49 protein-coding genes (1 of these 49 running past the window's edge) are annotated in these 57,671 nt (G+C 43.6%); 24 read left to right on the top strand and 25 right to left on the bottom strand.

Annotated elements, in window-relative coordinates:
* Positions 1 to 96 precede the first annotated feature (96 nt).
* The 11 genes from BACPLE_RS12835 to BACPLE_RS12885 all read right to left on the bottom strand — a co-directional run bounded on the left by BACPLE_RS12835 (position 97) and on the right by BACPLE_RS12885 (position 13,166).
* On the bottom strand, positions 97 to 1,473 hold the full coding sequence (locus BACPLE_RS12835) for a glycoside hydrolase family 57 protein (RefSeq protein WP_007562660.1): 1,377 nt from the start codon (positions 1,471 to 1,473) through the stop codon (positions 97 to 99).
* Positions 1,474 to 1,487: 14 nt separating this feature from the next.
* Positions 1,488 to 2,759, bottom strand: coding sequence for a glycosyltransferase family 4 protein (locus BACPLE_RS12840; protein ID WP_007562662.1), 1,272 nt, complete (start codon positions 2,757 to 2,759; stop codon positions 1,488 to 1,490).
* A 15-nt stretch (positions 2,760 to 2,774) separates the two neighbouring features.
* Positions 2,775 to 4,712, bottom strand: coding sequence for a glycogen debranching enzyme N-terminal domain-containing protein (locus BACPLE_RS12845; RefSeq protein WP_007562665.1), 1,938 nt, complete (start codon positions 4,710 to 4,712; stop codon positions 2,775 to 2,777).
* A gap of 276 nt (positions 4,713 to 4,988) precedes the next feature.
* Positions 4,989 to 6,263 carry a serine--tRNA ligase gene (gene serS, locus BACPLE_RS12850; RefSeq protein ID WP_007562666.1) on the bottom strand — a complete coding sequence of 425 codons (1,275 nt, stop codon included), beginning with the start codon at positions 6,261 to 6,263 and terminating at the stop codon, positions 4,989 to 4,991.
* A gap of 102 nt (positions 6,264 to 6,365) precedes the next feature.
* Positions 6,366 to 7,583: an OprO/OprP family phosphate-selective porin gene (locus tag BACPLE_RS12855; RefSeq protein WP_007562668.1), complete on the bottom strand. Its 1,218-nt coding sequence runs from the start codon at positions 7,581 to 7,583 to the stop codon at positions 6,366 to 6,368.
* A gap of 3 nt (positions 7,584 to 7,586) precedes the next feature.
* Positions 7,587 to 8,390, bottom strand: coding sequence for a 3-deoxy-8-phosphooctulonate synthase (kdsA, locus tag BACPLE_RS12860; RefSeq protein WP_007562670.1), 804 nt, complete (start codon positions 8,388 to 8,390; stop codon positions 7,587 to 7,589).
* 1 nt (position 8,391) lies between these two features.
* Complete coding sequence (locus BACPLE_RS12865; RefSeq protein ID WP_007562672.1) at positions 8,392 to 9,324, bottom strand: diacylglycerol/lipid kinase family protein; 933 nt, start codon at positions 9,322 to 9,324, stop codon at positions 8,392 to 8,394.
* A 6-nt stretch (positions 9,325 to 9,330) separates the two neighbouring features.
* Complete coding sequence (gene miaA / locus BACPLE_RS12870; RefSeq protein ID WP_040313268.1) at positions 9,331 to 10,242, bottom strand: tRNA (adenosine(37)-N6)-dimethylallyltransferase MiaA; 912 nt, start codon at positions 10,240 to 10,242, stop codon at positions 9,331 to 9,333.
* Between the two features lie 123 nt (positions 10,243 to 10,365).
* Entirely contained in the window at positions 10,366 to 11,376 is a 1,011-nt protein-coding gene (gene gap / locus BACPLE_RS12875; RefSeq protein WP_007562676.1) for a type I glyceraldehyde-3-phosphate dehydrogenase, read from the bottom strand.
* A gap of 233 nt (positions 11,377 to 11,609) precedes the next feature.
* Complete coding sequence (locus tag BACPLE_RS12880; protein WP_007562677.1) at positions 11,610 to 12,563, bottom strand: PCMD domain-containing protein; 954 nt, start codon at positions 12,561 to 12,563, stop codon at positions 11,610 to 11,612.
* A 108-nt stretch (positions 12,564 to 12,671) separates the two neighbouring features.
* Complete coding sequence (locus tag BACPLE_RS12885) at positions 12,672 to 13,166, bottom strand: SPOR domain-containing protein (RefSeq protein WP_040313193.1); 495 nt, start codon at positions 13,164 to 13,166, stop codon at positions 12,672 to 12,674.
* A gap of 194 nt (positions 13,167 to 13,360) precedes the next feature.
* On the opposite strand from BACPLE_RS12885, the gene BACPLE_RS12890 reads away from it, so the two are divergent.
* From BACPLE_RS12890 to BACPLE_RS12905, 4 genes are all read left to right on the top strand, one after another.
* The gene (locus BACPLE_RS12890; RefSeq protein ID WP_007562680.1) at positions 13,361 to 13,564 is read left to right on the top strand and encodes a YtxH domain-containing protein; all 204 of its coding nucleotides are present in this window, start codon (positions 13,361 to 13,363) and stop codon (positions 13,562 to 13,564) included.
* Positions 13,565 to 13,640: 76 nt separating this feature from the next.
* Positions 13,641 to 14,009, top strand: a complete 369-nt coding sequence (locus BACPLE_RS12895; RefSeq protein WP_007562683.1) for a phage holin family protein — start codon at positions 13,641 to 13,643, stop codon at positions 14,007 to 14,009.
* A 4-nt stretch (positions 14,010 to 14,013) separates the two neighbouring features.
* Positions 14,014 to 14,283: a hypothetical protein gene (locus BACPLE_RS12900; RefSeq protein WP_007562684.1), complete on the top strand. Its 270-nt coding sequence runs from the start codon at positions 14,014 to 14,016 to the stop codon at positions 14,281 to 14,283.
* Positions 14,283 to 17,534 (top strand): S41 family peptidase, encoded by a 3,252-nt coding sequence (locus BACPLE_RS12905; protein WP_007562686.1) that lies wholly within the window; start codon positions 14,283 to 14,285, stop codon positions 17,532 to 17,534. Before BACPLE_RS12900 ends, BACPLE_RS12905 begins: the two co-directional genes overlap by 1 nt.
* Positions 17,535 to 17,631: 97 nt before the next feature.
* Here BACPLE_RS12905 and BACPLE_RS12910 read toward each other — a convergent pair whose 3' ends face one another.
* From BACPLE_RS12910 to BACPLE_RS12945, 8 genes are all read right to left on the bottom strand, one after another.
* Complete coding sequence (locus tag BACPLE_RS12910) at positions 17,632 to 18,852, bottom strand: glycoside hydrolase family 88 protein (protein WP_007562688.1); 1,221 nt, start codon at positions 18,850 to 18,852, stop codon at positions 17,632 to 17,634.
* Positions 18,853 to 18,864: 12 nt separating this feature from the next.
* Entirely contained in the window at positions 18,865 to 20,517 is a 1,653-nt protein-coding gene (locus tag BACPLE_RS12915) for a glycoside hydrolase family 43 protein (RefSeq protein ID WP_040313196.1), read from the bottom strand.
* 147 nt (positions 20,518 to 20,664) lie between these two features.
* A complete protein-coding gene (locus tag BACPLE_RS12920) occupies positions 20,665 to 22,554 on the bottom strand; it encodes a glycoside hydrolase family 97 protein (protein ID WP_235777940.1) in 1,890 nt (629 codons plus the stop codon).
* A 126-nt stretch (positions 22,555 to 22,680) separates the two neighbouring features.
* On the bottom strand, positions 22,681 to 24,135 hold the full coding sequence (locus BACPLE_RS12925) for a glycoside hydrolase family 30 protein (RefSeq protein ID WP_235777935.1): 1,455 nt from the start codon (positions 24,133 to 24,135) through the stop codon (positions 22,681 to 22,683).
* 47 nt (positions 24,136 to 24,182) lie between these two features.
* On the bottom strand, positions 24,183 to 26,684 hold the full coding sequence (locus tag BACPLE_RS12930) for a family 43 glycosylhydrolase (protein ID WP_007562696.1): 2,502 nt from the start codon (positions 26,682 to 26,684) through the stop codon (positions 24,183 to 24,185).
* Between the two features lie 325 nt (positions 26,685 to 27,009).
* Positions 27,010 to 28,161 carry a cytochrome d ubiquinol oxidase subunit II gene (gene cydB / locus BACPLE_RS12935; protein WP_007562698.1) on the bottom strand — a complete coding sequence of 384 codons (1,152 nt, stop codon included), beginning with the start codon at positions 28,159 to 28,161 and terminating at the stop codon, positions 27,010 to 27,012.
* Positions 28,162 to 28,194: 33 nt separating this feature from the next.
* Positions 28,195 to 29,691, bottom strand: a complete 1,497-nt coding sequence (locus tag BACPLE_RS12940; RefSeq protein ID WP_007562700.1) for a cytochrome ubiquinol oxidase subunit I — start codon at positions 29,689 to 29,691, stop codon at positions 28,195 to 28,197.
* 41 nt (positions 29,692 to 29,732) lie between these two features.
* Positions 29,733 to 29,951, bottom strand: a complete 219-nt coding sequence (locus BACPLE_RS12945; RefSeq protein ID WP_007562703.1) for a DUF4492 domain-containing protein — start codon at positions 29,949 to 29,951, stop codon at positions 29,733 to 29,735.
* Between the two features lie 142 nt (positions 29,952 to 30,093).
* On the opposite strand from BACPLE_RS12945, the gene BACPLE_RS12950 reads away from it, so the two are divergent.
* From BACPLE_RS12950 to BACPLE_RS12975, 6 genes are all read left to right on the top strand, one after another.
* Complete coding sequence (locus BACPLE_RS12950; protein WP_040313273.1) at positions 30,094 to 31,437, top strand: TolC family protein; 1,344 nt, start codon at positions 30,094 to 30,096, stop codon at positions 31,435 to 31,437.
* Positions 31,438 to 31,449: 12 nt separating this feature from the next.
* Complete coding sequence (locus BACPLE_RS12955; protein ID WP_007562707.1) at positions 31,450 to 32,673, top strand: efflux RND transporter periplasmic adaptor subunit; 1,224 nt, start codon at positions 31,450 to 31,452, stop codon at positions 32,671 to 32,673.
* A 12-nt stretch (positions 32,674 to 32,685) separates the two neighbouring features.
* Entirely contained in the window at positions 32,686 to 33,432 is a 747-nt protein-coding gene (locus BACPLE_RS12960; protein ID WP_007562709.1) for an ABC transporter ATP-binding protein, read from the top strand.
* Positions 33,433 to 33,455: 23 nt separating this feature from the next.
* Entirely contained in the window at positions 33,456 to 34,676 is a 1,221-nt protein-coding gene (locus BACPLE_RS12965; protein ID WP_007562711.1) for an ABC transporter permease, read from the top strand.
* 141 nt (positions 34,677 to 34,817) lie between these two features.
* Positions 34,818 to 35,894: a sensor histidine kinase gene (locus BACPLE_RS12970; protein WP_007562713.1), complete on the top strand. Its 1,077-nt coding sequence runs from the start codon at positions 34,818 to 34,820 to the stop codon at positions 35,892 to 35,894.
* The gene (locus BACPLE_RS12975; RefSeq protein WP_007562715.1) at positions 35,891 to 36,622 is read left to right on the top strand and encodes a LytR/AlgR family response regulator transcription factor; all 732 of its coding nucleotides are present in this window, start codon (positions 35,891 to 35,893) and stop codon (positions 36,620 to 36,622) included. Before BACPLE_RS12970 ends, BACPLE_RS12975 begins: the two co-directional genes overlap by 4 nt.
* A gap of 322 nt (positions 36,623 to 36,944) precedes the next feature.
* On the opposite strand, the gene BACPLE_RS12980 is transcribed toward BACPLE_RS12975, so the two are convergent.
* Together BACPLE_RS12980 and queD are read right to left on the bottom strand one after the other, a co-directional pair.
* Positions 36,945 to 37,490: a 7-carboxy-7-deazaguanine synthase QueE gene (locus BACPLE_RS12980; RefSeq protein WP_007562717.1), complete on the bottom strand. Its 546-nt coding sequence runs from the start codon at positions 37,488 to 37,490 to the stop codon at positions 36,945 to 36,947.
* Positions 37,477 to 37,809, bottom strand: a complete 333-nt coding sequence (gene queD / locus BACPLE_RS12985; RefSeq protein ID WP_007562719.1) for a 6-carboxytetrahydropterin synthase QueD — start codon at positions 37,807 to 37,809, stop codon at positions 37,477 to 37,479. Before queD ends, BACPLE_RS12980 begins: the two co-directional genes overlap by 14 nt.
* 209 nt (positions 37,810 to 38,018) lie before the next feature.
* Here queD and BACPLE_RS12990 point away from each other — a divergent pair, with 209 nt between their 5' ends.
* The 3 genes from BACPLE_RS12990 (at position 38,019) to rny (ending at position 40,280) form a co-directional block, all read left to right on the top strand.
* On the top strand, positions 38,019 to 38,312 hold the full coding sequence (locus tag BACPLE_RS12990) for a hypothetical protein (protein ID WP_007562723.1): 294 nt from the start codon (positions 38,019 to 38,021) through the stop codon (positions 38,310 to 38,312).
* A gap of 24 nt (positions 38,313 to 38,336) precedes the next feature.
* Positions 38,337 to 38,642: a cell division protein ZapA gene (locus BACPLE_RS12995; RefSeq protein WP_007562725.1), complete on the top strand. Its 306-nt coding sequence runs from the start codon at positions 38,337 to 38,339 to the stop codon at positions 38,640 to 38,642.
* A 102-nt stretch (positions 38,643 to 38,744) separates the two neighbouring features.
* Positions 38,745 to 40,280, top strand: a complete 1,536-nt coding sequence (gene rny, locus BACPLE_RS13000; protein ID WP_007562727.1) for a ribonuclease Y — start codon at positions 38,745 to 38,747, stop codon at positions 40,278 to 40,280.
* Between the two features lie 43 nt (positions 40,281 to 40,323).
* On the opposite strand, the gene BACPLE_RS13005 is transcribed toward rny, so the two are convergent.
* Positions 40,324 to 41,181 carry a patatin-like phospholipase family protein gene (locus BACPLE_RS13005; RefSeq protein WP_007562728.1) on the bottom strand — a complete coding sequence of 286 codons (858 nt, stop codon included), beginning with the start codon at positions 41,179 to 41,181 and terminating at the stop codon, positions 40,324 to 40,326.
* Positions 41,182 to 41,315: 134 nt separating this feature from the next.
* On the opposite strand from BACPLE_RS13005, the gene BACPLE_RS13010 reads away from it, so the two are divergent.
* The 8 genes from BACPLE_RS13010 to BACPLE_RS13045 all read left to right on the top strand — a co-directional run bounded on the left by BACPLE_RS13010 (position 41,316) and on the right by BACPLE_RS13045 (position 52,470).
* The gene (locus BACPLE_RS13010; protein WP_040313199.1) at positions 41,316 to 42,707 is read left to right on the top strand and encodes an aminopeptidase P family protein; all 1,392 of its coding nucleotides are present in this window, start codon (positions 41,316 to 41,318) and stop codon (positions 42,705 to 42,707) included.
* 40 nt (positions 42,708 to 42,747) lie between these two features.
* Entirely contained in the window at positions 42,748 to 43,941 is a 1,194-nt protein-coding gene (locus BACPLE_RS13015) for a C1 family peptidase (RefSeq protein ID WP_022053188.1), read from the top strand.
* A gap of 233 nt (positions 43,942 to 44,174) precedes the next feature.
* Positions 44,175 to 45,896, top strand: a complete 1,722-nt coding sequence (recJ, locus tag BACPLE_RS13020; protein ID WP_007562737.1) for a single-stranded-DNA-specific exonuclease RecJ — start codon at positions 44,175 to 44,177, stop codon at positions 45,894 to 45,896.
* A 6-nt stretch (positions 45,897 to 45,902) separates the two neighbouring features.
* A complete protein-coding gene (locus BACPLE_RS13025; RefSeq protein WP_007562739.1) occupies positions 45,903 to 47,798 on the top strand; it encodes a RecQ family ATP-dependent DNA helicase in 1,896 nt (631 codons plus the stop codon).
* 241 nt (positions 47,799 to 48,039) lie between these two features.
* The gene (locus BACPLE_RS13030; protein WP_007562743.1) at positions 48,040 to 48,480 is read left to right on the top strand and encodes a MarR family winged helix-turn-helix transcriptional regulator; all 441 of its coding nucleotides are present in this window, start codon (positions 48,040 to 48,042) and stop codon (positions 48,478 to 48,480) included.
* Positions 48,461 to 49,783, top strand: coding sequence for a TolC family protein (locus BACPLE_RS13035; RefSeq protein ID WP_007562746.1), 1,323 nt, complete (start codon positions 48,461 to 48,463; stop codon positions 49,781 to 49,783). Before BACPLE_RS13030 ends, BACPLE_RS13035 begins: the two co-directional genes overlap by 20 nt.
* 21 nt (positions 49,784 to 49,804) lie before the next feature.
* The gene (locus BACPLE_RS13040; protein WP_007562748.1) at positions 49,805 to 50,869 is read left to right on the top strand and encodes an HlyD family secretion protein; all 1,065 of its coding nucleotides are present in this window, start codon (positions 49,805 to 49,807) and stop codon (positions 50,867 to 50,869) included.
* Positions 50,866 to 52,470, top strand: a complete 1,605-nt coding sequence (locus tag BACPLE_RS13045; protein WP_007562749.1) for an MFS transporter — start codon at positions 50,866 to 50,868, stop codon at positions 52,468 to 52,470. Before BACPLE_RS13040 ends, BACPLE_RS13045 begins: the two co-directional genes overlap by 4 nt.
* Positions 52,471 to 52,527: 57 nt before the next feature.
* On the opposite strand, the gene BACPLE_RS13050 is transcribed toward BACPLE_RS13045, so the two are convergent.
* The 3 genes from BACPLE_RS13050 to BACPLE_RS13060 form a co-directional block, all read right to left on the bottom strand.
* On the bottom strand, positions 52,528 to 52,779 hold the full coding sequence (locus BACPLE_RS13050; protein WP_007562751.1) for a cyclomaltodextrinase C-terminal domain-containing protein: 252 nt from the start codon (positions 52,777 to 52,779) through the stop codon (positions 52,528 to 52,530).
* Positions 52,780 to 52,892: 113 nt separating this feature from the next.
* The gene (gene purT / locus BACPLE_RS13055) at positions 52,893 to 54,119 is read right to left on the bottom strand and encodes a formate-dependent phosphoribosylglycinamide formyltransferase (RefSeq protein WP_259300796.1); all 1,227 of its coding nucleotides are present in this window, start codon (positions 54,117 to 54,119) and stop codon (positions 52,893 to 52,895) included.
* A 19-nt stretch (positions 54,120 to 54,138) separates the two neighbouring features.
* A complete protein-coding gene (locus BACPLE_RS13060) occupies positions 54,139 to 54,936 on the bottom strand; it encodes an META domain-containing protein (protein WP_040313275.1) in 798 nt (265 codons plus the stop codon).
* Between the two features lie 176 nt (positions 54,937 to 55,112).
* Between BACPLE_RS13060 and BACPLE_RS13065 the strand changes: the two genes are divergently transcribed.
* The 3 genes from BACPLE_RS13065 to recA form a co-directional block, all read left to right on the top strand.
* The gene (locus tag BACPLE_RS13065; protein ID WP_007562759.1) at positions 55,113 to 56,306 is read left to right on the top strand and encodes a saccharopine dehydrogenase family protein; all 1,194 of its coding nucleotides are present in this window, start codon (positions 55,113 to 55,115) and stop codon (positions 56,304 to 56,306) included.
* A 94-nt stretch (positions 56,307 to 56,400) separates the two neighbouring features.
* Complete coding sequence (gene bcp, locus BACPLE_RS13070; protein WP_007562761.1) at positions 56,401 to 56,850, top strand: thioredoxin-dependent thiol peroxidase; 450 nt, start codon at positions 56,401 to 56,403, stop codon at positions 56,848 to 56,850.
* 3 nt (positions 56,851 to 56,853) lie between these two features.
* Positions 56,854 to 57,671, top strand: partial view of a recombinase RecA gene (gene recA / locus BACPLE_RS13075; protein WP_007562763.1) — the 5' portion only. It continues 232 nt past the right edge of the window; the window shows 818 of its 1,050 coding nt (coding positions 1-818); the start codon lies at positions 56,854 to 56,856; its stop codon lies off the right edge, out of view.

Raw genomic sequence — 57,671 nt, forward strand, 5'->3', positions numbered from 1 at the left:
AAACTAAACTAAAATAAAATAAAAGTAAAATAAATAAATAAATAAAACTAAACGTAACGTAAACGTACGTTTTTTTTTATGCCTCTATCTCAAGCTTTACTTCTTAGCTGTAGTAGTCTTCTTGGCAGCAGTTGTTTTCTTGGCAGGAGCTTTTTTAGCAGGAGCCTTTTCTTTCTCTGATTGTTCCTTAACCAAGGCCTGTAAACGCTTTACCTGATCATTCAATTGTACCAGCTCTTCTTCCTGATTACGTATGGTTGTCAACAAAGAATTCAATTCTTCATCTTCCATATCTACCGGATACAATGAATTTACACGAGCAATAAAGTCACCAAGGATATTCATGTAATTTGTGAAAGCATCATACGGTGAATCATAAATACCACGATCCAACGATACGCCCATTTGCTTGGTAGTCATGAAACGGAAGTTATTGCTTGCCTGCAGATAATCCCAATCCTGTTTGATTCTACGGTCAGAGCACAAGTGTACACGTTCTGCTACGCTATACAACTTATCAAATGCTTCACGCTGCATCACATTTCCTAACCATGGACTGATATCACGTTCTTCATCTACCCAAGACATCGGATAAGGCACATCAATCATATCGACAGATTTCAGTTTCGTTACGATTTCTGACGGAGTAGAGAAAGTGATTCCTTTCTGCTTAGCACATTCAGGCAATGCCTTCAGGAATTCCAGAATATTAGAAGACAGCGGCTGGAAGATACCTAATGCAGACAGCTCCATAAAGATATTGATAACCTGTTCATTTTCGGGCAATGAAGCAATCCAGCCAATGTATTTATCAGCAAACAACGGATATTCGTTCCATTCAGTATTAGAGAAGCGCAAGCTGATATCATCAGACAATTTAAAGTCACGCAGCAACAACTTCAGATTCGGATTTTCGGCGCAATGATACAAGTAATGAGGGCTCTTCCATCCCAACACATGCTTAGCACCTTCTGCCAACATACCCTTGAATCCCATTCCTGCTACAATACCACCTATTTCATTATCATAAATCAGGCTGGAGTTACGGAATACCTTAGGATCTTGTCCGAAATAGTCTTTAATCTTCACGCGCATGCGTTCTACCTCTTCGCAGAAGCAAGTTTCATTTTTCAAAGAAGACAATCCATGTGAATAAGGTTCGCAAAGGAATTCACAGCAACCTGTGGCATTCAGTTCATGCAATAATTCTATCACGGCAGGAGCGTGGATTTCCAACTGTTCCAAAGCCACACCTGAAATAGACAGAGCAACTTTAAAAGCACCATTATTTGCTTTTGCCATATCAATCAGGGTTCTTAAAGCCGGTATATAGGAACGTTCGGCCACTTCATTCATGCCCTGCTCATTGGCATAATCATCGTAGTAATAATGTTCTGAACCGATTTCAAAGAAACGATAACGTTTCAAATGAATAATCTGGTGTATTTCAAAGTAAAGACAAATTGTTTTCATATTGTTTTGCAGTTTTATTTACCATAATTTTTTAAGACTTGCTCATAAAGTGCGCGAATCTTCACGCCGACTTTCTCCCATACAATGCCGTCCACTTCTTTCTTTCCTTCATCGCGGAGATACTCATAAAGTGAATCATTGGTACAGATAGAGTAAATGGCATCTGCCATTGCATGTATATCCCAATAGTCTGTTTTAATACACTTCGAAAGAATTTCGGCACAACCAGACTGTTTGGAGATGATTGTCGGCACGCAGCATTGCATAGCTTCCAGTGGTGAAATACCAAATGGTTCAGACACTGACGGCATGATATACACATCACTCATCTTCAACACTTCATATACTTGCTTGCCTTTCATGAATCCCGGGAAATGGAAACGGTCGGCAATACCTCTTTCTGCTGCCAGACGAATCATGGCGTTCATCATATCGCCGCTACCAGCCATTACAAAACGAATGTTACGGGTGCGATTCAATACCATAGCAGCGGCTTCCACAAAGTATTCCGGACCTTTCTGCATGGTGATACGTCCCAAGAAAGTAACAATCTTTTCTTTCGGATTCTTCTTAACCTGAATATCCTGTATTTCTTTTGGAAGCGGAGATACCGCATTGTGCATGGTGAATACTTTGCGAGGATCCTGATAATACTTGTGAATAACCGTCTGACGTGTCAACTCACTTACACACATGATGCAATCAGCATGGTCCATACCGTTCTTTTCAATGGAGTAAACAGTAGGATTCACATTACCACGGCTTCGGTCAAAGTCTGTAGCGTGTACATGGATAACCAGCGGTTTTCCAGAAACCTGCTTAGCATGAATACCAGCCGGATAAGTCAACCAGTCGTGCGAGTGAATAATATCAAACTGTTGCTGACGAGCCACCACACCGGCTACAATAGAATAGTTATTGATTTCTTCATGCAGATTATCCGGATATCTTCCAGAAAACTCCATGCAACCCAAATCATTGGTATGCATATAATTGAAATCTGCATAAATGTGATCACGCAAGTCATAATAAAGTTGCGGATCCATATAATGTCCCACTCTATCTTTTACATAATCCCATTGTACGTCACGCCATACAATAGGTACACTGTTCATTCCTATGATACGTAAAAAGCTCTGGTCTTCATCTCCCCAAGGCTTCGGAATACAGAAAGTAATTTCCATATCCTCCTGTTGAGCAAGTCCATGAGTCAATCCATAACTGGCTGTACCTAATCCTCCTAAGATATGAGGAGGAAATTCCCAACCAAACATCAAAACTTTCATATAAACCCCTCCTCTTTATTGATTGTTATATTTCTCCAACAAATTCAATGTACGTAAAATTTCGGCCACATTCATTGCAAATGAAACAGCACCTCTACCCTGGAATGGCGGATTTCCATCAAATAATTCAGGAATAGAACTGATGCAATGACAGGTCATCTGATCTTCATAACTAATAAGCTGACGTTCTACAAATGAAATTGCACTCCGTTTATAGATACGTAAATAAGCCTCCAGATAGAAACCTTCCAGCCATGGCCATGCGGTACCCTGATGGTAAGCATAATCACGCTGAAGCTGAGGACCTACATAGTTAGGATTATAACCACCACTCTTCGGACTCAGCGAACGGATGCCTTTAGGTGTCAGCAATTCTTTTGTTACGATGTCTACAACACCTTTCTTCTGTTTGGAATCCAGTGGAGAATAATCAAAGGCTGCCGCAAAAATCATGTTCGGACGAACACTCCAGTCCATCATATCGCCATCTACGTAATCAAGCAAATAGCCATATTCATTCAGGAAAGTCTGCACAAATGACTGAGACACTTTATCGGAGAACTGATGCAGATAATCTACAAAACCATTATCTGAAGACAATAAATCAGCTACAAAGCAAAGTGCATTGTACCACAAAGCATTAAATTCCACCACATATCCTGTGCGAGCAACTACCGGACGACCATTTACAGTAGAGTTCATCCATGTAACAGCTTTGTCTCTTCCGTTTGTATAAACCAATCCGTTTTCATGAACTTTCAAATTAGGATGATGATTACCTGCCAGATAATCCATCACATCCTTCAAGGCTTTACCATATTTTACTCGCGCTTCATCCCATGACACCATCTTGGCATATTGCTGTATAGTCCATACCAGCCATAACAACACATCAGGATGTTCTATCTCTGTCACCTTCAAATGAGAGTCCTTACCTTCCATGAATGCATAAACAGCCTTTAAGGCCGTTTCCATAATCATTTCAAACTTACCAATTTCACCAATGGAAAGAGTAAGTCCAGGAAGTGAAATAAACATGTCACGGGCACGGCACTTAAACCAAGGATACCCGGCTAAAATGTACGATTCACCGTCCTGCTTGTTAAGGAACTGATGCGCTGAATTAATAAGACAGTTTTTGAAGTTATCACGAGGAGTTCGCTGTTCCATTTCTGCTGCGAACAAGGCATTAAGAGAAGTAGTTTCAATTGGTGTCACGCCACCTGAGAAAGTAACAGATTCCCCTTTCTTAATACTAATCTCAAAGTAACCAGGCACATACAAATCTTCATTAAAATCATATCCGCGTTCACGTTCTTTCGGATATTCAATGCCTCTATACCAATCGGGCTGGAAACAGAATTGATTTTCCTTACTCAACTGCATGTAGAGTTCCGGATATCCAGGATACATACATGTCTTTATTCCGTTCTCTACCACATCATAATGGCGACTGGCCTGTGCATTTTCGTGCGTATATTGTCTTACACTACGGAAAGCCAAATAAGGACGCAAACGAAGAATTGTTTCAGAATGTGCATCAACTAACGTATACCTTATCAGAATACGGTTTTCATGATGTACAAATAACTTCTCTTTCTTTAAAATAACACCACCTACACGATAAATAGTCGTCGGAACTTTCTCACACTCGAATTCGCGAATGTATTTATGTCCTCTAGGACTGAAATTGTCGCCTCCATATTTATGCAAGCCAAGATTAAACTCAGCCCCATGTTGGATAACAGTTTCATCCAATGAAGAAAGTAATACATGGTTTTCATCGTCCAACTCCGGTACAGGTATCACAAGCAACCCATGATACTTACGCGTATTACAGTCTACAATTGTCGAACAATGATAAGCCCCCGAGCGATTCGTACGAAGAATTTCTCTAGTTAGAGTTTCTTCCAGATTTGTCATTATCGTCTTGTCAAATCGTAAATAACTCATAGTTGTATATTAAGGTTATAAATTAATACTCGTCATAAAAAATGTTACTTTTATTTCCCCTCAAATTTAATGATTAAAAATAAACAACAAAACCAAAATCCTTTTTTTTACCTTAAAAGCCCGTTTTTTATACTTCTAAAGGCATATATCCCCGTTTTATTACAAAAAATCTTACATTCATAAGATTTGAAAAGTAATTATATAAAAAACGTCTGATACAGTTCAAGTATACATCTTAAAACTGTATCAGACGAGAATTTTGTTATAATATGTCAATTAGTCAATCATATCAAATCCGCAATAAGGAACCAAAGCCTTAGGAATGCGAATTCCTTCTGGAGTTTGATTATTTTCCAGCAATGCGGCCACAATACGAGGCAAAGCCAAAGCTGAACCATTCAATGTATGACAAAGTTCTGTTTTCTTTTCAGCTGTACGATAACGGCATTTCAAACGGTTTGCCTGATAAGTATCGAAATTTGAAACAGAACTTACTTCCAACCAGCGTTTCTGTGCTTCAGAGTATACTTCGAAATCGAAGCAAAGTGCGGCTGTAAAGCTCATATCACCACCACACAAACGAAGAATTCTGTAAGGAAGTTCCAATTTCTTCAACAAGCCTTCTACATGGTCCAACATTTCCTGATGAGACTGTTTAGAATGTTCCGGTTTGTCAATGCGCACCAATTCAACTTTTGAGAATTCATGCAAACGGTTCAAACCACGTACATCCTTTCCATAAGAACCAGCTTCACGACGGAAACACTGAGTGTAAGCACAGTTCTTAATCGGAAGCTGTTTTTCATCCAGAATCACGTCACGGTAAATATTAGTCACAGGCACTTCAGCAGTAGGAATCAGATACAAGTCATCCAAGTTGCAGTGATACATCTGACCTTCCTTATCAGGCAACTGTCCTGTTCCATATCCTGATGCAGCATTCACTACTGTAGGAGGCATGATTTCTTCATAACCTGCAGCACGAGCCTCATCCAGGAAGAAGTTAATCAATGCACGCTGCAAACGAGCACCTTTTCCTTTGTATACCGGGAAACCAGCACCTGTAATCTTAACGCCTAAATCAAAATCAATCAAATCATATTTTTTGGCCAGCTCCCAATGCGGCAATGCATCTTTCGGAAGTTCGGTTTCCATACCTCCCATTTTTTCTACCACATTATCTTCAGCTCCAAAACCTTCCGGAACACTTTCGTAAGGTACATTAGGGATGGTATAAAGCAAGTTCTGCATATCTTCAGCAGCCTTATCCATCGTTGCCTGCAGTTCTTTGCTAATTTCTTTGATTTCCGCTACACGAGCTTTAGCAGCTTCTGCCTCTTCCTTTTTTCCCTCTTTCATCAAAGCACCGATAGTCTTCGATGTAGAATTTACTTCTGAGAGATTTTTATCTAATTGGTTTTGTGCGCTACGTCTCTGATCATTCAGTTCAAGCACTTTTGCAATTGTTTCTTTTGCATTTGCAAAATGCTTTTTCTCCAATCCACGAATCACCTTGTCGGTGTCTTCTGTAATTTGTTTAATAGTAAGCATATCTTTTTACTTTTTAATGTAATCCAAACCGTAATTGCGTTGCAAAGATATAGTTTTTTATTGGAATATATAAACAGATGCCATGCAGAAAATAACTTCTTCTCAGAAAACGGGCAGTGTATAAACCAAACCTAATGAAATGCGCTGGTGATTATAACTTTCCGCTCCCCACGAACGTGCTTTCTCTGTCAAATGTATATTCTTATATAATAGGTGAAGATAGCACAACAGCTCACTGTTTTTCAAAGGATAATACTCTGCACAAAGCTGTACGTTCCATACCCTGCGATAAGTACCTGCAGAAAATATGTCATTCGATTTAAACACATTGCCCTGTTCATAGACTCCTTTTACATACATATTCCAATGTGAAGCCACACGGTAGTCTAAATTGAATATAGTTGTAAAGTAGTCCACATTCGGCACCGTAGTACCTTCACCATTCACAGCTGTTACCTCACTAATAAGTCCTTTGGAGTCGATGCCCTCACGCGAATACATAAAATCAATGTAGCCTAAAAAGGGTTTCTTGTCCCATACATTTCCACAAGTAAAATAAAATACATTCTTATTTTTTGCCAGCTGTCCATAGGAAAGAGAATAACGAAGCTGCATGGCATGATCCACAAAATAACCATCCCAATTAACGGTTGCCAGCAAAGGAATTTTAGTAGGCTCTACCCCTTCCGGAAGTCCATACATAAACTGATCAGCACTATCTCCGTTCCGATTATTTGTCAACTGAAAATTAAACTCATGGTTGTCATTCATCTTGTAGGCCGCATTCAAACCCGCCTGATAGCATGGTATCGTGTTATTGAAATCAGAGTAATGCCGCACTTTTATGGCATTCACCCAGCACTCATACCCACTGAACTGGACAGGTTGCTTTCCGGCAGTCAGTTTCCATTTGTCAGTCAACTGCCAACCTACCATGGCCAATTCTACTGAACCAGACAGATTATCCAAGGGAATATTGGGAGTAGTATATTGATTCAAAGACTGACGAAAATGATAGGAGAATTTTTCATGAAATCCCCCTAACACCTCCAAACGGATACGATGCACCTTAAATGCCGCTTCATCCAGTTTGGCATTATTAAAGGAGACATCGGCAGCAGAACAGAACTGAATATTCATATCTGCCCAATCCACCTTCCGCTTACCATCCGTCATTCTCTCTAGCAGCGGCACATTGTCTGTAGAAGACACCATAGATTCGCTTTGGGCATATCCCTTTCCTACTGACAATGTAAGACATACAAACAAAGACACTACAATCTCTTTCCAGACTTTTATCTCAACCAACCGCCCCATCATACATTACAAAGATTGACGAATACGAACCAGTTTAATCAGCAAGTCTTCCAGCAAGTCCAATTTTAGCATATTGGCTCCATCGCTTTTTGCTTTAGACGGATCTTCATGAGTTTCCATAAACAATCCATCCACACCAACTGCCACACCGGCCTTTGCCACAGTTTCAATAAGCTGCGGCATACCCCCTGTAACCCCTGAAGTCTGATTAGGCTGTTGCAAAGAATGTGTCACATCCAGCACTACCGGATGTCCGAAAGATTGCATCTCCGGAATACCTCTATAATCGACAATCAAATCCTGATAACCAAATGTTGTACCACGTTCCGTCAGCATCACCTGATCGTTACCTGCCTCTACCACTTTATCAGCCGCAAAACGCATGGCAACAGGAGACAAGAACTGACCTTTTTTAATGTTGACAATTTTTCCGGTGCGAGCTGCCGCAACCAGCAAATCGGTCTGACGACAAAGGAACGCCGGTATCTGCAACACATCCACATATTCAGCAGCCATTTCTGCTTCGGAAGCAGTATGAATATCTGTTACTACAGGCACATCAAACGTACTTCTAACCTTAGCCAAGATTTTCAATGCCTTTTCATCACCTATTCCCGTGAAAGAATCCAGACGAGAACGGTTCGCTTTCCGGTAAGAACCTTTAAAAACGTATGGGATATGCAATTTATCCGTAATTTTAACTACTCGCTCCGCAATACGAAGAGCCATATCCTCTCCTTCTATCACACAAGGACCTGCCAGCAGGAAAAACATATCATCCCGCTTTAAATCAGAAATATTCTTTATCATATTAATTAGGTATTATCAAAGTAATTGCTTCTGGAGCTATTGTAATTTCAATCGGGAAATGACGGTCCAACCAAAGCCGACCATCCAGACTGACTTCCGCATTCTGTGCACGCAATACCTTTACACACCGCGTACGATAAGGCTTGACCGTCTTATGATTCAGCAATCTTCCCTGTTGCAACATCCAAAGTCCGGAAATTAACTGACGAAGCTCTGGACGATAAATAATAGACACATCAAGCCACCCGTTATATGGAACAGCACTCGGAGTCAGTCCATACCCGTATGCACTACCAATTCCCACAGCCATGATGCGCCCACGAATATGTTCGTCATTTATCTTCAAATGCATCCGATGTAATTTCCGTTCAAAGGCAACCAAAAACAATGAAGCCAGATAAGAAATCAGTGGAATTCCCCAAAAGCGACGGGTTTCATTGGTAATCCGTACAATTCGGGCACCAAGTCCCATATACACAGCATTCAGAAAGTAACGAGTCTGATGTTGTTCTCCGTCAAAATACGAGAACACCCCAATATCAATTTTTCTCAATCGACGATTGATCAACACATCTACCGCTTTCTTATAATCATCGGAGCTTAGTCCCCAGTACTTTGCAAAATCATTACCAATCCCATTCGGAATCACCCCTAAGGCTATCTGACTTTTATCTTTTACATCGGAATACATAATACCATTCAGGGCATCATTAAGAGCACCATCACCACCAACTACTACAATTGTAAGATAACCGTTATTAGCCAGTGTCTTTGCCAAACGTTCAACCGAACCAAATCCCTCCGACTGCACATAATCATATTTCACCTTACATTCATCCATGTAAGCACGAATGGTCTGCCAACGTTTCTGAGCCTTCCGGCTTCCGGCCTTGGGGTTATAAATCACCCCCCATCTGTCTGGTTCTACTGCCATTTCCGTTTATTTTATCAGATCAATAATTCGTTCCACATTCTCATTCAGTGGTGCTTCAGCATCTATCCAATGAATCTGAAAGCCCCTCCTTTCCATACCTCTAAACCAAGTCATCTGCCGTTTGGCAAACTGATGAATAGCGATTTCAAGTTGACTGAACATTTCATCGTAAGACAACTTACCCACCGCATATAAAGTCAAATATTTATATTCCAGACCATAATAAATCAAATCATCAGGATTTATCCCCTCTTCCAGCAACGCCTTTACTTCATCAACCATTCCTTCCTGCAAGCGTTTCTTCAATCGGTTGGTAATCTTCTGCCGGCGCAAATCCCGATCAATGTCCACTCCGATAATCAGACTATGTATTTCGGGGAATGAACGCGCATTGACATCTTGAGTTAAATAATATTCCTCTATTTCAATTGCCCGAATGGCTCGCTTCACCGTATCTACATCTGTTGAATTATGCAATTTCTTATAGCGAGACAAGATATCCGTCAACTCCTCAAGCGATTTAGAAGCCAAACGTTCTCTCAGTTCTTTATTTTCCGGAACAGGAAGTAAACGGTATCCTTTCAAAATGGACTCCAGATACATACCTGTACCTCCACATAAAATCGGTAGAAGTCCTCTGGCCTTTATATCTTCGTATGCAACTAAAAAATCACGTTGATATTCAAATACATTATATTTATAGCCTGGTTCCACAATGTCTATCAAATGATAAGGAACCTTATAGCCGTCAACCACATAGTCTGATAAATCCTTACCTGTTCCCAAATCCATCCTACGATACACCTGACGACTGTCACCACTAATAATTTCTGTTTTCAGACGAGCAGCTAAAGCTGCAGCCAAAGAAGTCTTTCCTGAAGCCGTTGGACCAAGTATCGTAATCAAATCATAATTCATAAGGTCATTTTTGAGAAGTTCAACGGCAAAGATAGTTTTTTTCTGCACAACACGCACGAATATGCGCAAAAAAAAGCCGCCAGGAGAAAATCCTGACGGCTCTTGCTATATGGTCTAAACTAATTAGCAGTTTACAGAAGCCATGTGAGCGATCAAATCCAATACTTTGTTAGAGTAACCGATTTCGTTGTCATACCAAGAAACAACCTTAACAAAAGTATCAGTCAAAGCGATACCAGCTTTAGCATCGAAGATAGAAGTGTGAGTGTCACCCAAGAAGTCAGAAGAAACAACTGCATCTTCAGTGTAACCCAGGATACCCTTCAATTCGCCTTCAGAAGCTTCCTTCATAGCAGCGCAGATTTCAGCGTAAGTAGCCGGTTTAGCCAAGTTAACAGTCAAGTCAACTACAGATACGTCCAAAGTCGGAACACGCATTGACATACCAGTCAATTTACCGTTCAAAGCCGGGATAACTTTACCTACAGCTTTAGCAGCACCAGTTGAAGATGGGATGATGTTACCAGAAGCAGCACGACCACCTCTCCAGTCTTTCATAGAAGGACCGTCAACAGTTTTCTGAGTAGCAGTTGTAGAGTGAACTGTAGTCATCAAACCATCAGTGATACCCCATTTGTCGTTCAAAACCTTAGCGATAGGAGCTAAGCAGTTAGTAGTACAAGAAGCGTTAGAAACGAACTGAGTACCTTTAACATAAGTTTTTTCGTTAACACCGCAAACGAACATCGGAGTGTCATCCTTAGAAGGAGCTGACATAACTACATATTTAGCACCAGCTTCGATGTGAGCCTGAGCTTTTTCTTTAGTCAAGAACAAACCAGTAGATTCTACTACGTATTCAGCACCTACTGCATCCCAAGCCAATTCTTTAGGATCTTTGCAAGCTGTTACACGGATTTCTTTACCGTTAACAATCAATTTGCTGTTTTCAACGTCAGCTTCGATAGTACCGTTGAATTTACCGTGCATAGTATCATATTTCAACATGTATGCCAAGTAATCTACCGGACACAAGTCGTTAATACCTACGATCTGAATATCGTTTCTGTTCTGAGCTGCACGGAATACGAAACGGCCGATACGACCGAAACCGTTAATACCTACTTTAATCATTTTGTTTAAAATTTAAAGGTTTTATAATTGCTTTATAAACACTCACTCTATTAGTAATCAAAAGGAACCATCAATTTGACATTTATTCCTTTCCGATTGCGATGCAAAAATAAGTATTTCTTTTGAAAGTAAGTAACGAATAAAGGAAAAAATGCTCAAAAAATATCAGCTGTTACACCTTATTTTTATATATACGAAGACTTTTTCCCATCCCTACAAGCTTTTTTGCAATCTCAATATACCAAATTGACATTATCTATCCATAATTTATTTCCAGGAGATCCCACAAAAGCCCCTCCCATACTTGAAGTAAACTGAAGGATCAAATGGGTAGGATGCTCGTCTTTGCCAGCCCAACCTACTTCTTTTATAAGCTTACTTTCTCCTTTACTGTTTCGGGCATAATATCCTCCCGTACCTAATTGCATCAGTTCTGGCACATAACGCTTGTCATGCGTAATATCTCCATACATTATCTCATAAGTAGCTCCATTATGCCAGTCTTGTGAGCGATTGTATTTTACGGCTACCGTACCTACTCGCTTAGCAATAATGTTTCCTTCCGCATCTTCCGAACGCTTCTGCAACAGGCAGACCATAATCGCACAATCCTGTCCCGGCACGGTAGTCTTCTTACTGAATCCGGTCTGACGAATACGGTTCGGTTCTCCAGACATTTGCACCTTATAATCATAACGAACCGCCTTTGGACGAGAAGTAAAAGGAAGGCCAGAATTCAGTGCTTTTTCTCCGTCTTTAGTTCCCGTAATCGGTTCTTTCATATCACCCAAAAACATAGAACCTGAAGCTAAGACTGTGATATTCACCATTCCCAGCACCTTTACACTTTCAATATGAGTTTCCAAACGCGCGCAATAACCATTTCCTCTCTGTTCAGGATATACACTGGTATTTGTTTTTACAATCCCCATCACTTTAGCCATCACATTGGAATTTCCCCACGGAGATCCTCCCTGATTCACATAAGCCACATTTCCGTCAATTTCCTTTGTGGGACCTAATTCATACAGCAATTTTGTATTTCCTCCAATAATCCCCGACTCATGAATCTTACGGGTTACCCACTGATCCATGTCACCGTATTTTATTGGCACAACCTTTTCCTGTGCTTGCATAGCCAAAGGCATTCCAAGCAAAAACATACCTATAATCCTATTCAATTTCATAAATATCAAATCTTTTTCGGCCGACAAATATAAGCAAAAAAAGCGACAGCTTTTACACTGTCGCTTTTAATCCTGAAATATGGAATAATAATTCTTATCTATATCACATTAATACACGCGATACAATAACCAAGCACCTTGGAAATCTTCACGTGTAGGATATTTTGCTTTAAATGCATCTCTTGCACGAGCAGCTTCATCTCTTGTATCAAATGACTCAACAACTACACGATACATATTACGTTCTGCATTATACACAACTTTTGCATTGTAACCGTCACCGTCAAGTTTAGACTTCAAACCATCCGCATTTGCCTTCACACCAAAACTACCACATACTACGCTATAAGCTTTTAATCCATCGCCTGAAACCAATTCAACTTTTTCCTCACGAACTGGAGCTGTAGATACAACGGGGGCAGGAGCCGGTGCAGCTTCCACCGCAGGAGCTTCTACTGGAGCTTCTGCAGCAGCTGAAGCTTCAGCCAATTCCTGTTGTTTAGCTTTTTCATACGCTTTCTTGTAAGCACTTTCACTTGATTTACAAGAAGAGAATGCCAATGCCGTACATAAGGCCATTCCCATTACAACGATCTTTTTCATGTTATCTATACCAAATATTAGATGAATATTCAATTTTGTATGTTGCAAAGGTAACAATATAAAATCTGCCATACTATTAAAATCAGTTAATTCTATTCGATTGTCAGCATGAAGCTGCATTTTTCCTAGAAAAAAGAACAACATATCAGGATTATTATTAGATTTGTGAAGTAATAACTTTTAAAAGTAGATTTATGAAAGCATTAAGTATTGTAGCAGCATTCCTTGGCGGTGTTACTTTGGGAGCTGCAGCCGGCATTTTATTTGCCCCGGAAAAAGGTGAAGACACCCGTAGAAAAATTGCTGAAGTTCTTCGCAAAAAGGGCATTCGACTGAATCGTGCCGAAATGGAAGACTTAGTCGATCAAATAGCAGCAGAAGTAAAAGACGCTGAATAATTTGTCGTAAATATAAAGCAGGCTTTTTCTAAGAGAAAGTCTGCTTTATATTTTTTTCATTTTATAAAAACTGCTTATGTTTGCAAATGATAAAAGCATTGATAATCTTGAATCCTTATTCAAGGAAGTACGAAAATACATTGAACTTCAAGGTCAATACGTCAAACTTGATTTGGTAGAAAAGCTCACCATTCTGCTCTCTACTTTAATCCTCATACTCATCATTATTATTTTAAGCATGATGGCTCTTTTTTATTTTTCCTTCATGCTTGTCTATGCTTTGGCTCCTCTTGTGGGCAGCCTGATTGGAGGATATGCCATCATTGGAGGGGTGGTTCTTCTACTAGCCATCCTTATCTACCGGATGAGAAAACAATGGATATTCCAGCCAATGGTACATTTCCTCGCACGATTATTCCTTGACGAACCTGCTTCTAAAGAATAAAATAATGAACGATATAAAACCCATTCCCAACTATAGCGTTGAAATCATCTCTCAATTAAGAGCACAAAAAAAGCAAGAATTAAGAGAGTCCAAAGAACGCATACAACTCCTGACACAGGATTTATTCTCTCCACAGAAAAGTAAAAATAAGATGGAAAACATGATGCAGCACATCAACGCCGGCATAGCCGCTTATGACGGACTGAGAACTGGCATTATGATTTTCCAACGCATACACCGTTTTTTTAATCGAAAAAAAGATAAGAACCGCTGATGAAAACCTCATTATTCCTTGCCGCCCTTGCCGCATTTACTACGGCAGGAGCTACAGAAAATCCATTATGGATGCGCTATTGCTCCATTTCACCCGACGGAAGCACCATTGCTTTCTGTTATAAAGGAGACATTTACACCGTACCCTCCACTGGTGGAAATGCCAGACAACTTACTACCAATCCGGCATACGACACCCACCCCATATGGAGTCCAGACGGCCAGCAGATAGCTTTTGCTTCTGCCCGCCAGGGAAGTATGGACATTTACATTGTATCCAAAGACGGAGGAGTCCCCAAGCGACTAACCACCCATTCAGGGAATGAAACTCCTGTTACATTTTCAGATGCCACACATATTTTGTTCAAGGCTAACCTGATGCCTGATGCAACCGACTTATCTTTCCCAAGTGCCCAATTCCCACAAATTTATGAGGTAAGTACTCAAGGCGGACGTCCCAAGCTCTATTCTTCTCTGCCCATGGAAGATATCAGCGTCGCACAAGATGGCACAACGTTATTGTATCATGACCAGAAAGGTTATGAAGACCCTTGGCGAAAACATCATACGTCCTCCATTACACGTGACATCTGGATAAGTAAGAAAGAGAACAATGAACGTACTTACCAGAAAATCACGTCATTCAACGGAGAAGACCGTAACCCGATTTGGAGTAATGACAATCAGTCTTTCTATTACCTCAGTGAAAAAAACGGCTCTTTCAACATTTTCAAATGCAACCTTAACGGAAGCAATGAAACGCAATTAACACACCACACCCAGCATCCGGTCCGTTTCCTTTCATCTTCTAAAAACGGACTTTTATGCTACGGATATGAAGGTGAAATTTATACGGTCAAAGAAGGGCAGCAACCTCAAAAAGTAGCTATCAGTATTGTAACAGACCAGACAGAGACAGAACTAGCTCATCAGATAAAATCTTCAGGAGCAACCGAAATCGCCGTGTCACCCAATGGTAAGGAAGTAGCGTTCATTCTTCATGGAGATGTTTTTGTAACCTCTACTGAATATAAAACTACCAAACAGATCACAGACACTCCGGAACAAGAACGCAGCATTGACTTTGCCCCCGACGGGCGAAGCATTGTATATGCATCCGAGCGAAACGGACTCTGGCAGATTTACCAGTCTACTTTGACAAAAGAGGAAGAAAAGTTATTTACCTACGCCACCGATATTAAGGAAGAACAGCTGACGCATTCTCAAGTCACTTCCTTCCAGCCGCAGTACAGTCCTGATGGAAAACAAATTGCTTTTCTGGAGAACCGTACAACTCTACGAGTTCTTGATTTGAAAGATAAATCTGTCCGCACTGCCATGGATGGAAAATATGAATACTCCTACAGTGATGGAGACCAGTGGTTCCAGTGGAGCCCCGACAGCAAATGGCTGCTTTGCGGATACATCGGAACAGGAGGATGGAACAATAACGATGTGGCCCTGGTCAGCGCTTCCGGAAATGGTGAAATCCATAATTTGACAGAAAGCGGATATACAGACTCCAATGCCAAATGGGTATTGGACGGAAAAGCCATGATTTGGGAAAGCGACCGTGCCGGATACAGAAGCCACGGAAGTTGGGGAGCCGAAAGCGATGTTTACATCATGTTCTTCGACCTAGAAGCTTACGAACGTTTCCGTCTTAACAAAGAAGAACTTGCTCTCGTAAAAGAGAAAGAAGATAAAGAAAAAGAGAAAGACAAACAGGACGACAAGAAAAAGGAGAAAAAAGAAAAATCTGAAAAAGAGAAGAAAGTCACTCCACTCACCTTTGATTTGGAAAACTGCCGTGACCGGATTATTCGCCTGACCGTAAATTCCTCTCATTTAGGAGATGCCGTACTCAGTCCTGACGGCGACAAACTCTACTACCAGGCCTCTTTCGAAGATGGTGCCGACTTGTGGGTACACGACCTGAAAGAACAAAAGACCGAACTTCTGCTAAAAGACATCGGATATGGCTCGATGATCTATAACAAGGAAAGTAAAAAGCTCTTCCTTTGCAGCAACGGAGGCATCAAGAAAATTGATGTTGAGAAAAATAAGACTGACAACGTAAGCTTTGAAGCGATATTCAATTACCGTCCATACCAGGAAAGAGAATATATCTTTAATCACGTATGGCAGCAGGTACTCGACAAGTTCTATGTAGCCGACCTGCATGGAACTGACTGGAAATACTATCGTGAAAGTTATGCACGTTTCTTGCCGCATATCAACAATAACTACGATTTCCAGGAAATGTTGAGCGAACTGTTAGGCGAATTGAACGGTTCACACACAGGAGCCAGATATTATGCTCCGGGAGCGACCTTGTCGACTGCATGCTTAGGTGTATTCTTTGACAACAGCTACGAAGGAGATGGATTAAAAATCCAGGAAATTATCGCCAAAGGTCCGTTTGCAGTTAAAAAGACAGATGTGACCGCAGGTTGTATCATTGAAAAAATCGATGGAAAACCGATTCTGAAAGACACAGATTATTACCCTATGCTGGAAGGAAAAGCTGGAAAGAATATACAACTCAGCATCTATAACCCGAAAAACGGAAAACGCTTCCCGGTAACCATCAAGCCCATTAGTGCAGGCGCACAAAATGAATTACTTTACAAACGTTGGGTAAAAAGAAACGAAAAGATGGTTGAAGCTCTTTCCGGAGGACGGATTGCCTACGTGCACGTAAAAGGCATGGACAGCCCAAGCTTCCGCAATGTATACAGCGAATTGCTTAGTGACCGCAATCGCAACAAAGAAGCTGTTATCGTAGATACCCGTCACAACGGAGGAGGCTGGTTACACGACGACCTGGCCACTTTGTTAAGCGGAAAAGAATACCAGCGTTTTGTTCCTCGTGGACAATACATCGGCAGCGACCCGTTCAATAAATGGCTGAAACCGTCTTGCGTGATGGTATGCGAAGACAATTACAGTAATGCACACGGTTTCCCATGGGTATACAAAGAATTGAAAATCGGTAAGCTTATCGGAGCTCCAGTTCCAGGCACCATGACCGCTGTATGGTGGGAACGCCAGATAGACCCAACCATCGTCTTCGGTATACCTCAGGTAGGCTGTATGGATATGCGAGGCCAGTACATGGAAAACAAACAACTGGAACCGGACATCAAAGTCTACAACAGTCCTGAAAAATCACTGAAAGGCGAAGACGAACAGCTTGCAGCAGCAGTAAAGGAAATGCTGAAAGAAGCTGATTCGCAAAAGAAAAAATAATTTGACAACTACTTAACCAGTTATCAATCCTTATAACAAAAGCGGGGAAAGACAATGATTTTGTCCTTCCCCGCTCTGTTATAATAACTCCAACCTTTTATTCTACGGCCCGCAAACCTTCATTAATTCTCTTCAATCTCAACAAGGCCTCAATATAGTAATAATCTGCATAGATGATAGAAGCATCTATTTCCGACTTAGCCGGCCAATGCCCGGTAGAATGTAATAAGAAAGCGACATTCGTATCCCGCGATTGGTATTTATCGCTACTCAGGCTACACAACATTTTTTCTGCTGCTTCCTTGTACTTTTCCCCTTGTCCGTTTCCATAAAAACCAGACATCTCCAGCAAAGCCGAAGCAACGACACAGGCTGCAGAAGCATCCTTAGGTGCATTCGGAATGTCAGGTGCATTAAAGTCCCAGTAAGGTACATAGTCCTCTGGCAAATTCTTCAGATACACATCCACTAACTTCTCTGCAAACTCCAGGTATTTAGGGTCACCGGTCTCACGGAACACCACTGTATAACCATAAATAGCCCAAGCCTGTCCACGTGCCCACATCGACTCATCTGCATATCCCTGATGCGTACATTTCTTTATACAGTTCCCTGTCAACGTATCATACACTGCCACATGATAAGAAGTATAATCCGGACGGAACTGATTTTCCATCGTTTTGTCTGCATGCGACACTGCTACATCAAACAAACGTCGGTCTCCCCCGTTGCGGGCAGCCCAGAAAAGCATCTCTAAGTTAATCATGTTGTCCATAATGGTGTTATGCCCGCCCAGCATCTCGATATTACGAGGCCAAGACAAAATCGTACCCACTTTCGGATTATACAAAGTAGCCAGCGAATCAGCTGTGGCAATGATTACATCCCGATAAGTCGGATTATGCGTCAGGCGGTAACCGTTTCCATAACTACAAAATACGAGAAAGCCTAAATCATGGTCATAAGCTGGTATTTCCGAGAAAAGTTTCAACGATTCTGTATACTTTTCAGCCAGCACACGAATCGTATCATTTTGTGTAGCTTCATAATCATACCACAAAACACCCGGCCAGAATCCCCCAGTCCATTCTTCCTTAGCCACCTTCCGGCAATTCCAGAACTTTTCACCTGACAAGATATTTCGAGGCTGCATACTATAATCCGCCTCCCCGTTTTTTCCCAGTTCAGCCAGTGCACGATGTACTTGTACGTCACAATACGCTAAAGCTTTATCCACATCCAGCTTTTCAGCTTTCTCACCGGCACAAGAAGATAAAGCCATTATTCCTATGCCACACAATAGAGTTTTAATTTTCATATCTAAATTCTTTTATTTTTCCACATGAAACCAATCTACATCCACCCAACCACGTTCTTTCCCATGAGGTGTCACACAGAACATTCCCACCTTGGCGCCAATCCATTTTCCCTGACGAGCTTTGAACAGCGTGCCGGCCTCCGTAAATTTCTTTCCATCCAGACTGTAGCTAAAGCGACAATATGCCTCTTTGCCCACACGTACCCTTATGTAAATCTCTCTTTCGAAATTAGGGAACAAACCTGCTTCAAACTTCTTACTGGGCTCTAATACCGCTAATGTAGAAACCTGCTCCAAGTTACCCTGTTCTGCATCCTTACATATCGCCTGCTTCAGCAAGAACTTTTCTCCCTGTTTTTCCACTCCTATCCAGGAGTAATCCCAGCCCATAACGATGAGCCCCGAAAGTTGTCCGTCATCTTTTGCCGAAACCTTTAATTTTGCTGTAGCTGTAAATTCCTCTGCCGGGAATTTTTGCATCAACAGATTGGGTACTTCCCAGAAATTCTTAAAATGCGAAGAAAGTTCATGTCCATAAATACGGGCATATCCCATATTCGTCGTAAAGCCGAACACATCCTGATAATTTGCATGCCATTCCCATTGCAAACCCAGCTTACGAGTATCAAATTCATCACTCTCCACAGGCGTTTCTATCGGATACGTTTTATCGGTTTTAGGTTTACGATAGCAGCTCACAGGGTCTCCACAACCATCGCCATCCCTATCTACTCCAATTACCGGCCAGTCATTTACCCATTTCATCGGATTCAGGTGCAATACACGTCCATAAGCCCCCTTATCCTGGAAATGCAAGAACCACGATTCACCGGCCGGAGTATCTACCCATCCTCCCTGATGCGGACCGTTGATGTCCGTTTTTCCTTGTGCCATGACAATCCGGGGCTCGTACGGTCCGTATACATTTTTCGAACGCATCACCAGCTGCCATCCGGAAACGACTCCGCCTGCAGGTGCAAACAGATAATAAAAGCCATTACGCTTATAGAACTTTGCTCCTTCAATGGTATGATTTACGCCGTCATTTCCGTCAAACACCAGTACCGGGTCTGAAATGACTTTTGTACCTTCCTTATTCAACTCGCATACCGTCAGCACACTGTTGAATTTCGCCCGGCTTCCAGCCCATGCATGAGCCAGGTACACCCGTCCGTCGTCATCCCATAACGGACAGGGGTCAATCATCCCTTTTCCAGCTTTTACCAGCACCGGCTTATCCCATTCTCCATACGGATCACGAGTCTTTACCATAAAAATGCCAAAATCCGGATCACCCCAGTATATATAATACATCCCTTCATGAAAACGAATGGAAGGTGCCCATACGCCTTTTCCATGACGGGCTTCATTGTAATATTCCACCGGTTCCACCTTTTTCAAAGCATAATTCACAATTTTCCAGTTTACCAAATCCTTTGAATGAAGGATGGGCAATCCTGGTGTGCAATTAAAACTGGAGGCTGTCAAAAAATAGTCTTCACCTACCACGCAGACATCCGGATCAGAATAATCCGCATGAAGTACTGGATTCCGGTACATGCCATTCCCTTCATCCGATACCCACACCTCAGAGCGATACTGTGCCATCGCAGGATGAAACATGCCGCAAACCGACAGACTTAATATCAAAAACAATCTTTTCATTCTTCTTTCAATTTAAGTAACCCCCAAAACAATCTTTTACCAAAAGAAAAAATACCCAAAACTTAAAAATCCATTTATCTAAATACATTTCGTTTATAAATACGAATCAGGCTCTCATTACACCTAAAAGAAGAATATAAAAATTACTTAAAAGGATTCTCCTCCGTATTTCTTATAAGCTTTTGCTTCTTTTTCAGTCACCGGCACCAGTCTCACGGCTGCTCCACCTCTTGGTTTTAGGGTAAACTTTATCACATCCTCAGCTCCGACCAGCACATACGAACATTTCACCTGTGTTTTTGTCTTCACTTCTTCTCCCCCATCGGTATAAATTGATGCCAGATACATCTGATTCTTGCCCAGGAAAGAACAATCCAGCGTTTCATCAGAACCGTCATTGTTGGTCAGCATACCCACAAACCACTCTTTGCCTTTCCGACGAGCCATGGTGATGTTTTTACCCGGCATTCCATTCAGCACGTGCGATTCATCAAAAACGGTCTGCAAGTTTTCAAACCATTCTATCTCCGGCTCTCCGTTATAGAATTGAGGACGGTCATACCAGAAAATCGTCATCAACGGGCTATAAAATACCAATGAAGCCGCCAGCTGATGTGCATGCGTATTCTTCAAGCGCTTGTCATAATAACAGATAGTGTAATCTGCGGCTCCGTTAATCATACGCGTAAACGGAAGAATGGTACTGTGTGTAGCATCCGGAAACTCTTCATTCCCCAAGATACCCTCCTGTGTCAGCAAGTTCGGATAAGTACGGCTGAATCCCGACGGACGGAACTCATCATGAATGTTCATCATCAGGTTATTCTCTGCTGCCAGACGCACCATGTCGTGCAACCAGGTAGCCCAGCGGTGACTTGCATACTGCACAAATCCTGATTTCACTCCCACAATGCCCCATTTACGCAACAGCGGGAACAATTCGCGCATCTGCTTCTGCAAAGCATGCTGGTTGACATACAACCAAATACCTACACCTTTCTTCTTTCCATACGCTACTACTTTCGGCATGTCCAGTTTTGACACCACCTTCGTGGCATCCCCATCATGTGAAGTACAGGGCATATACCACTGCCAGTCAAAAAGCATGTACGGGATACGGTGTTCCGCACAGAAATCAATGGTCTTCAAAGCCTGGTCTGTTGTAAGCGATGTTTCACGCATGATTTTTCCCGGCTTAATCCAGTTAGTATTCTTAATCTCACAGGGAGGATTCAAATTTTCGATAATATAATTGTGTTCCAGTAATTCTCCCGGTTTGTCAGCTGCCATGATGACCTTCCACGGCGTTGCATAATAAGTAACAATATCTACCGGACTGTACATGACAGAAGTCAATGTATACTGTTTTTCAGCAGAAGACTGAAACTTAGTCAGACACCAGTCGTCCACATCCGCATCGGTCAATGCTGCCCAAACTCCATTAGGCAATTCCAGCGTCAAGGCACGTTCCACCGGCTTCTTCAGCGCATTCACATCCAGGTATTCAAAATGCGCCTGTGCCCATTGTTCGGCCCAAGCCTTAGTTCCTTCCGGAAAAGTATACTCCGTCAAATCCCCTACTACCTTATGAAATATAGCTTTTGGATGTTCTGGGAAATAATAACGAAAAGCCACCCCTTCATCATAGGCTCGCACTTCCACGTTCAAACGGTAATTAGAGCCGTCCTTTTTCGACAAATATAGTGTGCCCCATTTGTAGTTATCACGCACCGAGCTACGTTCCCCATAAAGCGGTGTCCAAGTAGCATCATGGCTGCCGTAAGCCACTGAATCCACTTCTAGATTGTCCATCCAGCATGCCGGCTGAGGCAATTTACGCATCCCCAAAGCCATTTCCCAGACACGATTGTCCAGTTGTAATCCGGCCTGCGATTCCTTCACTACCTGTTTCCCGTTGTAATTTACCTCATAGCAAAGTACATTGGCTCCGGAAGCCGATTTTTTCTCATAAAATTTTACCTTATGTGTACCTTCCGGAGAAGACAAATCCAATTCTATTGGTTCTGCCGCACACATTGCAGCTCCAAGAACCCATAATCCTAACGTCAAAGACAAGTTCTTCATATTCCTGTTTATTGTTTTTTATAGAAATACGAATAACTTGTCCCGACTACTCAATCAAAATGTAATTTTCTTTGATTTTTATTTCACTTGAAACTCAAACGTATTAAAGGAATGAGCCTGCAAAGTCGCATTCAGCCATTTTTCTCCCAACTTCACCGTTAGTTGCTGCGGACTATCCTGGAGGTTTCCAGCCACCACCACGGTTTTTCCTTCTGGAGTCTGTACTACCAGCACGGGCTTCTTGTCCTCACCCGTCGGCTTAAACGCCATCACCTTCGTACCCGGCATCAGGAAACGAGTGTAATGCTTCACTGCATAATATTCCGGCGTAAAGATAGCCTTAGCCTGTTTGGAATCCACCCGTATCAAGGCATTCTGCTTCCATCCCCACGGACTTACTCCCTCATCCGCCAGAATCGGATTCCAGAAAGTATACTCCTCACAGCCATTTCCCAAATAATGATTCATCAGATGAAATGTATGCTCTGCCGCTTTCCAGTCGAAAGACCCCCATCCGCATTCACTTTCGGTCTGCACATAGTTATAATTCGGATATTTCGCACGCAGGCGGGTCAGCAACTGTCCTCCTTCCCACTGTAGTCCTATTCCTTGAATCGTTTCAGGCATACGCGGATCATCCAGCACCTTTTCTATCACCTCATAACGGTTCGTATTGATGGTTCCGAAATACAATTTCACGTCCGGATGCGCTTTCTTCAGTGCCGGAGCCAGATACTCTACGTTGAAACGGATAATCCCCTCCGGTGTCCATGCACATCCCGGATAAGGCGTATAGCTCCACGATTCATTTTGAAACATCACCATCTTTATGGGAATATTCAACTCCTTATATGCGGAAACAAACTTGCAAAAGAAATTCGCGTATGCCGACAGGTAACGAGGATCTTGAATAAAGAAGTCCGTTTCAGCCAGTTCAGCCGGGAACACCCCATCTGTCTTAGGCCCTTTATTGCCTTGCAAATAATAATCCTTCGCCGGGTGCATCGTATTATATTTATCACTGCGCACCGGATAATCCTGATTGATTTTCATCCAGCTGGGCGGACTCCATGGAGAAATCCAGAAAGTCATGTTCGGATTATAACGCTGGGCCGACTTGATATACGGCACAAGCGAAGTTTTATCGCGGTCTATATTAAAATGCTTCAATTCAAAATCTCCCGGTACCTCGTCACAGCTGTACCAGTTGCGTGAGAAATCGTTTGCATTCATCGGAAAACGCCCCAACGTAAAGCGCAAATCACCTTCCGGAGCAAACAGTTTTCTCAGAATATCTTCCTTCTCATTACTGGGCAGCACATTCAACGCATCCCATCCCAATTCATTGAAACAGGTACCCCAAGCCTTGAAAACGACTACAGAATCTCCCTTATCTACCGATAAATCAGCAGCTGTTCCTCCTGCCTTCGTTTGTAATTTCACCTTGTTCTGGGTCCAGATCTTCCCTTCACAACTACTAACCCAATCACATGTCTGTGCCTGCACGGATACCTCAAACAGTGCAAACCCCATACAACCTAACCAAATTTTTCTCCATTGCATTTTCATAGCATCTTTTTCTATTTCTCAAAAGTATTTCCATTCGTTTGCTGGCGAAGGAATGTCTCACGATCATACTTCCGCTGATGCGTTTTCCAGTATTCCTCCAGATTATCTGCTTCCTCTTTTGTCAGATGAATCACTGCTCCGTGCTTGGGCGAAGTGTAATTGGTAGTTTTCATGACACCCTCATTGAAATGGCCCAGATTCTTGAAATGTACAAAATCGGAAGTTTCCGCAAAGCCGAAATTATGGGGATGAATGCTGAAAATGTCATACATCAATACCCACTTGTTCTCTCCAATCCTTTTCCATACGTTGGGGGCTTCGCATGCCTTGGGTTCAAAGTCATACCAACGGGCATCATATACATAACCACCGTTCATCCGGTCAGATACCGCCTGCTTGATGCCACCGATACCATCATGTGCTACATAAAACAAATGATATTTATCTCCTATCTTGGTTATGTCTCCATCAATAGCAGACACCCCGTCCATCGGATACTCAAACAAAATCTGAGGCGTGCTTTCTATCTTATTAAAATCATCGTTTACATACACATAGTACAATTTGTTGGCTTCACTCTTGAAACGCATGGTGTAATAAATCATCAGTTTACCTTTCTTGTCATCGTAAGCCACTTCGGGCGCCCATGCACAACCTATTTCGCACAATCCGGCTGAAAGCTTGTCGAAACGGATGTTTGCCCGATTCCAGTGAATCAAATCCCAGGATTTCATCAATACAAGTCCCCGGTTATTTCCCCAACCGTATTCCGGTCCGCGTTCCCACTCTGTCTTGCGATAGCCGTCACGCAAACCAAACACATGCAAGTCGGTCATGGCCAGGTAAAAGGCTCCATCCGGTCCACGGAAAATATGAGGGTCACGGATACCTCGCTGATAGGCTATCGTATCACCTGCCAGCACAGGCTCTCCTTCATTCATCGCTGTAAAAGTATAACCGTCACGACTCACGGCCATATACAAACCGTGTGTCTCATCCCGATGGAAAACCATCAAATAGGCTCCCATATCTTTCTCTTCCGGAATGGCATTGCGGTAACGGAAATTGCGGAAACCTGTTTTCCCTTTTCCGGCAGCCAATAAGGCCGGACGAAGAGCGTAAAATCCTTTATACACATTGTGATTCAGACGAGCGACATCCACATTTTGGGCTAGCACTTCCCAGGACTTTCCATCTGCACTGACCGACATTTTCAGGCGGTTGCCCTGATTCAGCAGTTTCACCCGGAAGTTTTTACCGACTTTATTGGTTACCGTCAAAGGCTTTTCTTCTCCCCGGTACACCGTAAAATTCTTTCCATCAGAAGTCACTCCCGCGTAGGCTTCTTCATTGTAGTACAACAACAGACCTCCGATGTTTCCATTTCCCAATCTTACTTCTACTTCCGTTTCATAGCATTTGTCCATAGCTGTAACCAACAACAGACGGCCGTCTGCCGGAGTGCGTCCCTTGGCCTTCACCTGCATTTCTCCCTCCGTAAATGTCAAAGTTTGGGGAGCATATTCCTTCCAGAACGTCCACTGAATGCCCAATTCCGGTTTACTGAAATTATCCGACAGTTCCATCTTCCATTCCGGTTGTCTGTTTTCGCTTAACCAGACAGTTTCCTGCTTGGTACGGCACCATCCGTCGCTGGTCCATTCTATCGGTTCAATTAAGGTAGAGCGTCCCAACGTATGGTATCCGTTGGCATAAGCATGATACACTACCCACCAGTTACCGTTCACGTCATCTATCAGGGTGCCATGACCTTTTGACCACCAGTTTTCACTGGCACTGTAAGTATGTACAATGGGATTATAAGGCGAATTTTCCCACGGACCAAACACCGATTTGGAACGTGCCACCACACACATGTGGCTGGTAGCCGAACCGGCAGTTCCTCCTTCAGCCGACATCATGTAATAATATCCGTCTTTATAAAGTAGTTTGGGAGATTCCAGGTACATATCCTTCCCTTCTGTAACCCAGTTGGCCGGATATTCCCATCCGTCGTACACCTTCCTGCTTTTTCCAGTAACTTTCAATCCGTCATCACTCAAAGGAGTAATCCAACCGTTGTTGGTAAACAGGTAACGCTTTCCGTCTTCACCTACCACATGACCGGGGTCAATGCCTTTTACCTCCAGTTTTACCGGCTTGCTCCACGGACCGCGAATATCATCGGCATAAATCACGTAATTTTCACCCGTCGATGTGGGATAGTAAATGTAATAACGATCTTGGTATTTCAGCAGGTCGGGGGCCCAAATCGAAGCTTCATATTCAGGTAAGGCTCTGCAAACCGGCTCCCAATGCATCAAATCAGTGGAATGCCAGATAAGGAATCCAGGTGCATAGCAAAAAGGAGAATGTGTCATGTAATAATCTTTTCCGTCACGCAGGATGGAAGGGTCCGGATAATCACCGGGGAAGATGGCCTTGGGAAACTGTGCCCATATCCCATTTCCCACAGAAATAAAAAGCACAATTAACAACAATAGTTTTTTCATGGTATTTATCAGATTTGTAATTCAAATGTACAAATATAAAATTTTCTCTTAAGGACTGAAAATAAAGATAATAAAAAAAGTGTAAAACACACAATAATAGATTTACAAAAAAACACAAGTGCGTTTGATGTAAAACACCTTTGTGTTTTATCTTAAATGTACTTGCATTTCAAGTTAAATGCACTTGTATTTTAGTTCAAACGTACTTGCGTTTTTTTTCGACCTCGATACTCAAAAGTTCACACGAGATTCTCTGCAAAAAAAATAACCGTCGCCCGACTTTCTGCTTCGGACGACGGTTATACTTTATAACAAACGACACAGATTAATAGCTATGCTCGTCTTCTTTGATTTCTTCCATGGTCAACGGCTTACGGTCGATGGCACGCCATGCATAAATAATGTAGGCCAGCACAAAGGGAACTAAAATAGATACATAAGCCATGGTTTTCAGGGTAAACTGACTGGAACAGCTGTTGGCAATGGTCAGTGAACTCTGTAAATCGGCTGTAGATGGATAATAAGCAGTATGATTATAACCTACGACCAACAGCAAGGCCAGTACCGTCAGTACCGTACCCACACCGGCAAACCAGATACCGCGGGTATAGGTCTTGCAGAAAATGCTTTTTCCCAGGCCATACAACACCCCGACTACTCCTAACAGGAACAACACCAACAGATAAGGCATGGCCATAAAATTGTGGAAATATTTGAAGGGTTCCATCACAATCTGCCCCGTTTCCGGATCAACGGCAAACCCGTCTTTCAGTAAGGTGCGAATCACAAATGCCAGGAAGAATACAAGGAAGGGCACCGCATCGGCTATCAGTTGACGACGGAAACGGGCATTCAGCGCTTCATGACGGATGTTGTTAATGAAATAGAGGTTTCCCAGCAAGCGGGCAAGGAAGAGTACTGCAAATCCTAAAATGAGGTTCCACGGGTCGGCAAACGCATCCAGTCCATGCCATCCGTTACCCCAATGGCTGATGACCGGCATCATTTCGTCGGTAAGGTTTCCTTTGCTCACCACAAAGTTGGAGCCGTTGAAGAAAGTAGCGACAGCCGCTCCCAACAATAACGGACCTACAATGCCATTCAGCACCAGAAAGAACTGATAGGTACGCTTGCCCAACCAGTTGCCAAGCTTCGACTGAAATTCGTAGGACACAGCCTGAAGCACAAAGCTGAAGAGAATAATCATCCACAACCAGTAAGCTCCTCCGAAGCTGGTGCTATAGAACAAAGGGAAAGAAGCAAAGAAGGCTCCTCCGAAAGTGACCAGAGTGGTAAAAGTAAATTCCCATTTACGTCCGGTGGAATTGACCAGCAACGTACGTTCTTCTTCGGTACGTCCCAAACAATAGAGCAAGGAGTTTCCTCCCTGTACGAACAGCAAAAAGACCAGCAAGGCTCCTAATAAGGAAACCAGGAACCACCAGTAATGCTGCAAGAATATATAAGTTGAATCCATATTTTTCGGTTTTAAAATGATGTATCGGTTAGTTTATTTTTCGTCCGGACCTTTACGGATGGCTTTTACCATGATACCGATTTCGGCAATAAGCAGCACGGTAAACATGATAAGGAAAATGAAGAAAGTGGTTTGCACGGAGCCTGTTTCCAGTTTTGACACCGCCGCATTGACGGGCAGCAAATCCTGAATTGTCCAGGGCTGACGTCCCATCTCGGCCACAATCCATCCTGCCTGGCTGGCAATGTAAGCCAATGGAATGCTCCACAAGGAAATCCAGTGCAGCCAGTTGAGTTCTGCCAGCCGCTTTTTCCATACGAGGAATAAAATAAGCAGGAAGAACAGTATGAAATACATACCTAACCCTACCATCACGCGGAAAGACCAGAAAAGCAGACCTACATGAGGTACAAGGTCTTCTTTGTTCTGAATGTATCCGTAGCCGAAATAAGGCATGTATTCTTTCAAGGCACTGCGTGCAATCTGCATGGAAGCCTCATCGCCTTCTTCTTTTGCCCGACGGAAATCGGCCAATGCCGTAATGGCTTTCTTACCGTTCACCATCTTTTCATCTGCCGAAAGAGCCGTTGAACCATCAGGTAATGTATAGCCTCCTTCCAGCAGGTTGTTGATACCCGGCACATATCCTGCCGTGCTATGCGTAGCAAGGAAAGAAAGCATTTCGGGTATCTTGATGGAACCTACCACCGTCAGAGGTTCATGCGTGCCTCCTTCATAAAGCGCTTCCATAGCAGCCAATTTCATAGGTTGTACCTGAGCCACCTGATATGCGGACTTATCGCCTGTACCGGCTGTTACCAGGGCAGCAAACAATCCGACTGCCGCTGCCACCTTCATGCTGGCAAGTGCAAATTCTTTTTCGCGTTTACGAATCAGGTACCAGGCACTGACTCCGATGACGAAAGCGGCTCCGAGCATCCAGCTACTTAATACGGTATGGAAAAATTTCACCACTGCCACTGGCGAGAAGGCCACTGCCATGAAATCAACCATTTCATTTCGCATGGTTTCCGGATTAAACTCCATTCCTACCGGATACTGCATCCAGGAATTAGCCACCAGAATCCACCAGGCCGAAATAGTGGCTCCTAAACCGGTAAGCCAGGTAGAAGCCAGATGAAAACCTTTACTCACCTTGTGCCATCCAAAGAACATGACAGCCACAAAAGTAGCTTCCATGAAGAAGGCTAAAATACCTTCTATGGCCAGTGGAGCACCAAATATGTCACCTACAAACCAGGAATAGTTACTCCAGTTCGTACCAAACTGAAACTCCAGAATCAAACCGGTTGCCACTCCAATAGCAAAGTTTATTCCAAACAGTTTCATCCAAAACTTTGCCGTACGCTTCCAGAATTCATTTCCTGTACGTACATACAATGTCTCCATTGTAGCCATAATCACAGCCAGCCCTAAAGTAAGCGGCACAAACAGCCAATGGTAAATGGCGGTCAAGGCAAATTGTGCCCTCGACCAGTCAATCATTGAAGTGTCGATTGTTTCAAGCATAAGAAATTACTTTATCAGTTACTAATATAAATAAGGTATAGTTATTCTGCCATCCGGTTTGTCAGCTCCAGGCCCACATAATCCTGCTTCTCGGTCTCCGTCTTTCCTTCCAGGAAGGAAGGGAAGAAAAACAGTTTCAGCACAAAAAACATGACAAAAAGCTTTATCAAGATAATCGCCCAAAGGACACGTCCCCAGGTCATCTCCCGAAAACCATCACGATAAAAATAAAAAACACGAATGAGATTCTTTTTAATCATAGTCTATTTTTATAATGATTACAAAGTAAGCACTTTATCGGGAAAAAACAAGGGTTTATCGAGATATTCTGTGGGTAAATCTATCTATTTTGCCTCTTTTTTTATTATGAAATACATTTGCAATGTAAAAATTAAACGAAATATGAAAAAAAGAGAACTCATTTTCTTCGCCGCACTCGCGACTTTCCTGTCGGGAAATGCACAGGAAAAACAAACCTGGTCGCTTGAAGATTGCATAAACTATGCGCTGGAGAAAAATATCCAGTTACAGCAGAACAAGATTTCCTTACAGGAAAGCGAAGTGGATGTAAAGACAGCAAAGGCTGCACTCTTTCCAAGCCTCTCGTTCAACACCGGACACAACATTGTGAATCGTCCTTATCAGGAAAACAGCGCCACAGTCAGTGGTACTGAAATCATCAGCAGTAACAATAAAACTACCTATAACGGCAGCTACAGTTTATCTGCACAATGGACATTATGGAACGGCGGACAGCGCCTGAACAACATCAAACAGCAAAAGAAGAATCAGGAAATAGCGGAACTGACCGTAGCCGAAACAGAAAATACGCTCAAGGAAGAGATTACCAAACTTTTCCTGCAGATTCTGTATGCAGATGAATCAGTAAACATTAATAAAGGTACGCTGGAAGTAAGTAAAGCTACCTATGAACGCGCTAAAGAACTTTTTAATCAGGGTAGTATTTCGAAAGCAGATTTGGCCCAACTGGAAGCACAGGTCGGTAATGACCAGTACCAGCTGGTAACCTCCGAAAGCTCACTGAGAAACTATAAACTTCAACTGAAGCAAATGCTGGAACTGGACGGAAACATGGAAATGGAGCTGGAACTTCCGGTACTTGACGATGAAAAAGTGATGCAGCTGCTCCCCAATCAAGACGAGGTTTACCAAACGGCACTGGCCAACCGTCCGGAAATACAAAGCAGCAAGCTGAGTATTGACAATTCCAAGTTGGCTATTTCTGCTGCTAAAAGCGGTTACTATCCAAGTATCAGTCTGTCGGCGTCTACTTCCAGTACAACCAATAATGCAAGTCAGAACAACTGGGCACAACAGATGAAATACGGATGGAACAACATCATCGGCCTTACGGTGAGTGTACCTATCTTTAATAACCGACAGACTAAAAGTGCAGTAGAAAAAGCTCAGTTCCAATACAACTCTTCGCTGCTGAACTTGCAGGACAAGCAAAAAGGGCTTTACACCGAGATTGAAACGCTCTGGCTGGATGCACTCAATGCGCAGCAACAATATGCAGCAGCCGAAGTGAAACTGAAAAGCAGTCAGACCAGTTTTGATATGGTCAGTGAACAGTTCAGACTGGGCATGAAAAATACGGTTGAACTGCTGACCGAGAAAAATAACCTGCTCAGTGCACAGCAACAACGGGTTCAAGCCAAATATATGGCCATCTTGAATCGTACATTACTCGATTTTTATGCAGGAAAAGACATTGAATTATAATAACCAAACAATATGAACAAGAAAAAAATAATTTTGACAGCCGGTGTCGTACTCGTGCTGGCTGTAGCAGGATTCTGGATTTTCGGAAAGAAGAATGCACAGGGCAAGGTAGACTTCGTGACTGAAAAAGTTACACGAGGAAATATCAGCAATTCCATTACAGCTACAGGAACTATTGAACCGGTCACTGAAGTAGAGGTCGGTACACAGGTTTCAGGTATCATTGACAAAATATATATTGACTATAACTCCGTAGTAAAGCAGGGTGAAGTGATAGCCGAGATGGATAAGGTAACGCTGCTCAGCGATTTACAATCAGCGCAAGCTACATACAACGGCGCCAAGGCCGAATACGACTACCAGAAGAAACTATACACGAGAAACAAAGCACTACACGAGAAACAGCTGATCAGTGAAACAGACTACGAACAAAGCGTGTACGATTATGAACGTGCTAAAAGTACATACGAACAGACGCAAGCAGCCTTAGCCAAAGCGGAACGGAATCTTTCATACGCCACTATCACTTCTCCGATTAATGGTATTGTAACGAGCAAGGATGTGGAAGAAGGACAGACCGTAGCCTCCGGTTTTGAGACTCCGACACTGTTCACCATTGCTGCCGACTTGACAAAGATGCAGGTAGTAGCCGATGTGGATGAAGCCGACATTGCCGGAATAAAAGACAGTGCCCGAGTTACCTTTACCGTAGATGCATATCCTGACGACGTGTTCGAAGGAAAAGTATATCAGATTCGTCTGGGAAGTGTAAACAGCAGCAGTTCAAGCAGTACCAGCACAAGCAGCGAAACAGTAGTCACTTACGAAGTGGTAATTACTGCCGACAACCCGGATTTGAAACTGAAACCCCGACTGACTGCCAACGTGACCATTTACACCGATACCCGTGACAACGTGATAACGGTACCCAACAAGGCATTGCGTTTTACACCGGAAAAACAATTGGTGGGCAACAAGACCATTACAGACTGCGAAGGTGCACACAAGGTATGGACAATGGACGCCAACGGATTTACCGCACATCCTGTAAAAATCGGTCTGAGCGACGGAAGCCATACTGAAATTCTGGAAGGACTGAGCGAAGGTACTCCTATCGTAACAGAAACCGTACTGAAAGGCTTCGAAAGCAATGCCAATGCAGATGCAACAGCTGACGGAGAAAGAAGCCCGTTCATGCCAGGCCCTCCGGGAGGTGACAAGAAAAAACAGAAATAAGGAGATACTCTTATGAAAAAGACTGTCATAGAATTGCAAAATATCAAACGGAATTTCCAGGTGGGAGACGAAACGGTCCATGCCTTGCGCGGAGTTTCATTCAGCATACAGGAAGGAGAATTCGTCACCATTATGGGAACATCCGGTTCAGGAAAATCTACTTTGCTGAACACCTTGGGATGCCTGGATACACCCACCAGCGGAGAGTATCTGCTCGACGGAGTATCCGTACGCACCATGAGCAAGCCACAAAGGGCAGTACTGCGTAACCGGAAAATCGGATTTGTATTCCAGAACTACAACCTGCTGCCGAAAACTACAGCCGTAGAAAATGTGGAACTTCCTCTGATGTACAACAGCTCAGTCAGTGCAGCCGAACGTCGTCGGCGTGCCATTGAGGCCTTAACAGCTGTAGGACTGGCTGACCGCTTGGAACATAAATCCAACCAGATGTCAGGAGGACAGATGCAGCGTGTGGCCATCGCCCGCGCACTGGTCAACAATCCGGCGGTAATTCTGGCAGACGAAGCTACCGGTAACCTGGATACACGTACCTCATTTGAAATTCTGGTTCTTTTCCAGAAACTGCACCAGGAAGGACGTACCATCATCTTCGTGACACACAATCCGGAACTGTCACAATACAGCAGCCGGAATATCCGCCTACGTGACGGACATGTCATTGAAGACGTGACCAACCCTCATATTCTGTCAGCTGCAGAAGCATTAGCTGCCCTGCCGAAAAACGACGACGATTGACGTGACTAATTAAGAAATGACTTATGAACGGAACAAACCTTTTTAAAATAGCTTTCAGAGCTTTGGCCAACAACAAGCTCCGTGCATTCCTGACCATGTTGGGAATCATCATCGGTGTGGCCTCTGTCATTGCCATGCTGGCCATCGGACAAGGCTCTAAACGAAGCATCCAGAAACAGATTTCTGAAATGGGCTCCAACATGATTATGATTCATCCGGGAGCTGAAATGAGAGGTGGAGTCCGGCAGGACCCTTCGAGCATGCAGACACTGAAACTGGAAAATTATGAAACACTGCGCGACGAGTGCATGTACTTGTCGGCCATCAGTCCGAATGTATCTGCCTCCGGACAGTTGATTTCGGGATCCAACAACTACCCTTCTTCTGTCAGCGGGGTCAGCATTGGCTACCTTACAATTCGCCAGCTCACCGTAGAACAAGGTGAGATGTTCACTGAAGAGGATATACGTACAGCTGCCAAAGTCTGTGTCATCGGTAAAACAATTGTAGACAACCTGTTCCCCGACGGTCAGGACCCGATTGGAAAGATTATCCGCTGCAACCAGGTACCTTTGCGGGTAGTAGGCGTGCTGAAGTCCAAAGGATACAACTCTATGGGTATGGACCAGGACGATGTGGTATTGTCTCCTTACACCACCGTAATGAAACGTTTGCTGGCCCAAACTTACCTAAGCGGTATTTTTGCCTCAGCCTTGACGGAAGACATGACGGAAGAAGCTGTAGATGAAATTACGAACATCTTACGACGTGAACACAAACTGAAAGAAGCAGACGATGATGATTTCACCATACGTACACAACAGGAACTTAGTTCCATGCTGAATACCACAACCGACTTGATGACTACCCTGCTGGCCTGCATTGCCGGAATTTCACTGGTAGTGGGTGGTATTGGTATCATGAACATCATGTATGTAAGTGTGACGGAACGTACACGTGAAATCGGACTTCGTATGTCTGTGGGTGCAAGAGGAATCGATATTCTGTCACAATTCCTGATAGAATCCATCCTGATAAGTATCACCGGAGGTCTGATTGGAGTAATCTTGGGTTGCGGTGCCAGCTTCATCATCAAGAGTGTGGCTCACTGGCCTGTCTTTATCCAGCCCTGGAGCGTATTGCTCTCATTTGCCGTCTGTACATTTACCGGCGTATTCTTCGGCTGGTATCCGGCTAAAAAAGCGGCCGACCTTGACCCGATTGAAGCATTACGCTATGAATAAATAACGGAACTACTTTGTTCTTCATAACTTTGGTTTCCTGTCCGGCTGCCATTCAGCAGTGAATGTTTCCCCAACATAAACCGCTTAAGGTAGCCGGACTTTTATTAAAAAAATCGTATCTTTGTCTTAAATCAATTCCACATGGTTCATATAACTCACAACAAACACCGTTTACTTGAATTGACAATCCACATTATATGCTGGGGATTGTTTTTCGGATTCCCACTGTTCTTCACTCAAGATGACAGCGGCAGTATCGACTGGAGAGAGTTTATCAACCATTCTGGTGTATCTCTTTCTTTTTTCATCATCTTCTATGTCAATTACCTGTTATTTATCCCTAAGGTTCTTTTCAAAGAGCATACCGGACAGTATATTCTATTAAATATTCTCCTCATCTTCGTTGTATCCATCGGACTGCGTTACTGGCACAACATCATTGCCTTTCCTCCCCCGGCTCCTCGCCGTCCTCATTTACCTCCCCAATACATATTTTATATAAGGGATATTACGAGCATGATTTTCACTGTAGGATTAAGTGTAGCCATCCGCATGAGCCTGCGCTGGAGTGCCACAGAACTGGAACGCCGTGAAGCAGTAAAAAGCCGGACTGAAGCAGAACTGAAGAACCTGCGAAACCAGCTGAATCCCCACTTCCTGCTCAACACGCTGAATAATATTTATGCCCTGACGGCTTTTGATACCGAAAAGGCACAACAGGCCATTCAAGAACTGAGCAAACTACTGCGTTACGTATTATATGACAATCAGGAAACATTTGTTCCACTGACTAAAGAAGTAGAGTTTATCCGAAACTACATTGAACTCATGCGAATACGGGTATCGTCCGCTGTCAAAATCAATACAAACTTTCAGATTCGACCAGACAGTCAAAGTCCGGTAGCTCCGCTGTTATTCATTTCGCTCATTGAAAATGCCTTCAAACATGGAATCTCTCCTACCGAACCCAGCTTTATAGATATTTCGCTGACGGAAAAGGAAGATGAAATCCATTGTGTGATACGCAACAGCAATTATCCCAAAAATTCAACGGACAAAAGTGGATCAGGCATCGGGCTGGAACAGGTACGAAAAAGACTAGAACTATTGTATGCCGGACATTATGAATGGCATCAGCAAATAAGTCCGGATCAAAAAGAATACAGTTCCATACTGACTATAAAAATTCCTGACACCAATAAAAAGATACTGCCATGATTATAAAATGTGCGATTATAGATGATGAACCTCTGGCACTCGGCCTGCTGGAAAGTTACGTAAAGAAAACACCATCGCTCGAATTGTGCGGTGCATATTCCAGTGCCATTCAGGCAATGGAATTATTGACAGACCATCCGGTAGACCTTATTTTTCTGGATATCCAGATGCCGGAACTGAACGGATTGGAGTTTTCCAAAATCGTTCCTGGAAGTACACGTATCATCTTTACAACTGCTTTCGGGCAATATGCACTGGATGGTTACAAGGTAAATGCCCTTGACTATCTACTTAAACCTATCAGCTATACAGATTTTATGACTGCTGTCAACAAAGCTGTCCAGTGGTTTGAACTCCGGCAGAAAGCAGAAACATCATCTGGTGAAATCCAGTCTTCCGAGGATTTGAAGTACATCTATGTAAAAAGCGATTATAAGCTGATTCAAATCGAGTTGGATAAAATTCTCTATATTGAAGGACTGAAGGATTATATCAAAATACATCTGGAAGATAATCCACGCCCCATTCTCTCACTGGTCAGCATGAAAATGATGGAGGACAAACTGCCAGCCAACCGGTTTATCCGAATTCATCGTTCTTTTATCGTGCAAAAACAAAAAATAAAAATTATAGAAAAAGGAAGAATCGTTTTCGGAAAAGACTACATTCCGATATCGGACAGCTACAAACAGGAGCTCCAAAATTATGTTAATAAACATACTATTTGAGTTTTTGTTGTATTTTCAACCTTTTTTTTTGAAACAATCGTTTTTTTTACAATTTTTCTTTGGATACAATCAATCTAAACCCTATATTTGTGTCGTACATAATAAAGACGGAAGTTGTGAAACTTCCTTTAGAATAGTTTAGTTAAGTCTAGTTTAGTTTTTGTGTTGTGATACTCCTGCTGAAAGTGTTCAGCGGGAGTATCTTTTTTATACAAAATCGAAACGGAGGAAAATATATTTATTAACAAATTCCGAGCAGAATGATGTTAAAAAACAACAAGAAAAAAGGCTGAAATACGATTACAAATTGCACAAAAATTCCTCAAGGAATATCTATCAATTTATGAGTCTGCAAACTTAGACGCCATTGAGGATGCGACTTAATATATTCTACAACCTCTGCCGTATTGCGGCAAGAGCAAGGCTGCAAAAAATAAAATGAGGCTTTTAATTCAAGATAAGGAGATACATCTTGACCAAGAAAGACTACTTTTACCTCATCTATACGATTGACACGTAACGGTGCACCTAATTTGGGAGAACAGGTAACCCAATCTATCGATTCAGGAAGCACACATGTGCCATTCGTTTCAATACAAATGTATTTTCCAGCTTTATGCAATGCAGCAATTAAATCCTCATCTACCCAAAGTCCAGGCTCACCTCCTGTCAAAATCACCGTCTTGCAGGGATATTGACAGACTTTCTCCACTATCTCCTCATCCGACATCATGACTCCTTCCTCATGATGCGTGTCACAAAACTCACATTTTAAATTACATCCCGAAAAACGGACAAAGACAGCAGGTGTACCCACATGAAAGCCTTCCCCCTGAAGGCTATAGAATATCTCGTTAATCTTTTTCATAAATCACCCGATTACCTTCAGACTCACACACTTCCACCTTCACACAATGGGGTACTCGCTCACAAATCCAACGGGCAATATTTTCGGCCGTTGGATTACAAGGAAGCACATCATTCAGGTTCTTATGGTCAAGCTGTCCCTTTACAACTTCTTTTATATGCGTAAAATCTACCACCATACCATCTTCATTTAATTGCTCAGCCTGACAATATACGGTGATAATCCAATTGTGACCATGCAGGTTTTCACACTTACTTTCATAAGAAAGTTTCAGCTTATGTGAAGCCGAAATTTCCATACGTTTAATGACTGTATACATAACATTTTGATTTTTAAATATTTAAAAAACTCTGCATTTAATGTCACCTCAATGCTACGACAAAGGTAAAAAGAATTATCAGATAGAAAAAATCCATGTACAAAGATTTGACTGCCACGAAATCTCACAAATTTTAATAAAATCCACAACAAATATTTTTGATTTTCCAACCAATACAGTATATTTGTATACACATTTTTGATATACGAATGACGGAAGAGGACAAAAAACTGTTACATACTTTCGAAGGCAAACTCAGACAATTGCTGTTTCTTTATGAAGAGTTGAAAAAAGAAAACCTCTCATTAAGAAATGAAATTGACAGAAAAAGTGCAGAAATAGCCCAATTGGAATGTAATAATAAAGAATTGGAAGCCAAGTATATCAACTTGAAAAACGCCCGCATACTCAGTATCAACGACAATGACCTCCGCGATACGAAACAAAGACTGGCGAAACTTGTGCGTGAAGTCGATAAATGCATCGCTTTGCTGAATGAATAACAATGCGGTAAAGTATATACTTTTATGGACGAAAAAAAGAGATTTAATCTACTAATTGACAACGAACGGTATCCTGTGTCCATACTCCCTGCGGAAGAGGAAGCTTACCGGGAAGCTGCCAAACAGATTAACTATAAACTGAATAAATATCGCAGTGCTTTTCCTGAATTCAACAGTATACAACACTGGAAGATGGTGGCACTTGATTTGGCGTATGAAAATATATCCATGAAAGGAAGAAATGACACCCGACCTTATATGGAAAAACTTAAAGAACTGGAAGAGGATATTGAAAGATGTATCCGACCTGACCGGGACGAAGGTTTATAGAAAGATATTATAACAGGAAATTCACGCATAAGCTTTATTCGAAGGGATTTTCCCAACGGATAAGTTTATGCGTTTTTTATTTATATACTTAAATTAATTATAATGTTGACGACAGTAATACTAACAATTGTGGCCTTCCTGGTGGGAGGGGCATTGTCGTATGGATTCTTTAAGTACGGCTTAAAGACAAAATATGACACAATTATCAAAGAAGCAGAAACTGAAGCTGAAGTAATCAAGAAGAACAAGCTTCTGGAAGTAAAGGAAAAATTCTTGAATAAAAAAGCGGATTTGGAAAAGGAGGTTGCCCAGCGTAATCAGAAAATCCAGCAAGCTGAGAATAAGTTAAAGCAACGCGAAATGGTACTCAACCAGAAGAACGAAGAGCTTCAGCGTAAACGCAATGAAACAGAAGCCATCAAAGAAAATCTGGATGCTCAGCTGGTAATCATTGAAAAGAAGAAAGAGGAATTAGATAATCTTCAGGCACAGGAAAGAGAGAAACTGGAAACAATCTCAGGCTTGTCGGCTGAAGAAGCGAAAGAACGCTTGGTAGAATCGCTGAAAGAAGAAGCGAAGACACAGGCGCAGTCTTACATCAATGACATCATGGACGATGCCAAGCTTACTGCAAACCGTGAAGCGAAACGTATCGTAATTCAGTCTATTCAGAGAGTGGCTACTGAAACTGCCATTGAAAACTCTGTCACTGTATTCCACATTGAATCGGATGAGATCAAAGGACGCATCATCGGACGTGAAGGACGTAATATCCGTGCACTGGAAGCCGCTACAGGTGTAGAAATTGTGGTGGATGACACACCGGAAGCAATCGTACTTTCAGCCTTTGACCCGGTACGCCGTGAAATTGCACGTCTGGCCTTGCACCAGTTGGTAACTGACGGACGTATTCACCCGGCACGTATCGAGGAAGTGGTAGCAAAAGTACGCAAGCAAGTGGAAGACGAAATCATCGAAACGGGTAAACGTACCACAATCGACCTGGGTATCCACGGATTGCATCCTGAACTGATCCGTATCATCGGTAAGATGAAATACCGTTCTTCATACGGACAGAATCTTTTGCAGCATGCACGTGAAACAGCCAACTTGTGTGCAGTAATGGCTTCGGAATTAGGTTTGAACCCGAAAAAAGCAAAACGTGCCGGACTGCTGCATGATATTGGTAAGGTGCCCGATGAAGAACCGGAATTGCCGCACGCACTGTTGGGTATGAAACTGGCTGAAAAGTACAAAGAAAAAGCAGATATCTGCAATGCCATCGGTGCACACCACGACGAAGTGGAAATGACCAGCCTTCTGGCTCCTATCGTACAAGTATGTGACGCTATCTCTGGTGCACGTCCGGGAGCACGCCGGGAAATTGTAGAGGCTTACATCAAACGTCTGAATGATCTCGAACAACTGGCCATGTCTTATCCGGGTGTAACCAAGACTTATGCTATTCAGGCAGGTCGTGAGTTGCGTGTCATTGTAGGTGCCGACAAGATTGACGACAAACAGACAGAAAGCTTGTCAACTGAAATCGCCAAGAAGATTCAGGACGAAATGACTTATCCGGGACAAGTTAAGATTACGGTTATCCGTGAAACCCGCGCAGTCAGCTTCGCAAAATAAACAATAAAAAAATCCGGAAGTTCATTCCGGATTTTTTTATGTTCTATACTTTCAAATAAGGTGCCAACACTTTCTCCGCACAAGCATACCCTTCTTCATATAATTCAGTCAGCTTCTTGATATCCTTCTCGATACGATTCACCACCACTTTCTTTTCCGGCCGAATCGCGATGATACGTCCTTCATCCTCTAACTTTTCGACCATCTCCAACTGCTCATTGTATACCGCACAGCGTCGGCTAAGCACTAACCTCAACCGTGGATAACGGCGATAAATGAACCGGGGAACCCGAATATCTTTTTCAGTCTTACGATAGCCTCTGTTACGAGTGAGGACTACTACATTCTTTTCATAGCCCTGACTCATGGCCCGCAAGACAGGTATAGAATCGACAATACCTCCATCGAGCATAGGACGCCCGTCCACGTATGTAATCGGACAAACATACGGAAGACTGCTGGAAGCTTTGGCAATATCCACCAGTCTCCAGCCATCCCGGTTTTCTTTCTCTTCCAGATAACAAGCCCTTCCCGTCACGCAATTGGTCGTTACCATCTCAAAACGGGCAGGATTATTAAAATAGGCTTGAAAATCGTAGGGAAGAATCTTGGTGGGAAACAAGTCATAAAGCAAATGCTGATCCAGAATACTATGCTGATACCAGAGGTATTTCAACCCAATATAATGATATTCTGCCAGCATATCAATGTTACTAAACTTTGCCCGCCCCCGCTGATGAGACATATACGACAATCCGTTACAAGCTCCTGCTGACACACCTATCACATAAGGGAACTGCATGTGGTGATCCATCATGAAATCCAAGACTCCACAAGTAAACACCCCTCGCATACCTCCTCCTTCGAGAACCAACCCTGTTTTTTGTAAATCCAGATTCATACGACCTCAGTTTTTAAAGTAATCTTGGCAATTGCAAATATATGTTTTTCCATTACACCGCAGCCATTTTTTCTATTTTATTTACTACATTTGCAACATTATTTTCACAAACATTACATCAAAAAGAAATAACTATGTTTGATTCTCTTACTTATCAAAAACGTCGGAATGCGCTGCGGGAAAAGATGAGCAACGGTATCATTCTTATTTTAGGAAATAATGAAGCACCAGCCAACTACCCCGACAACACATACAAGTTCAGACAAGACAGTTCTTTTGTCTATTTCTTCGGACATTCACACCCGGGTTATGCCGGCATCATCGACATAGACAATGGCAAAGATTATTTCTTTGGAAATGATGTCGACATGGACGACATCATCTGGATGGGGCCACAACCCAGTGTAAAAGAACTGGCGGCACAGGTGGGAGTTGAGAAAAGCTATCCTTTCGATATGTTGAAAGAAATAGTGGGAAAAGCCATCGCTCAGCGAAGAAAAATCCACTTCCTCCCTCCCTATCGCTACGATAATATGATGCTGCTGGAAGATTTGACAGGTATCCGGGCATCCATGACTAAACAGCACGCTTCTCTTGAACTGATTAAGGCGGTCGTATCGCTGCGTTCAGTAAAAGAAGAATGTGAAATCGCAGAAATCGACAAGGCCTGCAACGTAGGATATGAAATGCATACGGCAGCCATGCGTCTGTGCAAACCGGGAGTATCCGAACAATACATAGCCGGAGTGCTTGACGGTATCGCTTCATCTTACGGACGAATGGTTTCATTTGCCACTATTCTTACGCAAAACGGACAGACCCTGCACAATCACGACCACAGTCACATCTTGCAAGAAGGCAGACTAATGCTGACAGATGCAGGAGCCGAACTGATGAATTATTACTGTTCAGACCATACCCGTACAATCCCTGTAGGAGGAAAATTTACCAGTCGCCAGCGTGACATCTACGGCATCGTACTTGCCTGCCATGACAAAGCACTGGAACTGGCACGACCAGGAGTGACATACAAGTCGGTACACCTGGAAGTATGTAAGGTACTTACAGAAGGGCTGAAAGGACTGGGCTTGATGAAAGGAAATACCGATGAAGCTGTAGCTGCAGGCGCTCATGCCTTATTCTTGCCGCACGGATTGGGACATATGATGGGACTGGACGTACACGACATGGAAGACTTAGGCCAGTGTTACGTAGGCTATGACGAAGAAGTGCAACCATCCACTCAGTTCGGACTGGCTTCGCTCCGTATGGGAAGAAAGCTCCAGAAGGGTTTTGTCATTACCGATGAACCGGGATGCTACTTTATCCCTGCCTTGATTGATAAATGGAAGGCAGAAAAACTACACACCAATTTCTTGAATTTCGACGAAATCGAAAAATACAAGGACTTCGGAGGTATCCGCCTGGAAGATGACATTCTGATTACCGAAAACGGATCCAGATTCCTGGGCGAAAAACGTATCCCCATCACGTTTGAGGAGGTAGAAGCCATCATGAATGAATAACCACGTATTTATTAACCCTATAACCATAAAGATCAAAACAATGAACAAACTAATTTTAGTAGCTGTTGCAGGACTTTGCTTTGGTAACATCTATGCAAAAAATCCGAAGAAAGACAAAGCTGAAGAAGGATTCGTATTTACAACCGTAAAAGAAAACCCTATTACTTCCATAAAAAACCAGAATCGCTCAAGCACATGCTGGTCATTCTCCAGCCTTGGGTTCCTGGAATCAGAATTGCTGCGTGAAGGAAAAGGAGAATTCGACCTTTCTGAAATGTTTGTAGTGCACAAAACCATGGAAGACCGTGCGGTAAACTATGTACGCTATCACGGAGATGCTTCGTTCTCACCGGGCGGAAGCTTTGAAGACATCGTTTTCTGCTACAAGAACTATGGTATGGTTCCGCAGGACGTAATGCCGGGTATCGAATACGGTGACTCACTGCCTAACCACAATGAGCTGGATGCGGTAGCTGGAGCATACGTACAGGCTATCGGAAAAGGAAATCAGAGCAAACTGAGTCCGGTATGGAAAAAAGGCGTCACAGCCATTTACGATACTTACCTGGGAGAATGTCCGAAAGAATTTACCTACAAAGGAAAGACTTACACTCCGAGAACATTTGCAGATGAAGTGCTTGGACTGAATATGAACGACTATGTATCACTGACTTCTTACACGCATCATCCTTTCTACCAGACCTTCAGCATCGAGGTACAGGACAACTGGCGCAACGCATTGTCTTACAACTTGCCTATCGATGAGTTGATGGAAGTGATGGACAATGCCATCAACAACGGATATACTTTCGCATGGGGAGCTGACGTCAGCGAAGAAGGATTTACCCGCGACGGTATTGCCGTATGTCCGAATGCAGAAAAAGGAGCCGAACTGACTGGTTCAGATATGGCACACTGGCTGGGCTTGAGCAAAGCAGACAAGCGCAAGGAACTGACCAGCAAACCGCTTCCTGAAATTGAAGTGACTCAGGAAATGCGTCAGGTAGCATTCGACAACTGGGAAACTACCGATGACCACGGAATGCTTATCTACGGTATCGCTAAAGACCAGAACGGCAAAGAATACTACATGGTGAAAAACTCATGGGGATTAAGCGGCAAGTACAAAGGTATCTGGTATGCATCTAAAGCTTTTGCCAAATACAAAACCATGAACATCCTGGTTAACAAGAAAGCAATCCCTGCACACATCGCAAAAAAATTAGGATTCTAAGGTCCTATTATATAGACTAATTATAAATAAAAAGCGGCTCGTTCCATAAATTTAAGATGGAATGAGCCGCTTTTTTCTTTCTTTTTACTAATTTTACGGATTGAAGTGGATAAGAAGATTTTATCCAATTACAAGTTTTGCCGATTTGGTTACTGCAACAAAGTCGTACAGGCTTACAACCGACAGACTGGCAAAACTCCACCCGAAAAGAAAAAAAGAAAAAACATATATAAATGAACTACAAATGGAACTATCAACCTCCAACACTTCAAGAAAGAGAAGCTGCCAGAGCCCTCTCCAGAGAGATTGGCATCAGTCCTATTTTATGTAAGCTACTGCAGGAAAGAGGTATCCATTCTGCCGCAGAGGCCAAACGGTTTTTCCGCCCTCAGCTTAATGACCTCCATGACCCGTTCCTAATGAACGACATGGACGTGGCAGTGGAACGCCTAAACCTGGCCATGGGACGAAAAGAGCGTATTCTGGTGTATGGAGATTATGATGTGGACGGCACTACGGCTGTCGCCCTTGTTTTCAAATTTCTTCAACAGTTCTACTCGAACATCGATTATTATATCCCCGACCGATATAATGAAGGGTATGGTGTGTCAAAAAAGGGAGTCGACTATGCTTACTCCACCGGAGTAAAACTGGTCATCGTATTGGACTGTGGTATCAAAGCAGTAGAAGAAATCAGCTATGCCAAGGAAAAAGGCATCGATTTCATTATCTGCGACCATCATGTACCCGATGAGGTACTTCCTCCTGCCGCCGCCATTCTGAATGCCAAGCGTCCGGATTCTACGTACCCATACGAACACCTGTCTGGCTGTGGAGTAGGATTCAAGTTTATGCAAGCTTTTGCCCAAAACAACGGCATCGAGTTTCATCAGCTTACCCCCCTGCTCGATTTGGTAGCAGTCAGCATCGCATCCGACATTGTACCTATTATGGGAGAAAACCGTATTTTGGCCTATCACGGACTGCGTCAGCTCAATGCCAACCCCAGCATCGGCCTGAAAGCCATTATTGATGTATGCGGACTGGCAGAGAAAGAAATTACGATGAGTGACATCGTATTCAAGATAGGTCCCCGCATCAATGCTTCGGGAAGAATACAAAATGGAAAGGAAGCGGTCGACTTGCTGATTGAAAAGGATTTTGCGTCTGCATTGAAAAAGAGCAACCGCATCAACAGCTACAACGAAACGCGTAAGGACCTCGACAAGAACATGACAGAAGAGGCTAATAAAATCGTGGACAACCTGTCCGACTTGTCTGAAAGAAGATCTATCGTGATTTTCAATGAGGACTGGCACAAGGGAGTCATCGGAATTGTCGCTTCGCGTCTGACGGAAATCTACTACCGTCCTGCCGTGGTCTTGACACGTACCGAGAACCTGGCTACGGGATCAGCACGTTCTGTTTCCGGCTTCGATGTATACAAAGCCATAGAACATTGCCGTGACCTGCTGGAGAATTTTGGCGGGCATACCTATGCGGCCGGTTTATCCATGAAGGTGGAAAATGTGCCGGAATTTACCAGACGGTTTGAAGAATACGTGACCAACCACATTCTTCCAGAGCAGACTAACGCTACCATCCAGATTGATGCACAGCTGGACTTCAGAGACATCACTCCGAAGTTTTTCTTCGACCTGAAGAAGTTCAACCCATTTGGTCCGGAGAACCACAAGCCTGTTTTCGCAACCTTGAATGTGTACGATTATGGTACCAGCAAGGTGGTAGGAAGAGATCAGGAACACATCAAACTGGAACTGGTGGACAACAAGTCGAACAACGTCATGAACGGTATCGCTTTCGGACAAAGTTCACAGGTGCGTTACATCAAGACCAAACAGTCGTTCAACATCTGTTATACCATTGAGGAAAATACCCACAAGCGGGGAGAAATCCAACTACAGATAGAAGACATCAAGCCCAGTCGAAGTTAGCGACTCATGACTGACTACCGAAAAATCCTGAAACAATACTGGGGATATGACAATTTCCGAGGTATACAGGAAGACATTATCCGCAGCATAGGCGAAGGCCGGGACACATTGGGACTCATGCCCACAGGTGGTGGTAAATCCATCACCTTTCAAGTGCCCGCCCTCGCCCAAGAAGGGTTATGCCTGGTCATTACCCCTCTGATTGCCCTAATGAAAGACCAGGTGAGAAACTTGCGTGAACGGGGCATCAAAGCAACCGCCATCTACTCCGGCATGACGCGCGAAGAGATTGTCATCGCATTGGAGAACTGCATCTTCGGCAACTACAAGTTTCTTTATGTATCTCCGGAAAGACTGGATACTGAAATCTTTCAAATCAAACTCCGCAGCATGCATGTCAGCCTCATCACCGTGGATGAGTCACACTGCATTTCACAATGGGGATACGACTTCCGCCCTGCTTACCTGAAAATAGCGGATATACGTCAGCTGCTCCCAGGAGTTCCCGTCATCGCACTGACAGCCACTGCCACTCCGGAAGTGGTCAGCGACATCCAGCAACGCCTTCAGTTCCGCCAGGAAAATGTGTTCCGCATGAGCTTTGAACGGAAGAACCTGGCCTACGTGGTACGTCATACAGAAGACAAGGAAAGTGAACTGCTTCACATCCTGCAACGCGTCAACGGGTCGGGAATTGTCTATACCCGCAACCGGAAAAAGACGAAAGAGATTTCCCAGTTCCTGAACCGCAACCACATCACAGCCACTTTTTATCATGCCGGACTTAATGATGAGACCAAAGATTCCCGACAAAAAGCCTGGCTGAAAGGAGAATTCCGTGTAATGGTAGCCACCAACGCCTTTGGTATGGGAATTGACAAACCAGACGTGCGCGTGGTTATCCACGCCGACGTACCCGACTCGCCCGAAGCCTACTTTCAGGAAGCCGGACGAGCAGGAAGAGACGGCATGAAAGCCTATGCCGTACTTCTGTTCTGTGCCCGCGATAAAATCACACTCAAACAGCGGGTAAGTGACACATTTCCCGAGAAAAATTATATCCGAAAGATTTACGAAGACATCAACTTCTATTACCAAATGGCCATGGGAGACGGAAGAGGCTGCACCTTCGCGTTCAACATCGATGAGTTCTGCCGTAATTTCAAGCATTTTCCCGTACAGACCGACAGTGCCTTGAAAATCCTGACTCGCGCAGGCTATCTGGAATATACTGATGAGCAGGACAATGCCTCGCGTATCATGTTTACCATCACCAAGGAAGAACTATACCGCATCCGCGAACAAAGCGAAGACACAGAAAAACTGATTCGTATCCTACTGAGAAGCTACACCGGACTTTTCACGGACTATGCTTATATCAGTGAAGACAATCTGTCGACCCGTTCGGGACTGAGCAAACAGCAAATCTATGAAACCCTGCTCTCGCTAAGCCGGCAGCATATCCTGCATTATATTCCCGCCAAAAAGACACCTTATATTATCTATACGCGCGAAAGACAAGAAACGGAACGCGTTTATTTAAGTAAGGAAGTCTACGAAGACAGAAAAGAAAGCTATGTACAGCGTATCAACGCCATGATAGAATATGCAGAAAGTGAAAACCGCTGCCGAAGCCGGATGCTGTTACGCTATTTCGGCGAAAAGAACGAGCACAATTGCGGGCAATGTGACGTATGCCTACAGCAACATCAGTCGGGACTAAAGTCGGGAGAGTTTGAAGCCATCAGTCAGCAACTGCAAGCGTTACTGAAAGAAAATCCGCTTTCGTTGCAAGAGATAAAGGACAAAATGCAAGTGCCTGAAAATCACCTGATGAAAGTGGTATCCTACTTGGTTTCCGAAGAAATCATCCGACAAGAGAACGGATACCTAAAATTCTAATCCACTCATTATAAACCTCTTGTTACTTCTCAGTACTTCTTAGGCAATACTGAAGTACTTCCCCGAAAGTATTCGAGTACTTCCTTGAAAGTACTGGAGTACTCCTTCGGAAGTACTGAGAATTCCCCCTCCGCTTTCAAATGAAAGCACAGGTTTCTCCCCACAAAATAGTCAAATATTTTACTACTTCAAAAAAAGGAGCTATATTTGTAGCCGGATAACTAAAAAATCACCTCATAAAATGAAAGAAGGAAACGAGTTCCGGGAACTCATGATACAAATTTTCCGCACTCGCATGGCCTTTCGACGTGCCATGCAACGCACCCTAAAAGATAATAATGCCGGCATCACCTTCGAAATGCTTCAAGTTTTAAGCAGTCTCTGGCATGAACAGGGCATTACCCAACAGGCACTGGCTGAGCGTACTGCCAAGGACAAGGCCTGCCTGACCAATCTGATGAACAACCTGGAAAAGAAGGGATATGTCTACCGGAAAGAGGATACGAATGACCGACGCAACAAGCTGGTGTACCTCACTCCTGAAGGGGAAGCACTTAAAGTCCAGATTCGCCCGATTCTTAATCTGGTATACGCCAATGCAGAAGAAATATTGTCTACCGAACGAACGGCAAAGATATTATCTGAATTAAAAACGGTACAAAATGTCCTTGAAGGTTTCTAACATCATCCGAAAACTGATTTTTACAGGTAGTCTGTTGGGGGCTGTCTCTGCACACGCACAGCAGGACTCTTTATTCTTGTCGGTCGAGCAACTGTTCGAATCGGGCATCAAAAGCAGCCTGCAATTGCAGAGTGACAGCCTGAAAGAAAGAATGGCTTATGAAAGGAAATTGTATGCCAAAACCGGCCTGCTCCCTGATTTGGAAATAGGGCTGAAAGGAGGCATCATCGGTCAGCCCGTGGTCTTTCAGAACGGGCTTTCCAATCCCACCTACCCTGATACCCCGGACTGGTCGCAGAATTATACGGTCGACTTTAACCAGCCGCTTTATCAGGGAGGAAAAATCCGCCGTTCCATCCAAAAGGCAGACATTGAAACCGAAATAGCCAGACTGCAGCGGATGACGAATCAGGCCGACATCAAATTGGGATTACTCAACCAGTACCTGACGCTTTTCACCTTATTCAAACAGCATCTTGTACTTACCCGTAACATCGAAGAATCAGAACGTCGCCTGCAAGATATACGTCAAATGAAGAAAGAGGGACTTATCACCAACAATGACGTATTGCGCAGCGAAATGCAACTGACCAATGACCGGCTGTCTCTGCAGGAAACGGAAAACAGCATTCACATCGTGTCGCAACAACTGAACCTGTTGTTAGGAAACGAACGTAACCCGATTATTACGCCCGACACGACACTGCTTCAGCAAGCTACTCCGCTGGACAGTTACGACGACTACCTCCTGTCAGCCTACGAGCAGGCACCAGACATGCAACTGCTACGCAAGGAAACCGAACTGGCCCAGAACCAGATAGAGATAGACCGTGCCTCACGCAGGCCGAACATCAACCTGTATGCGTCGAACACCCTGGCCCGCCCCATCACGCGTACCATGACCGACTTGTACAACAATAACTGGAATATCGGACTTTCCGTGTCGTATCCGCTCTCTTCCTTATTCAAGAACGGACACAAAATCAAGGAAAGCCAGCTTCAGGTTGCCGTACAGAAAAAAGAAGAAGAGCTGAAAAAACAACAGTTGCAGATGGATATTTACAACGCCATCCTGCGCCACAAGGAAGCCTTGCAGGAAGAAGAAGCCTGGGAATTGTCGGTCCGCCAGGCACAGGAAAACTACCGCATCATGCAAAACCGTTACATGAACCAGCTGGCCATACTCACCGACCTGCTGGATGCCAACTCCGTGTTGCTCAATGCCGAGCTACAGTTGACCTCTTCGCGCACCAGAATCATTTACACCTACTACCAGCTGCAAAAAGCTTGCGGAAGATTATAACTTCACTAAACTATAAAGAATATGACGCTACAAGATACACACAAGAAACTCCGGAAAAGAAGACTGCAGAACATCCTGCTCAACTTTCTATGTATTCTGATTGCCGGCTCCGGACTGATATGGGTGGCCAATTACTTTTGGAAATACATTCATTATGAAATTACGAACGATGCCTTTATTGACCAGTACGTAAGTCCGCTGAACATCCGTGCCTCCGGCTACATCAAGGAAGTGCGCTTCAAAGAACATCAGTATGTACATCAGGGAGATACACTGCTGATACTGGACAACCGTGAGTATCAGATAAAGGTGAAAGAGGCGGAAGCTGCCCTGCTGGATGTAAAAGGCTCTAAAGAGGTACTTCATTCCGGCATAGAGACTTCACAAACCAACATCGCCGTGCAAGACGCCAACATTGCCGAAGCGAAAGCCAAACTATGGCAGCTGGAGCAGGACTACCGCCGTTTTGCTAGACTACTCAAAGAGGAATCTGTGCCCGAACAGCAGTATGAGCAGGCCAAAGCGTCTTACGAAGCAGCCCAGGCCCGCTATCAGGCATTGTTAGAACAGCGAAAAGCGGCTCAGTCGCAGTTCACGGAAACGACCCGACGAACCACCAGCGCAGAAGCAGCCATCTTGAGCAAGGAAGCCAGCCTGGATTTGGCCCGTCTTAATTTGTCATATACCGTACTGACGGCTCCGTATGACGGTTATATGGGACGCCGAACCCTGGAACCCGGTCAATATGTACAGGCAGGACAAACCATCTCGTATCTGGTTCGGAATACGGATAAATGGGTGACAGCCAATTACAAGGAAACACAGATTATCCATATTTACATCGGACAAGAAGTACGCATTAAGGTAGATGCCCTCCCTGGAAAAGTCTTTCACGGTACTGTAACGGCCATTTCGGAAGCTACCGGCTCCAAATATTCGCTGGTTCCTACCGACAATTCTGCCGGAAACTTTGTCAAAGTACAGCAACGTATCCCCGTAAGAATTGACCTGAAAGACATAACTCCGGAAGAAATGAACAATCTGAGAGCCGGAATGATGGTAGAAACTGAAGCTTTACGCAAATGATGACCATGAAACAACTCGACGTACCCGTACGTCAATGGGTTCCCGACTGGTTGGGGATGATATGTATCTTCTTTATCATCCTTCCCGTAACCATGCTGAATGGCTCCTACACCGGCAGTATGCTCGAAGTATCCAGTACCCTGGGGACCAATACAGAAGACATCACCATGGGATACTATGCTGCTTCGGCCGGAATGGCCATAGCCTACCCCATCGTACCCAAGGTACTTGATGCCCTTTCGTCCAAGTTTCTGTTACTGACTGACCTGAGCATACAGTTCCTGCTCAGCTGGGTATGTGCCCGTTCGCAAAATATTGACCTGGTCATCATCTGCAGTTTCTTTATCGGCTTCCTGAAAGGATTTCTCATGCTATGGTTCATCCGAAGAGCAACCAAGATTTTCAGTCCGAAAAATGTACGAAGCGAGTTTTACTCCTATTTCTACCCGTTAGTATTTGCCGGAGGACAAGTATCCATGATTGTCACCGCCGAACTGGCCTATCACTATAACTGGCAATACATGTATTACTTCATGATGATGATGCTCATGGCATCCATTCTGATTGTCATCGTCTGTTTCCGTCACAACCGGCCGCTTAAGCCCATCCGGCTTTCAGAGTTGCACATTCGGGAAATGCTTGTCATCGCCACTGGATTACTGATGCTGATGTACGTCATTAACTATGGGAAAGTACTCGACTGGATGTCTTCTTTTAAGATCCGGCTCTATCTGGTTATTGCTCCCATCTTAATCGCTTTCTTCATCTGGAAACAATATCACTCCAAGCAGCCGTATGTAAACCTGGCCCCATTGTACCAGCCTAAAGCCATCGTAGGTTACCTCTACATGATGCTGGTCATGTTTTTCAGTACCTCTACCACCCTGCTGACCAATTATATGACCAGCATTCTGAAGGTAGACAGTACACACACGTACCAGCTTTACATCTATCTGTTGCCGGGATATGCATTGGGAGCATTCATCTGCTTCTGGTGGTTCCGCTGGCAACGTTGGCGTTTCCGCTTTCTGATAGCCGGCGGCATGAGTTGTTTTGCAGCCTTTTTCGGAATATTGTATTTCACGGTTTCTCCTGAAAGTACGTACGAGATGCTTTTTCTTCCTGTATTCTTAAGAGGGTTAGGCATGCTGATACTCATCATAGCCTTTGCCCTGTTCGCCGTAGAGGAGCTGAATCCCAAATTCCTGCTGGCCAATGCCTTTTTCCTGATTTGCTTCCGTTCGGTACTGGCCCCCATTCTGGCGACCTCTTTTTACAGCAATACCCTCTACCGGCTGGAACAAAAATACATGTACTCCCTGTCCGAGACAATCAGTCAGACCGACCCGCTGGCTGCCAGCCAGTTCAATCAGTCCCTCACACTGCATCTGGCGCAAGGGCACGAATATACAGAAGCTACACAAATGGCTACCCAGACACTCTATGCCACTCTACAGCAGCAAAGCCTTCTGCTTTCGCTCAAGCATATATTAGGCTATCTGTTTGTCATCTCACTGGTCATAGCCATTGTTTCACGTTTCATACCGTTCCATAAGACAATTCGCGTAAAATACACCAAAGCTGGAGACGATATGGTATAAAAATAAGGAGACTGTCCGATTCAGCATCACGACAGTCTCCTTATTTATAAACATTTCTCAGAATTCAATAATCAATGATTTACGAGGAGATATTACCAGATTCTTTGTCAAGTCAATCTTTTTCCCACTCGAAACATCTCTACCTTCTTTAGAATCCTTAGTCAAGACAGTATAGCACTCACTATCCAGAATTTGTTCTGAGCCAGTGCTATTCAGCACAATCATTTCAGTTTTTCCTTCGTGTACATGAGAATACATATATATCCCTCTGTGAGGAATATGATACTTCACTGTTTTGTTTTCTGCCATTTATGTTTAGTTTAATTTTGCGGGCGCAAATATATGTATTTAAAACATATTTCTAAAACATAACAATGAAGTTTTTCGTTTATTTATGCAATTTTCATGACATAAATCAATTCTCAATATACTTCTACCTTGGCAGCCAGCGACTTACACTTGTCACGCAGTGCATCCAAATCACCGTCATTCTTGTCATAGCAAACTACCACTCCCATACGACGGTTCAAGCGGGTAGTAGGTTTTCCGAAAATACGAAGATAGGTATTAGGCTGAGAGCAAACAAGTTCCTCTCCTCTATACTGCGGTGCCTTTTGGCCGGAAACAGGAGAAAGAATGACGGCACTGGCTCCGATATGTTCCTGTGTAATACCTGGAATCGGGAGTCCCAACACTGCATATAAATGCAGTTCAAACTCGTTCAGGTTTTGTGTATTGGCCAGTGTAACCATTCCTGTATCGTGTGGACGAGGAGACAATTCAGAGAAATAAACTCCGTTTTCGTGGCTCAGGAAGAATTCCACTCCCCACAAGCCATAGCCTGTCAAAGCACGAGTCACCTTCTCCGCCATCTGCTGAGCTTCAGCCAAATGCTCCGGTGCGATATGAGCCGGCTGGAAACTTTCACGGTAGTCCCCACCTTTCTGTACGTGTCCGATAGGAGGACAGAACAAGGTAGGACCATCCTTCTGTGTCACGGTCAGCAGGGTAATTTCACTGTCAAAGTGAATGAACTCTTCTACAATGAGTTCCTTAATATCCCCACGGCTTCCGCTGCATCCGTATTCCCAAGAATACTTCAAGTCTTCCTCACTCTTGGCTACAGACTGTCCCTTACCTGAAGAAGACATCAACGGCTTAATGACACAAGGATAGCCAATCTTTCCGGCAGCTTCCTTCAGTTCTTCATAAGAAGAAGCGTAAAAATACTTTGCCGTCTTCAGTCCCAGTTCCTTCGCTGCCAAATCACGGATAGCCTTACGGTTCATCGTAAAATTCACCGCACGGGCACTTGGTACAACCTGTATACCTTCTTTTTCCAAGTGATAAAGCCGTTCAGTACGAATTGCTTCTATTTCAGGAACAATTATATCCGGACGATACTTTTCTACCACACGGTCCAAAGCTTCTCCATCCAACATACTGAATACCTCGCATGCATCTGCCACCTGCATAGCCGGTGCACCTGCATAAGAGTCACACGCAATTACATACTGTCCCAAACGCTGGGCAGCAATGGTAAATTCCTTTCCGAGTTCCCCGGAACCCAACAAAAGTATTTTTTTAGTCATATTATTATAAGGTTTATGCTTCTTTCTGCAAAGATAATATTTTTCCTCGGACCTTATACTACAGCCGGCAGATTTATCAAGCCTCGACTTCTGTTTCAGCCAGCTTCTTCAATGACAGCACTTCTGTTCCGTCTGCCCCCAAAAGGCTTACGGTTCCGTCTGCCTTGATTTCAAAACTACGTACTTCATCCAAAGCTTTCAAGATAGAAGACTCCACATCCATGTTCGGGCATGCCATCATGGTAGAAATCATCTGACTGAAACGAAGAGAAGCCGCCTGTCCTTCTTCCTGTGTAAAAGAACCGTTTATCGTATTGCAGCTGGCATTACCGTGTACTCTTTTTTCTGCTACATTGAAACCCAATTGCGGCTGTTTTTCCACTTCTCCTACAGGATTGCCTTTTACAGAAACAATTTCCCAGGCACCATTCAAGTCGTTTACAGAAACCTCTGCCACTTCACGCTTCTGCAACAATATTACCGGCTTACCTTCCGCATCATTCAATGCTACATCTTCACCTACTGTTTCATATCCAGCCACTTTATTCAATGCTTCCAGCACATTCTGCTCCAACGTCATATCCGGACACATCATCCGGGTAGCAGCCACCTGACCAAATTTCACTTTTCCGGCATTCAGGGTATCCAATTCAAAGCTTCCCATCAGGCGATTGCATCCAGCATTGCCATACAAACGATGTCCGTCCTTGTCAAAACCCAAGAATGGTGCATTTTCCGCACTCACCTTTTCTCCGTTCACTTCTACAATATTCCATTCCCCTGTAAAGTCTACCACTGCTACCGAATTCTTTCCGGTTCCACAACTCATCAGTGCGCAAGCCAAAGCTGCAGCTGCAAAATACTTCTTATTCATAACTTGTTTTTCCTTTTTAATCTTAATCATAAATTCACAAACAATCCATTTTTAAGAATTGTTCATTTACAAAAATACGTATATCCCCAGAATACTGCACCATATTTTGAATTATTTTCTATCTTTGCATACTGAACGGTAACGTTTACCGGGCATTTAAAGTTTCAAAGTAATAAATGAGTAAAGTATTGATTATCGGTGCAGGCGGTGTAGGTACCGTTGTTGCACACAAAGTGGCTCAGCATCCGGAAGTCTTTTCTGAAATCATGATTGCCAGCCGCACACAGTCAAAATGCGACGCAATTGTCAAAGCAATTGGTAACCCCAACATCAAGACCGCTAAGGTAGATGCCGACAATGTGGATGAACTTGTGTCTTTATTCAACAGTTTTAAACCCGAAATCGTTATTAACGTAGCACTTCCCTACCAGGATTTAACGATTATGGAAGCGTGTCTTCAGGCGGGAGTGAACTACCTGGATACAGCAAACTACGAGCCTAAAGACGAGGCACACTTTGAATACAGCTGGCAGTGGGCATACAAAAAACGCTTTGAAGATGCCGGACTGACTGCCATTCTGGGTTGCGGATTCGACCCGGGAGTAAGTGGAGTATATACCGCATACGCAGCAAAACATCATTTCGATGAAATCCACTACCTGGACATCGTAGACTGCAATGCCGGAAATCACCACAAGGCTTTCGCTACTAACTTCAATCCGGAAATCAACATCCGCGAAATCACACAGAACGGACGTTATTACGAAAACGGACAATGGGTTACTACCCAGCCGCTGGAATTCCACAAAGACCTGACTTATCCTAACATCGGTCCGCGTGATTCTTATCTTCTGTATCACGAAGAACTGGAATCACTGGTCAAGAATTTCCCGACCATCAAGCGTGCCCGTTTCTGGATGACTTTCGGACAGGAATACCTGACACACTTGCGTGTAATCCAGAACATCGGTATGGCTAGCATCGAACCAATCAACTACAACGGTATGGAAATCGTTCCTTTGCAGTTCCTGAAAGCCGTACTGCCTAACCCGCAAGACCTTGGCGAGAACTACGAAGGCGAAACGTCAATCGGTTGCCGCATCCGTGGTATCAAAGACGGAAAAGAACATACATATTATGTATACAACAACTGCTCTCACCAGGCAGCTTATCAGGAAACAGGCATGCAGGGCGTAAGCTACACCACCGGTGTACCGGCCATGATTGGTGCCATGATGTTCCTGAAAGGATTGTGGAAGCGTCCGGGCGTATGGAACGTAGAAGAGTTCGATCCGGATCCATTCATGGAAGCTTTAAACAAATACGGATTGCCTTGGCATGAAGTATTCGACGGTGACCTGGAACTATAATTACATTACCTTAATCATAAAAAGAATCAAGAATGAAGAAGGAGTACTCATTCTTCGTTCCTGATTCTTTTTTTCTAAAAATTTCCCTTACGATATGAATATTGGAGACAAAGCTCCCGAAATACTGGGAATCAACGAAAAAGGTGAAGAAATCCGCCTGAGCAATTATGCAGGCAAAAAAATCGTACTCTATTTTTATCCCAAAGACATGACTTCCGGCTGCACGGCACAGGCCTGCAACCTTCGCGACAACTATGCCGAACTCAAGCAAGCGGGTTACGAAGTAATCGGCGTCAGCATCAACGACGAGAAGTCACACCAAAAATTCATCGAAAAGAACCAGCTTCCGTTCACACTGATTGCCGATACGGAACACAAACTGGTAGAGACTTTCGGTGTATGGGGAGAAAAAAGCATGTATGGACGCAAATACATGGGTACCTTCCGTACCACTTTTATCATTAACGAAGAAGGCATTATCGAACGGATTATTTCTCCTAAAGAAGTAAAGACCAAAGACCATGCCTCACAAATCTTACAGTAATTTATGGCAAAAAAAGACGAATTAGAGTTTGAAGGTGGCATTGAAAATGCCCCGAAACCCAATAACAGCGAAAAGCTGAAAGCCCTGCAGGCCGCCATGGACAAGATTGAAAAGAGCTTTGGAAAAGGCTCTATCATGAAAATGGGCGATGACCACGTGCAGGAAGTAGAAGTCATCCCGACCGGTTCTATCGCCTTGAACGCCGCACTCGGTGTAGGAGGTTATCCGAAAGGACGTATCATCGAAATCTACGGTCCGGAATCATCAGGTAAGACCACACTGGCCATTCATGCCATTGCCGAAGCACAGAGAGCAGGCGGTATTGCTGCTTTCATTGATGCAGAACATGCATTCGACCGTTTCTATGCAGCCAAGTTAGGAGTGGACATCGACAACTTGTGGATTTCACAGCCCGACAACGGTGAACAGGCACTGGAAATCGCCGAGCAGCTGATCCGTTCATCGGCCATCGACATCATTGTTATCGACTCTGTAGCTGCCCTTACCCCGAAAGCTGAAATCGAAGGCGACATGGGTGACAACAAGGTAGGTTTGCAAGCCCGCCTGATGTCACAGGCACTGCGTAAGCTGACTTCTGCCATCAGCAAGACCAACACTACCTGCATCTTCATCAACCAGTTGCGTGAGAAGATCGGTGTGATGTTCGGTAACCCCGAAACTACCACTGGTGGTAACGCCCTGAAGTTCTATGCTTCTGTCCGTCTGGACATCCGTCGCGCTACTCAGCTGAAAGACGGTGAAGAAGTTATCGGTAACCAGGTACGTGTCAAAGTTGTAAAGAATAAGGTAGCTCCTCCTTT

The organism is Phocaeicola plebeius DSM 17135 (genome assembly GCF_000187895.1).
GTDB classification, from domain to species: domain Bacteria; phylum Bacteroidota; class Bacteroidia; order Bacteroidales; family Bacteroidaceae; genus Phocaeicola; species Phocaeicola plebeius.

Excerpts from the sequence above, each read along its gene's own strand:
- BACPLE_RS12835 (WP_007562660.1), bottom strand. The coding sequence starts at position 1,473 with ATGAAAACAATTTGTCTTTACTTTGAAATACACCAGATTATTCATTTG.
- BACPLE_RS12840 (WP_007562662.1), bottom strand. The coding sequence starts at position 2,759 with ATGAAAGTTTTGATGTTTGGTTGGGAATTTCCTCCTCATATCTTAGGA.
- BACPLE_RS12845 (WP_007562665.1), bottom strand. The coding sequence starts at position 4,712 with ATGAGTTATTTACGATTTGACAAGACGATAATGACAAATCTGGAAGAA.
- serS (WP_007562666.1), bottom strand. The coding sequence starts at position 6,263 with ATGCTTACTATTAAACAAATTACAGAAGACACCGACAAGGTGATTCGT.
- BACPLE_RS12855 (WP_007562668.1), bottom strand. The coding sequence starts at position 7,583 with ATGATGGGGCGGTTGGTTGAGATAAAAGTCTGGAAAGAGATTGTAGTG.
- kdsA (WP_007562670.1), bottom strand. The coding sequence starts at position 8,390 with ATGATAAAGAATATTTCTGATTTAAAGCGGGATGATATGTTTTTCCTG.
- BACPLE_RS12865 (WP_007562672.1), bottom strand. The coding sequence starts at position 9,324 with ATGGCAGTAGAACCAGACAGATGGGGGGTGATTTATAACCCCAAGGCC.
- miaA (WP_040313268.1), bottom strand. The coding sequence starts at position 10,242 with ATGAATTATGATTTGATTACGATACTTGGTCCAACGGCTTCAGGAAAG.
- gap (WP_007562676.1), bottom strand. The coding sequence starts at position 11,376 with ATGATTAAAGTAGGTATTAACGGTTTCGGTCGTATCGGCCGTTTCGTA.
- BACPLE_RS12880 (WP_007562677.1), bottom strand. The coding sequence starts at position 12,563 with ATGAAATTGAATAGGATTATAGGTATGTTTTTGCTTGGAATGCCTTTG.
- BACPLE_RS12885 (WP_040313193.1), bottom strand. The coding sequence starts at position 13,166 with ATGAAAAAGATCGTTGTAATGGGAATGGCCTTATGTACGGCATTGGCA.
- BACPLE_RS12890 (WP_007562680.1), top strand. The coding sequence starts at position 13,361 with ATGAAAGCATTAAGTATTGTAGCAGCATTCCTTGGCGGTGTTACTTTG.
- BACPLE_RS12895 (WP_007562683.1), top strand. The coding sequence starts at position 13,641 with ATGTTTGCAAATGATAAAAGCATTGATAATCTTGAATCCTTATTCAAG.
- BACPLE_RS12900 (WP_007562684.1), top strand. The coding sequence starts at position 14,014 with ATGAACGATATAAAACCCATTCCCAACTATAGCGTTGAAATCATCTCT.
- BACPLE_RS12905 (WP_007562686.1), top strand. The coding sequence starts at position 14,283 with ATGAAAACCTCATTATTCCTTGCCGCCCTTGCCGCATTTACTACGGCA.
- BACPLE_RS12910 (WP_007562688.1), bottom strand. The coding sequence starts at position 18,852 with ATGAAAATTAAAACTCTATTGTGTGGCATAGGAATAATGGCTTTATCT.
- BACPLE_RS12915 (WP_040313196.1), bottom strand. The coding sequence starts at position 20,517 with ATGAAAAGATTGTTTTTGATATTAAGTCTGTCGGTTTGCGGCATGTTT.
- BACPLE_RS12920 (WP_235777940.1), bottom strand. The coding sequence starts at position 22,554 with ATGTGTGCGGCAGAACCAATAGAATTGGATTTGTCTTCTCCGGAAGGT.
- BACPLE_RS12925 (WP_235777935.1), bottom strand. The coding sequence starts at position 24,135 with ATGGGGTTTGCACTGTTTGAGGTATCCGTGCAGGCACAGACATGTGAT.
- BACPLE_RS12930 (WP_007562696.1), bottom strand. The coding sequence starts at position 26,684 with ATGAAAAAACTATTGTTGTTAATTGTGCTTTTTATTTCTGTGGGAAAT.
- cydB (WP_007562698.1), bottom strand. The coding sequence starts at position 28,161 with ATGGATTCAACTTATATATTCTTGCAGCATTACTGGTGGTTCCTGGTT.
- BACPLE_RS12940 (WP_007562700.1), bottom strand. The coding sequence starts at position 29,691 with ATGCTTGAAACAATCGACACTTCAATGATTGACTGGTCGAGGGCACAA.
- BACPLE_RS12945 (WP_007562703.1), bottom strand. The coding sequence starts at position 29,951 with ATGATTAAAAAGAATCTCATTCGTGTTTTTTATTTTTATCGTGATGGT.
- BACPLE_RS12950 (WP_040313273.1), top strand. The coding sequence starts at position 30,094 with ATGAAAAAAAGAGAACTCATTTTCTTCGCCGCACTCGCGACTTTCCTG.
- BACPLE_RS12955 (WP_007562707.1), top strand. The coding sequence starts at position 31,450 with ATGAACAAGAAAAAAATAATTTTGACAGCCGGTGTCGTACTCGTGCTG.
- BACPLE_RS12960 (WP_007562709.1), top strand. The coding sequence starts at position 32,686 with ATGAAAAAGACTGTCATAGAATTGCAAAATATCAAACGGAATTTCCAG.
- BACPLE_RS12965 (WP_007562711.1), top strand. The coding sequence starts at position 33,456 with ATGAACGGAACAAACCTTTTTAAAATAGCTTTCAGAGCTTTGGCCAAC.
- BACPLE_RS12970 (WP_007562713.1), top strand. The coding sequence starts at position 34,818 with ATGGTTCATATAACTCACAACAAACACCGTTTACTTGAATTGACAATC.
- BACPLE_RS12975 (WP_007562715.1), top strand. The coding sequence starts at position 35,891 with ATGATTATAAAATGTGCGATTATAGATGATGAACCTCTGGCACTCGGC.
- BACPLE_RS12980 (WP_007562717.1), bottom strand. The coding sequence starts at position 37,490 with ATGAAAAAGATTAACGAGATATTCTATAGCCTTCAGGGGGAAGGCTTT.
- queD (WP_007562719.1), bottom strand. The coding sequence starts at position 37,809 with ATGTATACAGTCATTAAACGTATGGAAATTTCGGCTTCACATAAGCTG.
- BACPLE_RS12990 (WP_007562723.1), top strand. The coding sequence starts at position 38,019 with ATGACGGAAGAGGACAAAAAACTGTTACATACTTTCGAAGGCAAACTC.
- BACPLE_RS12995 (WP_007562725.1), top strand. The coding sequence starts at position 38,337 with ATGGACGAAAAAAAGAGATTTAATCTACTAATTGACAACGAACGGTAT.
- rny (WP_007562727.1), top strand. The coding sequence starts at position 38,745 with ATGTTGACGACAGTAATACTAACAATTGTGGCCTTCCTGGTGGGAGGG.
- BACPLE_RS13005 (WP_007562728.1), bottom strand. The coding sequence starts at position 41,181 with ATGAATCTGGATTTACAAAAAACAGGGTTGGTTCTCGAAGGAGGAGGT.
- BACPLE_RS13010 (WP_040313199.1), top strand. The coding sequence starts at position 41,316 with ATGTTTGATTCTCTTACTTATCAAAAACGTCGGAATGCGCTGCGGGAA.
- BACPLE_RS13015 (WP_022053188.1), top strand. The coding sequence starts at position 42,748 with ATGAACAAACTAATTTTAGTAGCTGTTGCAGGACTTTGCTTTGGTAAC.
- recJ (WP_007562737.1), top strand. The coding sequence starts at position 44,175 with ATGAACTACAAATGGAACTATCAACCTCCAACACTTCAAGAAAGAGAA.
- BACPLE_RS13025 (WP_007562739.1), top strand. The coding sequence starts at position 45,903 with ATGACTGACTACCGAAAAATCCTGAAACAATACTGGGGATATGACAAT.
- BACPLE_RS13030 (WP_007562743.1), top strand. The coding sequence starts at position 48,040 with ATGAAAGAAGGAAACGAGTTCCGGGAACTCATGATACAAATTTTCCGC.
- BACPLE_RS13035 (WP_007562746.1), top strand. The coding sequence starts at position 48,461 with ATGTCCTTGAAGGTTTCTAACATCATCCGAAAACTGATTTTTACAGGT.
- BACPLE_RS13040 (WP_007562748.1), top strand. The coding sequence starts at position 49,805 with ATGACGCTACAAGATACACACAAGAAACTCCGGAAAAGAAGACTGCAG.
- BACPLE_RS13045 (WP_007562749.1), top strand. The coding sequence starts at position 50,866 with ATGATGACCATGAAACAACTCGACGTACCCGTACGTCAATGGGTTCCC.
- BACPLE_RS13050 (WP_007562751.1), bottom strand. The coding sequence starts at position 52,779 with ATGGCAGAAAACAAAACAGTGAAGTATCATATTCCTCACAGAGGGATA.
- BACPLE_RS13060 (WP_040313275.1), bottom strand. The coding sequence starts at position 54,936 with ATGAATAAGAAGTATTTTGCAGCTGCAGCTTTGGCTTGCGCACTGATG.
- BACPLE_RS13065 (WP_007562759.1), top strand. The coding sequence starts at position 55,113 with ATGAGTAAAGTATTGATTATCGGTGCAGGCGGTGTAGGTACCGTTGTT.
- bcp (WP_007562761.1), top strand. The coding sequence starts at position 56,401 with ATGAATATTGGAGACAAAGCTCCCGAAATACTGGGAATCAACGAAAAA.